Source organism: Stutzerimonas azotifigens, from assembly GCF_013522725.1.
Lineage (GTDB): Bacteria > Pseudomonadota > Gammaproteobacteria > Pseudomonadales > Pseudomonadaceae > Stutzerimonas > Stutzerimonas azotifigens_A.
The window spans coordinates 566,924-615,121 of the sequence record NZ_JAAMRF010000001.1 but is presented as its reverse complement, the minus strand read 5'-3'; the positions used below and the strand labels follow the sequence as shown (position 1 = coordinate 615,121).

Here is a 48,198-nt window from a genome sequence, read left to right as displayed (position 1 = left end):
CAACAACGAGTTCGACGAGAACCGCCTGATCTTCAACTACCCGTTGTCGATCCTGTAACACCGCTTCACCCGTTTGCTCCTGTTACGGCATTTCTTTAGCCCGTCCTCGTGACGGGCTTTTTTATGCCGTGCCAGGCGGGGTGCTGATTCGCAGCGTCCAGCTGCGCTGCATCGACTCGCCCGGCGCGAGCCACTCGACGCCATGCGCGACGGGGTCCGGCTGATTGAGTGCATTGTTCAGATGCGACACCGGCTCAACCGCGAAGAAGCCGTTGCTGGCCGGCGGCATGAACACCACCAGATGATCGAGCCCGGCGTCGGCCTCGAGCGCCAGCTCCAGCCCCTGCTGCGGCCAGCGAATACGCGCCTGGCGATTCCAGCCGGCGAAACAGTTGTCCAGGCCGGGCTCGTCGAGCGGCCGCGCCACGCCGAAGTCCCAGGCCGACGGCACCGCGCCGGCCCATGCGGGCAGCTGATCGGCGTCGCCATGCCAGACCTGGTCTGCGACGAACTGGAGCATCACCCCGTCGTGCCGTGGGAAGTAAGGATGCCAACCCAGGCCGGCCGGCATCGGCCTTGCGTCGAGGTTGTGCAGATGCAGCTGCAACCGCAGCGCGTCGCCGTCCAGGTGCAGTCGATGTTCGAGGCGAAAGCTGAAGGGCCAGTCCTCCGCGCCTTCGGCCGCTTCGGCGTGGTGGGTGTATCCCAGCACCAGGCCATCGGGCTGCTGCTCGAGCACCTGCCACTGGCGTTTCCAGACGACGCCATGGATGGGCAGCTCGTGATCGGGCGAGTTTCGCCGCAGGGCGTAGCGCTGCCCGTCGGTAGTGAACTGGCCGCCACCCATGCGGTTGGAATATGGCGCCAGGACGAAACAGCCACTGCGCCGCACGCTGTCGGAACCATCCCAGGGCCGCAGGACATCGAGGCCGGCGAACCGCAGGGCGGTAATGGCGCCGCCGAGCGCCGGGCACAGCGACAGCTGCCAGTCGCCATGCTGCAGATGAAGTTCGGTCAGGGACGAATGTTCAGGCATCGAAGGGGCTCCCGTGTCGAGGGGCAGATGATCGCATCTGTCGATCGACGGATCCCACTTTTTGCTCGGCCTGCATTTATGGCCGCCTCAGCGCAGCAGCAACAGCGGCGTACGGCTGGCACGGATCATCGCGGTGGTGATGCTACCGACGAAGAACTGACGAATGCGCGAATGCCCGTAGGCGCCCATCACCACCAGATCCACACCCTTTTCTTCCTGGTAGGCGTGCAGTGTGGGCTCGACTTCGCCCATGCGGATCGCGAGCTCGACCCTGAAGCCAACGCTACGCAGCCCCTCGCCCGCCGCTTCGAGCTGGGCCCGGTTCTCCGGGGTGTCGGCCTCGACCATCACCAGGTGGATCGGCAGCGAGGCGAACAGCGGGCTCGCCGCGAGCATTGCAACGCCCTTGCGCGCGGTGGTGCTGCCATCGAAGGCCAGCATCACGCTCCTGGGCGCGGTAAAGCTTTCAGTGGTGACCAGGATCGGCCGACTCAGGGTCCGCACCACGCTTTCCAGATTACTGCCGATGTGCTGCCTGAGCATGCCGCTGCCCTCGCCCTGCCTGCCGATCACCAGCAGCCGAAAGTCGTCTTCCAACTCGCGCAACGTTTCGACGAGATCGCCATGGCGCTGGCGCGAACCGGCATACGGGACTGTCTGGCGTATGCGATCGCAGGCCGCTTCGAGCAGTATCCGACCCTGTTCGAGTGCCAGCTTGGCGCGCTTTTCATCGAGCGCGGCGAGTTCTTCGAGCAAGTACTCACGGCTACCCAGGCCAAGGGTGCCGCTCAGGTCGCCGGAGGCGGGATAGCGCCGCTGATCGAGCACGTGAAGGAATGTCAGGGGCGCGCCGAGCGTCCTGCTGGCCCACGCTGCGCAATCGCACACCGCCGCAGCGGAAGGTGAGCCATCGATACAGGCCAGGACGTGGGACATCGCAGGTAGCTCCTCAGTGGCTCATCAGCTTGTCGATCGCGTCGGGCTTGTCCGCCACGCCGAAGCGATCGACGATGGTGGCGCTCGCCTGGTTCAGACCCAGTACTTCGACCACAGTGCCCTCACGCCTGAGCTTGAGCACCACCTTGTCCAGCGCACCGACGGCAGTGATGTCCCAGAAGTGAGCGCGGCTGAGATCGATGATCACCTTGTCCAGCGCCTCCCTGAAATCGAATCCCGCCGTGAACCTGTCGGCCGACGCGAAGAACACCTGGCCGACCACGCGGTAGGTCCGCGTATCGCTGGCGGCGTCCCGTTCGGAGGTCACGTCCAGGTAGTGGGCGATCTTGTTGGCGAAGAACATGGCCGCCAGCAGGACCCCGACCAACACACCGTAGGCCAGGTTGTGGGTAAAGACCACTACCACGACCGTGGCCACCATGACGATGTTGGTCGAAAGCGGGTACTGTTTGAGGTTGCGCACCGAGTCCCAGCTGAAGGTGCCGATCGACACCATGATCATCACGGCCACCAGCGCCGCCATTGGGATCTGGCTGACCCAGTCGCTCAGGAACACCACCATCAGCAGCAGGACCACGCCCGCGATCAGGGTCGAGAGCCGCGTACGCCCGCCGGATTTCACATTGATCACCGACTGACCGATCATTGCGCAACCCGCCATACCGCCGAACAGGCCGGAGACGATGTTCGCCACGCCCTGCCCTTTGCACTCGCGGTTCTTGTCGCTGGAGGTATCGGTCAGGTCATCGATGATGGTCGCGGTCATCATCGACTCCAGCAGGCCGACCACCGCGAGCGCGGCCGAATACGGCAGCACGATCAGCAGGGTTTCCAGATTGAGCGGTACCTGCGGCCAGAGGAAGACCGGCAGGGTATCGGGCAACTCGCCCATGTCGCCGACCGTGCGGATATCCAGCCCCAGGTAGATCGCCACTGCCGTGAGCGTCAGGATGCAGACCAGCGGTGAAGGGATGACCTTGCCGACCTTCGGTACATAGGGAAACAGGTAAATGATGCCAAGGCCCGCGGCGGTCATGGCGTAGACATGCCAGGTCACGCCGGTCAGCTCCGGCAGCTGGGCCATGAAAATCAGGATCGCCAGGGCGTTGACGAAGCCGGTCACCACCGAGCGCGAGACGAAGCGCATCAACGACCCCAGGCGCAGGTAGCCGGCGCCGATCTGGAACAGACCGCAGAGCAGCGTCGCCGCCAGCAGGTACTGCAAGCCGTGCTCGCGCACCAGCGTCACCATCAACAGTGCCATCGCCCCGGTGGCAGCGGAAATCATTCCCGGACGGCCGCCGACGAAGGCGATGACCACCGCGATGCAGAACGAGGCATAGAGCCCGACTCGTGGGTCGACCCCGGCGATGATGGAGAAGGCAATCGCCTCGGGAATCAGCGCAAGCGCGACCACCAGCCCGGCGAGCACGTCGCCGCGCAGATTGGAAAACCAGGTTTGTCGAATCGAAGAAAGCATTGGTATATCCAGAACGAAGGCATCGCCGCCGAAGCGCGGCGGGCAGATGCGAGGGCTGAGCTGAACAGGCTGCGGGACGGCAAAAAGCGCGTACACCGCCGGAGGCGGCCGGCGCAGATACAGCGGCGTCCGCGCGATGACGCGGGGGCATAGCGCTATGGCGGACTGGGCTGCCAAATGGTGATCATGCGGGAAGCCACGCTGTAGGAAATCGTCTCGGTCGTTAGACCTGGCGATTCTAGCCGATCGACCCTGGCGTCGCGACCGGTCAGGCGGGACCCGGTCAGCCGATCGCGTGGCGACGGTCCGGATCTGGGCTATCCGGCTGAACTTCATAGGCGCGTCTGTTTCGGATCTCAGGTGCGCCGCGCGGACACGTCTGCTCTCGCCCCGCCCATGGCTTGATGCAACACGACTAGCAAGGAAACCCAGCGTGGACCAGATGTTCTTCAATCATGCCGAAGCCCTGTTGCGCACCCTGATCGTCGGGGTACTCGCCTACATCAGCCTGGTCGCCCTGTTACGCATCTCCGGTCGCCGCACGCTATCGAAGATGAACGCCTTCGACATGGTCGTCACGGTCGCCCTGGGCTCCACCCTGGCGACCGTCCTGCTCAACAAGGACGTGAGCCTCGCCCAAGGCGTACTCGGGTTCGCAACGCTCATTGGCTTGCAGTACCTAGTGACCTGGACCAGCGTTCGCCTCGACTGGGTGCGCAGGGTGGTCACCGGCGAGCCGGCGCTGTTGTTCTACCGTGGCCGCATGCTGCCCGATGCCTTGCGCAAGGCGCGGGTCGCCGAGAACGAAGTACGCGCCGCGGTGCGCGGCTCCGGCCATGCAGCGTTGGACGAGATCGAGGCCGTCATCCTCGAAACCGACGGCTCGTTCAGCGTCGTGGCCCATGCCGCAGCCAGCGGGCCGTCGAGCCTGCAGGACGTCAGCATGCCTGGCTCCGACAGCACGGACCGGCGCCAGCCTAGCAAGTAGCCTTCTGGATGACCTGGATCAGCGTATCCAGATCGACCGGCTTGCGCAGGTGAGTGCTGTAGCCTGCAGCCTTGGCTTTTTCGACATCTTGCAAGGTGCCATAGCCGCTCAGGGCGATGCCAGGGGTCGCGGCATTGACGCCGCCCTCGCGTATCGCACGCATCAGCTGGTGGCCATCGAGGCGCGGCATGCCGATATCCGAAACGATCAGGTCGAAACGGGTCTGTTCGGCCAACGCCAGACCTTCTTCGCCACCCGGTGCCGTGGTGACCTGAGCCCCCTCGCTCTCGAGCAGCATCTCCAGGGTTTCGAGGATGTCTTTCGAATCGTCGACCAGGAGGATGTTCAACCCGCTCAGAGCGCCCATACGCTGCGAACCCTGAGCGGCGTCGAGCTCGATTTCGGTCTGCAGGCAGATCGGCAGCCAGACACTGAAACGGGCGCCGCGACCGATACCTTCGGAATAGGCCTCGATCCGCCCGCCATGGGCTTCGACGAGCTGCTTGACCAGGGCCAGGCCGATACCCAGACCATGCTTGGCACGCTGCGCATGCTGCATCTCGGCCTGGCCGAACATGTCGAACACCTTGGGCAGGAAGTCCTCGGTCATGCCCTGCCCGCTGTCCACCACGTCCAGCCGTGCCATGTCCCCCTCGCGGGCCAGCGCTAGCCGGATCAACCCGCCCGACGGCGTGAACTTCCAGGAGTTGTTCAGCAGGTTCCAGACAATCTGCTCGAGGCGCGTGGGATCGGCTTTGACATACAGCGACTGCTCGAACTTGACGACCTCGAACGTCAGTCCTTCACCATCGGCCAACGGCTGGAATACCGTCTCGATACGCGACAGCAGCGCCTGCAGGTGCACCGTATCCATGCTCAGCCGCAGTTTGCCGGTGCGGATGCGCGAGACATCCATCAGATCATCGATGATCCTGGACTGGCTCCGCACCGCGCTCTGGATCGACTGCACCGCCTTGACCAGCGCGGGCGCGTTGCGCACCAGCGGCGAGCGGGCGATCAGATCGCTGTTGAGCTGCACCAGATTAAGCGGGTGTTTGAGCTCGTGGGAAAGCACCGCGAAGAACTGATCCTTCTGCAGGCTAGAGGCCTGAATGGTTTGCAGCTCGTTTTCCTGCTGCGCCGACCGCTGGCGCTGCTCGGTGATATCGCGGGCGATCTTGGCGAAACCGATCGGATTGCCATCGATCAATGGATTGACCAGCCCGGTGCAGAAGATCCGCACCCCATCCTTGCGCAGGTGCCAGCGTTCATCGGCGGTCTGCCCATCGCGCAGCGCATCCTGACGCTCCTGCTCGGGTCGCCCTTGCTGGATATCTTCCTCGGTGAACAGAATATCGATCGACTGGCCGACCGCTTCCTGTTCCGTGTAGCCGAAAATGGCTTCGGCACCGGTATTCCAGGTGGTGATCACGCCAGCGCAATCCTGGGTGATGATCGCGTATCCCCGGGTGCTCTGTGCCAGCAGCTTCATGTGCGCTTCGCCAGCGCGTATGCGCTCTTCGGCCTTGCGTCGTGCGGTGATGTCGAGAAATGCCAGCACGGCGCCCTGGATACGGTCGTCCACCGTGCGATAAGGCAGCAGCCGCGCCAAATACCAGCGGCCGTCCTGGCTGGCCACCTCGCGCTCGACCAGACGCAGTTCCTCGAACGCCTCGGATGCGTCGTTGGTGAGCTGCGGATAGTCGAGCCGATGGGTGATGTCGAGCAGCGAGCGCCCGGTGTCGTTGCCGATCACGTTGAAGATGTCGCGTGCACGTGGGGTGAACCACTTGATGCGCATCTCCCGATCGACAAACACGGTGGCGATGTCGGTGGAGGTGATCAGATTCTGCAAGTCATCGTTGATCTTGCTGGTTTCGTCGACCTTGGTCTTGAGCTCGGCATTCACCGTAATCAGCTCTTCGTTGATCGACTGCAGCTCTTCCTTGCTGGTTTCCAACTCCTCGGTGGCCGAGCGCAGCTCCTCGTTGATCGCCTGCAGCTCCTCGTTGGAGGCTCGCAGTTCCTCGGTGGAGGTCTCCGAATGCTCCACGGTGACCTGCAACTGTTCCTTGGTGCGCTGCAGCTCGCTTTCCAGCTGGGTCAGGACATTGTCCTTGGCGGCGCCTTGGGCGCTCTCGTCGCCGTCACCCATGACGTCCTCGACTTCGTCGAAGAGCACCAGCATGAAGTCGTTGCCGGCCTCGTCGTCGCGGAAGGGACGCACCACCATGTTCACGTAGTAGGTGCGCCCTTCCCGTTCCAGCCGCACGCGCCTGGCCTCGACGCTCTTCCCTGTGTGCACGGCCTGATACAGCGCGGTGCGTAACTCCAGCCGCAACTCGGGCAGCACCAATGCCGGGAGATTGAGCGACGGCTCGCCGCCGATATAGCGCAGGAAGCGACCGGCGCGGTCGGACATGTGCACGATTTCGGCTTCGTAATTGACCACCACGCTCGGCGGCGCGTACTGCTCGAGCACGCGCTGATGCACGTCGGCGAAGGAGAAGCGCTTGCGCCGATTGCGCGGTTCCTTGACCAGCGGCGCCGGCGCACTGCTCGGCATCCCTTGCATGGTGGTGATGGGCGAGCGTCGCAGGCTGGAGGCTACATCACGGGCACGGTAGATGCGGTTCTTCTTGTCCACAGGAGTGAACAGGTGGGAACAGGCATCGGCCGTCTCGGAGCTGCCGAGGAACAGGTAGCCACCCGGATTCAGGGCGAAGTGGAAAATGCGCAGCACTTCGCTCTGAATGTCCCGATCGAGATAGATCAGCAGGTTGCGGCAGGTGATCAGGTCAAGTCGGGAGAATGGCGGGTCACGTAGCAGGTTGTGGCGGGCGAACAGCACCTTCTCGCGCAATTCCTTTTTCAGGCGGCAATGATTGCCTTCCTTGACGAAGAACTGGCGCATCCGCGCAGGAGGCACGTCGGTCATGATCGCTTCGGGGTAGAGACTCGAGCGAGCAATTTCCAGGGCACGCTCGTCGATGTCGGTGGCGAACACGTGCAGCGTGGCGTCGCTGTTCTTCAGGTGCGCCTGCTCGCTCAGCAACATAGCAAGCGAATAGGCCTCTTCGCCGGTCGAGCAGGCGGCGGACCAGATACGCACCTCGCGCTCCTCCGGATCCCGAGCCGTCACCCGATCGAACAGGTCGGGCATGACGTCGCGCTCTAGCGCTTCGAAGGCTTCACGGTCGCGAAAGAAGTTGGTCACCCCGATCAGCATGTCGTCGAGCAACGCCGGCGTTTCATCGACGTTCTCGTGCAGGAAGGTCGCGTAGGCGGGCATGTCGCGGACGGCGTTGACCTGCATGCGGCGCTCGATCCGGCGCAGCACGGTCGCCTGTTTGTAGTGCCGGAAGTCATGTCCGGTTCGGGTACGCAACAGGGTGAGGATGTCGCGCAGCGCAAGATCGATGCTTTTCGCCAACGGACGGTCGCCGGCCTGTTCTTCCTTGATCTCCGCTTCGGGCGTGAGCAGAGATGGCACCTTCAAGTGCTTGAGGTTGGAGGACAGCTCGATCAGCCGCTGCGGCATGTCCACCACCGGTAGCACGATGTCCACCTTACCGGTCTCGATGGCGCTGCGCGGCATGGAATCGTATTCGGCATCGTCGGGCGACTGGGCCATGGTGATGCCGCCCTGTTCCTTGATACGCGCCAGCCCTACCGAACCGTCGGAGCCGGTACCGGACAACACGATGCCGATGGCATGGGTGTGGTGGACGTCGGCCAATGTGCGGAAGAACAGGTCGATTGCGACTTGCGGCCCGCGTTCGCGGGTCGGCTCCACCAGGCGCAGATAACCGTCGTTCATCAGCAGGTCGCTAGCCGGCGGAATCACGTAGATATGGTTGGGCTCGATGGGTACCGGCTTGGTCACCTGGCTGACCGGCATATTGGTAACGGTCTGCAGGATGCGGTCTGCCGTGCTTTCGTGTTTCGGCGACAGGTGCATGATCACGACGAAGGCCATGCCGCAATCGCTAGGCAGGTTTTCGAAGAAGGACATCAGTACTTTGAGCCCACCGGCGGAGGCCCCTATGCCGACCACCGGGAACTTCAGATCGCTGCGCACGGAGGAAGGCTTTTGGTTGGCGGAGAGCTCTACGGAGTCGCTCATCGGGTTCCTCAGAAGGTCGGTGGCCTTCGCGTCAGCGTAATTTTAATTCGGACAATACAGCAGTCGATGAGGTGGAATACGCTTTGGCCGAGCAGCGGCACGCCAAATGGACCAATGATAGGCGCGGCATACCGCTCATCGGAAATAAAAACCAGAGATGGCCCTTTGCCGACGTAAAGCCTCCCGATGTTGTCGATACCCCCAGGCCGATACCGGGCGCACGTACGAAACAATCGACGAGGCTTCGGCGCTTCATTCGCCCCTAGTTCCGACTTCCGCTGGCGTCTTTCGTCCGCGGAGACGACATGAGCAGACGTCTTCATCTATGCCGCTATCAACGCCGGGCCGCCTGTCCCGCACTCTGTTCCTGACCTTGTTGCTGCTGCTCGGCACCGGGTTCGTCATCACGTCGCTGCTGAGCTATCACACGTCGCGCACGACGATTCGCAACACCATCGTCAACACCGAACTGCCACTGACCTCCGACACGGTCTATTCGGAGATCCAGAAGGATCTGGTACGACCGATCCTGCTCTCATCGATGATGGCGCGCGACACCTTCGTGCGCGACTGGGTACTCGGCGGTGAGCGCAACAGTGATCAAATGACCCGCTACCTGGCGGAAATCAAGGAGCAGTACGGCGCGTACACCACCTTTTTCGTCTCCGAGAACAGCCGCACCTATTATCAGGCGCAGGGCGTGCTCAAAAAGATTGATGAAGCCGAACCACGTGATGAGTGGTATTTCCGCATCCGCGCCTCGAGCGCCCCATACGAGATCGAAGCCGATGTCGACCTGGCCAACCAGGACCGCCTGACCTTCTTCATCAACTACCGGGTGCTGGATTACGAGAACAACTTCATCGGCGTTACCGGCGTTGGCCTGAGCGTCGAAGCTGCGGTGAAGATCATCGACGATTATCAGCAGCGCTATGCGCGCGCGATCTATTTCGTCGATAAAAACGGCATTGTCACCCTGACGGGCAACAACACGTCACCGGGGACGCTCCGCACCGGGCAGTCGCTGGCCGAGCTGCCGGGGCTGTCGCAGTTGATGGAGCAGCTTTTACCCGGCGAAAGTGCGACCTTCGAATACGAACGCGACAATCGATCGCACTTCGTCAATGTGCGCTACCTTCCCGAGCTCGAGTGGTATCTGTTCGTCGACAAGCAGCAAGACGACATGCTCGAGGGCATCCGCCACGCACTGCTGGCGAACCTCGTCGTCTGCCTGTTGGTGATCGCTCTGGTGATGATTCTGGTGGGCAAGGTGCTACAACGTTACCAGGCACGCATCACCTCCCTCGCCTCCACCGACCTGCTGACCGAACTGCCCAATCGGCGTGGCTTCGAGCTGCTCGCCGGACAGGCGCTGCAGGAAGCGCGTCGTGACCAGAGCCCGCTGACCACCTTGCTGATCGATCTGGACCACTTCAAGCAGCTCAACGACACCCATGGCCATCTCGCGGGGGACGAGGTACTGCGCCGATTCGCCGCCGACCTGCGCGGCCACCTGCGCCAATCCGACATCCTCTGCCGCTGGGGCGGCGAGGAGTTCATCGTGCTGTTCAAGAACACCGACGCCGCCACCGGCCAGGGGCTGGGCGAGAGGATCCGCGCCTTCGCCGAATCGCGCCACTACACCTTCGCCGAGCAGGACATCACCATGACCGTAAGCGTGGGGATGACCCTGCTGCACGCCAACGATTCCCTGGACAGCCTGATCGGGCGGGCTGATCGCGCGCTGTATCGCGCCAAGCAATCGGGTCGTAATCGTCTGTGCGTTGAGAACGAGGCCTAGCGAGGAGGCGCTCGTACGCGCAATTGCCGCGCCAAAACGGCATCATTGCCCGCTTCACGACAGACGAGGATCGACCCGCATGCACCCGCTTGCCCGAGTTAGTGCCCGCGCCTTCCTGACCTGCGGTTTGACGATCGGCTTCGCGCTGGCCGATGAACCGCCACTGGCCACCCAGATCGAACAGCAGGCCCGCGCCGCCATGGCGCAGCACGGTATTGACGGCCTGGCGATCGCAATCACGGTCGACGGTCGACGGCAGTACCATCACTACGGCGTCGCATCACGAGAAACGGCCCAACCGGTAACGGAGAACACGCTGTTCGAGGTCGGCTCGGTGAGCAAGGTTTTCACCGCCACGCTGGCCGCCTATGCCCAGGCACAAGGGCGTCTGTCTCTCGATGACAAGATCACGACCCACCTGCCCCAACTGCGCGGCAGCGCCTTCGATGACGTCAGCCTGCTCGAGCTGGCGACCCATACCAACGGAGGGCTGCCACTGCAGCTGCCCGACGAGGTCGACAGTGAAGAGGCGCTCTTGGCGTATTTCAGAACATGGCGGCCGGCCCATGCGCCCGGCAGCCAGCGTACCTATGGCAACCCGGGGATGGGCCTGCTCGGCATGGCCACCGCGGCGAGCCTGGACGAGCCTTACGCCCAGGCGTTGGAACAGCGCCTGCTGCCGGCACTCGGCATGGCCGACAGTTATCTTCAGGTTCCGGCTGTCGCGCAGCCCCGCTACGCCCAAGGTTATAACCGGGACGATGAGCCGGTCAGGCTCAACCCCGGTCTGCTGGGCGACGAAGCCTATGGAGTCAAATCCACCAGCAGAGACCTGCTTCGCCTGGTCGAAGTGAATCTGGGTATCGCCCACGTGGATGACGACCTTCGGCGAGCCATTGCCCGGACCCACACCGGCTATTTCGCGGTAGGCCCGATGACGCAGGATCTGGTCTGGGAACAATACCCGTACCCGGTCGCGCTGGATGCACTGCTGGAGGGCAATTCCAGCACCATGGCCTACCAGAGCAATCCGGCCAGACGCCTTGACCCGCCACAGGCAGCGCGAGAGCAGGTCTGGCTCAACAAGACCGGCTCGACCAATGGTTTCGGTGCCTATGTGGCACTGGTGCCCTCGGAAAAAATTGGGCTGGTGCTGCTGGCCAACAGGAACTTCCCGATCGAGGCGCGAATACGTCTGGCGCACGGCATCATCGAGGCGTTGCTACGGACGCGCCTGACTGAGCCCGAGGCGATCAGCACAGCTCGATCAGCTCGTTGACGGCCTTGAGGATTGTATCGAGGCTGGCGCCCTTGGCCAGGAATCGGTCAGCCAGACTTTGGGTGACCAATTCCACCGGCAGCGCCGCACTCATCAGCATGATGGGAATCGTGTCGTAGGCCGCTTCGGCGCGAATCGCCCGAATCATCTCGGCGCCATTCATCTCCGGCATCATGTAGTCGGTGATGATCAACTCCGGACGCTGCTGGGCCAGCAGCTTGAGGCCCTCGCGCCCGTTCGCGGCGACCACGACTTCGAAGCCCTCATCCTCGAGCATGAAGGTCATCAGCTTGGCGAGCCCCGGCTCGTCCTCCACCAGAAGGACCAGCGGGGGACTCGCGATCCCTGAGTCACGCATCGTCAGCCCTCTCCCTGGGCTGACGATGCGGGCGCCCGATAAGAATGCCCTCGGTCCGCTTCATCGGCTCCCCAATCTGAACGCCGTCAGCGCCCACCGAAAACTCGAACACCCGTGGTTCGAAACCGCTTTCCCGCATTTTAATGACAGCTAATGTACGGTGCAGCGTCGATTCCAGCTCCGCATAGCGCAGCAGCAGGATATTTTCGGAGATCGCGGAAATGGCCGAATAACGAAAGCCAGGCTTGCTGTCGATCATGTCGTGCAGCTCGGCGGTCAGGAATGTAGTAACCCCTTCGGCGCGAAGAATGCTGGTCAGTGCGGTGAGGAATCGACCCAGTCGCGTTGTGTGCACCGCCGACTGCTCGAGCCCATCGATGCCGTCGAAGAACAGCCGGCGCACGTCCTTGCGACGCACCGCTTCGAGTAGCCGCTCGGCCAGCTCATCGATGGTCTGTTCGGTTGGCGGGCAGTTGATGACCTCCACCGCACCTGCCTCCATCAGCGAGGCGAGATCAAGCCCCAGTCCGGCCGCCCGACGCGTCAGCCGCCGCGTTTCTTCATGAAAGCTGAAGATCAGCCCGGGCTCATCGACCGTGCTCTGGCAGACGAAGCTCAGCCCCAGGCTGGTCTTTCCCACCCCAGTCGGCCCGGCCAGCAGGGTCATAGAGGAATAGGGGATGCCGCCGCCGATCATTATGTCCAGGCGCTCGATACCGGTACTCAGGCGCAGCTCGTGCATCTCCGGCGCCAACGCATCGCCCGCCACGGCCTCCAGCCGTGGAAAGACACGGAAGCCGTCGCTGCCGATACGGGTCATGTGGCGACCGTGCACGAAGCCGCTGCCACGGAATTTACGTACCCGCAGGTAACGGTAGGTGCGATATCCCTCTTCGGCGCTGAGCAGCTCGATCCAGCCGTCGACCATGGTGAATTCCGGGCTGCCGGAAAGGCGCTGACTGTTGGTCAGAAGCAGCACGGTGCAGCCGGCCACATCGGCGAATACCGATACATCATTGACGAATTCGCGGAAGGTCCGCTCCGACTCGCCGTTCTCTTCGAGGGCAAACAGTCCGTCGATGACGATCAGCGATGCACGCTGGCGTTTGCTGTTGCGGGTGAGGAATCGCAGGATGCCTTCCAGACCATCTTTGCGCAGGGTATCGAAGGCGCTTTCGTAATAGACGTTGTCGCCGACCTGGCTGCTGTCCATGAAATCCATCTTGCGCAGATGGCGCAGCAGGCGGTGGTGGGTTTCGGCGAGCAAGGTCACATACAGCGAGCGCTGGCCGCGTTTGGCCCAGCTGAAGCAGATCTGGTTGGCGAGAATGGTCTTCCCCTCGCCTGGGCCGCCCTGAACGATATATACCGCGCGCGGCAGGAGCCCACCGTTGAGTACCTGATCCAGACCGGGCACCCCAGTCGGGACGTGTTGCAGGTCCAGTTCCTCGTCTCGCTCGATTTCTGTCACAGGGTTGTCCGTAGGTCGGTTGCGGTTTCGGCCGAGTCTAACAACCCTTGCCCCGTCTCGTCCTCCCGCCTCAATCCGCTTATTGCAGAGCGGCGCGGGCAATCTAGACGCATCGTCGAGCCGGCGATCGATCCCTTCTGGCAGCGAATCGGGCAGCGGTCGTTGGCAGGCCTGTTACGGCCTTTAAATTGCAACGAGTCTCATTTATCGGAGAATTTTTTATTGGTCAATCATGGATCGCTCATCCAAGAGGCTTATCATCGCCGGCTTCGTCACATCCCACCGACCTGCCCCAGAGCTGCCCATGCCACTGCCGATGGACCTGGCGATAGATCCCGCCATCCTGCTTGCCCTTGCCTGCGTCGCCTTTCTCGCCGGATTCATCGATGCCATCGCCGGTGGCGGCGGCCTGTTGACCGTACCCGCCCTACTCACCGCCGGCCTGCCGCCCCATCTCGTGCTGGGTACCAACAAGCTCAGCTCGACCTTCGGTGCCGCGACCGCCAGCTACACCTTTTATCGCCGCAAGCTGTTCGATCCCAGGCAATGGCGCAACGGCCTCATCGCCACGCTGATCGGGGCGCTGATCGGCGCCGTCATCGCCCATTGGCTGCCGGCCGAGTGGCTGAACAAGATGCTGCCGGTGGTGGTGTTCGGCTGTGGCCTCTACCTGTTGTTCGGCAAGACGCCGGACGTCCCACTGAACGCCGATGCACCTATCCCGCGCCGTCGGCAATGGCCCCAAGGCCTTGGGCTGGGGTTCTACGATGGCGTGGCCGGCCCCGGTACCGGGGCCTTCTGGACGGTCAGCAGCCTGCTGATGTATCCATTGGACCTGGTGCGTGCCAGCGGCGTGGCCCGCAGCATGAACTTCGTCAGCAATGCCGCCGCGCTGGTGGTGTTCATCGCCTTCGGCCAGGTGCAGTGGGTGCTCGGGCTTTGCATGGGCGCTTCGCTGATGGCCGGCGCCTACCTGGGCGCCCACACGGCGATTCGTGGCGGCTCGCGCTTCATTCGCCCGGTATTCATCTGTGTGGTGTTGGCGCTCACCGCGCGGCTGGTCTGGCAGCACTGGCTCGGCGCGGCCTGAGCCCTCAGTCGGCCGGAGGCTCCATCAGCAGCTCCGGCACCGGGCGCCCGGCAATCAGTTGCTCCTCGACCAGCCGGATCACCGCGGCCTCGTCCGGCACCCGGTACCAGGCGCCCGGCGGATAGACGCTGAGCGTGGGCCCCAGGTCGCAGGGAAACTGACAGTGCGTGCGGGTGATATGCACCCCTTCGGCGCCCTCGAGGCGGCCGGCCGCTACCAATTGCTGGCGCAACATCTTCCACAACGGCAACGCGCCGCGCCGGGTACAACGCGGCCCGTTGCACAGCAGCACGCGGTAGCGATGCGGCGGAATGCGCGACCAGTCGTGCTTGTCGGCCAGCGCCGGGATGACCTCGCAGCCCAGATGGCGCTCGCGCATGGCAATCAGCGCGGCCAGTCCCGCCTCGTCGCGCTCCGCGCCTTGCGCCGCGACGAACAACCGTTGCGGTGCACCCAGCCGGGCCAGCTCACTGCGCAGCCAGTCGAGGTAGGGGCCCGAGCTCTGCGGCTCCATGTCCACCAGCAACAGCGCCCCTTCGTCGGTCTCCAGCGCCTGCCCGACCCGTCGCCAGAGCCCGTCGAAACCCTCGGTGGTATCGACGACGTCGGCCAGCGCCGCTTCGCCGCGCAGCGCTACCAGTTGCCGCTGGAACAGCTCGGCCAACGAGCCGTGCGACAGATCAGGACCTACGAACAGCACGCGGGAATAGAACGAAGCATTATCGACAACCATGTGCATGCTCGAGGCCGGAGGGCGTGACAGTCTACCCGAGCGTCCAGACGACCTGTCAGAGCAAAGGGTCCAGCGCCTGCCACAGCGCATCGACATCGCTGAAGACGCGGTCGACCGGCGCCAGCGCCGGGCGCGCCAGGATGAGTACCGGCAGCACGCGCTCGCGGGCGACCTGCAGCTTGGGCTCGGTGGCCGCCCCGCCGCTGTTCTTGCTGATCAGCACGTCGAAGCCGCCAATCTCGAACAGCGCCCGCTCCTCTTCCAGCCTGAATGGGCCGCGCGCGGCGAGCACGCGCGCGCGCTCGTTGCCCGGATGAGGATCGAGCATGCGCAGCGTCCAGAACTGCCCATCCGGAATCGACTCCAGATGCCCGAGCGCCTCGCGACCAAGAGTGAAGAAGGGCCGTTTGAAGCCCGCCAGCGCCTGGCTCAGCGCATGCCAATCGGCGACTTCGCGCCAATCGTCACCGGCGCCCGCCTGCCAGCCCGGCCGACGCAGCGCCCAGCACGGGACGCCGACATGCCGAGCGGCCTGGGCCGCGTTGGCGCTGATCTGCGCGGCGTAGGGATGGGTCACGTCGAGTAGGAGGCCGATGTCCTCGCGGCGCAGGTACTCGGCGAGCCCCTCGGCTCCGCCGAAACCGCCAACCCGCACCTCGCAGCGCAGGTCGTCCGGCACCCGGCCCAGCCCCGCCAGGCTGTACACATGCTGCGGCCCGAGGCGCCGGGCGATGGCCAGCGCATCGCCGACCCCGCCGAGCAGCAGGATGCGGCTCATTCGTCCGCTCCGGCCTGGCCGACGAGATTGCCCTGGCGGTCGATCGCGAACACCTCCAGGCACACCTCTGGCGGGACGATGCCGCGGGCGAACCGCAGCGCGTGGCGACAGACCTCGTCCCCCAGGGCGACGCCCTGCGCCGCCGCCAGCGCGAGCGCCTGCTGGCTGGTATTGGCCTCGCGCATGGCCTGCTGCAGCGCCTCGTCGGCACCGAGCCCCGCGGCCCAGCCGGCCAGCTGCGGCAGGTCGATACTGGAATGGCGGCTGTGCAGGTCCAGATGGCCGGCCGCCAGCTTGCTGATCTTGCCGAAGCCGCCACAGAGACTGAGCCGGGCCACCGGCGCCTTGCGCAGGTGCTTGAGCACGGCGCCGGCGAAGTCGCCCATCTCGATCAGCGCGGTGTCGTCCAGGCCGTAGCGCCAGCGCATGGCGTCTTCGCTGGCGTTGCCGGTGCAGGCCGCCAGGTGGGTGAAGCCGTTGGCGCGGGCAACATCGATACCCTGGTGGATCGAGGCGATGTAGGCCGCACAGGAGAAAGGCCGCACGATGCCCGTGGTGCCGAGGATCGACAGCCCACCGAGAATCCCGAGCCGCGGGTTCATCGTCTTGAGCGCCAGCTCCGCGCCGCCCTCGACGCCGATGGCGACCTCGAAGCCCCCGGTATAGCCAGATTCCAGGGCCAGCTGTTCGAGGTGGCCGCCGATCATCTGCCGCGGTACCGGGTTGATCGCCGGCTCGCCGACCGCCAGCACCAGTCCGGGCCGGGTCACGGTGCCGACGCCGGGGCCGGCGAGAAAACGCACGCCGGGCTGCGGGACCAGCCGCACCCGGGCGAACACCAGCGCGCCGTGGGTGACGTCCGGGTCGTCGCCGGCATCCTTCAGCGTGCCGGCCTCGGCGCCGTCTTCCCAGGCCCGGCAGAACGCCAGGCGCATCAGCACGCCCTGCCCTCGCGGCAGCACGATCCGTACCGCATCGGAGGCCACGCCCTGCAACAACAGCCGCGCCGCCGCGAGGCTGGTGGCGGTGGCGCAACTGCCGGTGGTGTAGCCGCTGCGCAGCGGTGCCGGCTTTTCGGGCGTTTCCTCACGCATGGTCGGGCAACCACTGTTGGCTCATGACCACCGCTTTCACCCCTTGCGCACGTCGAGCAGGGTGATCGGCAGCGCGCTGCGCCAGGTGTCGAAACCGCCGAGCGGCTGTGCCTGGGCGAGACCGATACGCGTCAGCTCGCCGCCGTGGCGAGCTCGCCAGTCCACCAGCACCGCCTCGCCCTGCAAGGTGACGGCATTGGCCACCAGCCGCCCGCCGGGCTTGAGCGCCTGCCAGCAGCGCTCGAGAACGCCCTGCACGGTCACGCCGCCGCCGATGAAAATGGCATCCGGGCGTTCGAGACCCTCAAGCGCGGCAGGCGCTGCCCCAGCGACCAGCTGCAGTCCCGGTACGCCCAGTGCATCGCGATTGCGCGCGATCAGGCGCTGGCGGCTCTCGTCGGCTTCGACGGCGATGGCGCGGCAGCGCGGATGCGCGCGCATCCACTCGATGCCGATCGAGCCGCAACCGGCGCCCACGTCCCAGACCAGCTCGCCGGGCAAGGGCGCGAGGCGCGCCAGGGTGATCGCCCGTACGTCGCGCTTGGTCAGTTGGCCGTCGTGGCTGAATACGGAATCTGGAAGGCCGGCCGTTAGCGGCAGCCGCGGCGCATCGTTGTCTGCCATGCACTCGATGGCGAGCAGGTTCAGCGCCTCGACCTGCATCAGCGCCCAGTCGTCCGCCAACCCGTCGATACGCCGCTCGCGCTCGCCGCCCAGATGCTCGAGCACGGTGATCCGGCTGGGCCCGAAGCCGCGCTGGCGCAACAGCTCGGCCACCGCGGCGGGGCTGCCGCCGTCGTTGCTCAGTACCAGCAGGCGGGCGTCGGGATAAAGGTGGCGATTGAGTGCTGCCAGCGGCCGCGCCACCAGAGACACCAGTTCGACATGCTGCAGCGGCCAGCCCATACGCGCCGCCGCAAGCGAGGCGGAGGACGGCGCCGGGAACACCTGCATCTGCTCCGGCGCAACCGCACGGGCCAGGCTGGCGCCGACACCGAACAGCATCGGATCGCCGCTGGCGAGTACGCAGAGCGGCCGGCCCTGCCGTTCGAGCACAGGCACCAGGGAAAACGGGCTCGGCCACGGCTGCCGAGCGGCACGCAAACAGGGGGGCAACAGGGCCAGCTGGCGAGGCGCGCCGACGATCAGTTCGGCATCGAGCAGCGCTCGCCGCGCGGCCTTGCCGAGCCCGGCGTAACCGTCCTCCCCTATTCCCACCACTGTCAGCCACGGCGTCATGCGTGTTCCTCGTCCGCTCCGGCTGCCTCCATCGCGGATGGCTTTTCCCGGCTTCGCTCAAAACGGGCATAATATCTCGTTCGTCGGTGCTACATCGGGCAATGCCCGCATGAGCCGAAGAGGGAACACGGAAGAAGCGATTCCAACCGTGGCTGCCCCCGCAACTGTAAGCAGCGAGTTCGCCGCCTCTGGCCACTGGATCACCGGGAAGGCCGCGGATGGACCTTGACCTGCCAGCCAGGAGACCTGCCGACGAAGCTGGTCGCGAGTGCCAACATCGGGCGGGGTGTACCGATGCCGAAATCCTGTCGCCAAGGGTTTCAGGTCCGGTCGCCGCGTCTCGGGTTTCAGGTGACCGATTGAACGACTCAATTCTCCCCCCCTTCATGCCGTCCGCTTCCGCGTGCCCTGGGCTGCTACGCATCGTGCCCGCCCTCGATGGCGGCATCTGCCGGGTCAAGCTGGCCTGCGGACAGCTCAGCGTGGCCCAGGCCCACAGCATTGCCGCTGCCGCGACGGCTTGCGCCAGCGGCGTGCTCGAACTGACCAACCGCAGCAATCTGCAGATCCGTGGCGTGCGCCAGGAGGACAGAGAACGCCTGGTGGACCGCCTGCTCTCCGCCGGCCTCGGCCCCCGGGACGCCGCCGCCGATGACGTGCGCAACCTTCTGGTCAGCCCCGCTTTCGGCCTCGACGAGGAGGCCATGCTGGATGTCGCGCCGCTGGCCGAGCAATTGCTCGATCACCTGCAGAGCCGCCCGGCCTTTCGCCGCCTGTCCCCGAAGTTCGCGCTACAGCTCGACGGCGGCGAGAACCTGGCCGTGCTCGATCACCCGCACGATCTTTGGCTGTCGGCCGTGCCGATGGACCACGGGATCGGCTTCGCCTTCGGCCTCGCCGGCTGCCCAACGGACCCGCCACTGGGAGTGGTCCCAGCCGATGCGGTACTGACGCTGGTCGACGCTGTGCTGGAGACTTTCATCGAACTGGCCCAACCGCCGCAAACGCGCATGCGCCACCTCCTCGCCGGCTTGCCGACGGGACAACTGCTTGAACGCCTGCGCGCGCGGCTCGACTCCAACCTTGCTGCGCCTGTCCCCCCGCCGCGTGAGCAGAACATCACCGGCATGCCGTTGGGCGCCATCGCGCAGCGCCAGCCCGGGCTGTGCATGATTGGCGCCGCACCGGTGCTGGGACGAATGACTGCCGAACAGTTGCGCGCAGTGGCCGACATCGCCGAAAAGCTCGGCGACCGCACCCTGCGCCTCACACCTTGGCAGAGCTTGCTGCTGCCCAACGTACTTCAGGCCAATGCCCCGGCCGTGTTCGGTCAGCTCGCCGAGCTGGGCCTGCATCTCGCCACAGACGAGCCGCTGACCCATCTGGTCGCCTGCACGGGTGCCCGCGGTTGCGCCAAGGGCCACGCCGATACCAAGACGGACGCGCTGACCCTGGCCCGCCGCCTGCGCGAAGCGCGCATGCGCCCGGACGTTCATCTGAGCGGCTGCGAACGCTCGTGTGCTTCGCCCCAGGTCGCCGCACATACCTTGCTGGCCCTGCCGGATGGCCGCTACCAGCTGTTCCATCGCGAGCCGGGAGCGGCCGGTTTCGGCGAACTCGTGGCCCCCGCGCTGACCCTCGACGAGGCCGGCGAGTGGTTCGTTGACCGATCCGAGCCAGGAACCAACCGATGATCGATTACATCCGCGACGGCCAGGAGATCTACCGCAACTCCTTCGCCATCATCCGCGCCGAAGCCAACCTGTCGGGCATTCCCGTCGACCTTGAAAAGCTCGCAGTCCGGGTGATCCACGCCTGCGGCATGGTCGATGTGGTCGATGACCTGCGCTTCTCGCCGGGCGCAGGCGCCGCTGGCCGCGAGGCGCTGTCGCGCGGCGCGCCGATTCTCTGCGATGCGCGGATGGTGGCCGAAGGCGTCACGCGCGCGCGGTTGCCGGCGGAAAACCCGGTGATCTGTACCCTGCATGACGAGCAAGTACCGGCGCTGGCCAAGGCCATGGGCAACACCCGCTCGGCCGCCGCACTGGAGCGCTGGCGCGAGCATCTGGCCGGCAGCGTGGTGGTGATTGGCAATGCGCCCACTGCGCTGTTTCATCTGCTGGACATGCTCGACGCCGGCGCCCCCAAACCCGCGCTGATCATCGGCATGCCGGTCGGGTTCGTCGGCGCGGCTGAATCCAAGGACATGCTCGCCGCCGACAGCCGCGGCGTGCCCTATGTGATCGTCCGGGGTCGGCGCGGCGGCAGCGCCATGGCGGCCGCCGCGGTCAATGCCCTGGCCACGGAGATCGAATGATGCGCGGACGTCTGCTCGGCCTGGGCGTCGGCCCCGGCGACCCGGAACTGATCACCTTGAAAGCGCTGCGCCTGTTGCGGGCGGCGCCGGTGGTTGCTTATTTCGTAGCCCGCGCCAAGGCCAGCCGCGGCCAGGGCGGCAATGCCTTTGGCATCATCGAGGCGCATCTGACTGACGTTCAACAGCGCATGCCACTGGTGTATCCGGTGACCACCGAGGCGCTGGCGCCACCGCTGTCCTATGAAGATGTCATTAGCGACTTCTACGACACCTGCGCTGTGAAGATCGCCGACGAGCTCGACGCCGGCCGGGACGTCGCCGTCATCTGCGAAGGTGACCCGCTGTTCTACGGCTCCTACATGTACCTGCATGACCGCCTGGCCGGCCGCTTCGACGTGGACGTCGTGCCAGGCGTCTGCTCGATGCTGGGCTGCGCCTCGGTACTCGGCACACCCCTGGTGTATCGCAACCAGTCGCTCAGCGTGCTCTCAGGCGTGCTCGACGAAGCCGAACTGGAGAGTCGCCTGCGCAACGCCGAAGCCGCCGTGGTGATGAAACTGGGGCGCAACTTCGACAAGGTCCGCCGCGTGCTGCGCAAGCTCGGCCTCGATGGGCGTGCCCACTATGTCGAGCGCGCCACCATGGCCGAGCAGAAAATCGTCCCGCTGGATCAGGTCGAGCCGATGTCCTCCCCTTATTTTTCGATGATTCTGGTGCCGGGCGAGCAATGGCGCGGGTGACGAACCGGCACCCTTCGCCGGGAAAGATCTTGCCGAAGCGGTAGCCCCAGTCCGTGTCGAAATGCCTGCAAAACCACACGATCTCAGCCTCCCAGTGGCCGGTGATCTGAACCATCAGCCCCAGCCGGCTGCAAGAGAACCTTCCCATGATTCCCGCTCCTGCCATCGTCGTTCTCGGCACCTCAGCCCTTTCGGTTGCGCGGCGCGTGCAGGCGCTGTACCCGGATGCCTTGATCCATGGCCTGCACGGTCGCGTTGAAGCAGCCGACCGCCACTACGCGGATTTCGGTGAGAACCTGCGCGCGCAATATCGCGCCGGGCAGCCGCTGATCGTGCTCTGCGCCGCCGGCATCGTGATTCGTGCGCTGGCGCCGCTGCTAGCCGAAAAAGGAGCCGAGCCGCCGGTGCTGGCCGTGGCTGAGGATGGCAGCGCGGTGGTTCCGCTGCTTGGCGGCCTGGCCGGCGTGAACCGTCTGGCCCGGGAGCTCGCCGCCCATCTGGGTGTCGCCCCCGCAATCACCACCAGTGGTGAGCTACGCTTCGGCACCTGCCTGCTGGAACCCCCGAGTGGCTACGTACTGGCGGACCTGCAACAGGGCAAACGCTTCGTGTCTGATCTGCTCGGAGGCCAAACCGTGCGCATCGACGGCGCGGCGCCCTGGCTGGACACCGCACAGCTCCCAGTTGCTGAAAACGCGGAGCGCGTCATCCATGTCAGCCCGCAACGTCGTGCGGCGCAACGGCATGAGCTGCTAATCCATCCGCAGCAGGTCGCTGCATTGATCGACCGGCCCGGCGCCGACCTCGCCGCCCGCATTCATTTGGCGCTGGATGCTGCCCAACTAGCGCCTCAGGCGCTGGGCTGCCTGCTCGCCAAAACCAGCCTGGAGGCCGATACCGACCTGCATGCCGCAGCCGCCGAACTCGGGTTGCCACTGCGCTTCATCGACGCAGAAGTAGGTCTACCGCCACGGCATGCCGACGGTGACGGGCTGTGCCTGCTGCTTGGCAATCAGCCCCTCGCCCCCGATAGCCTCGGCCGCCGTCGCGGACGTCTGAGCGTGGTCGGGCTTGGCCCAGGCGCGGCCGATCTGATGACGCCTGCGGTTCGCCAGGCGCTGGACGAGGCCGAAGATGTGCTCGGCTACGCCACCTATGTCGAGATGGCCGGCCCGTTCCGGCCGGACCAACTGCAGCACAACAGTGATAACCGCGAGGAACTTCAGCGCGCCCGCCACGCGTTCGAGTTGGCTGCCCAAGGGCGCCGCGTCGTGGTGGTGTCGTCAGGCGACCCAGGCGTGTTCGCCATGGCCGCAGCGGTGCTCGAAGCCCTCGAAGGCCAGGACGATCCGCGCTGGCACGGCGTCGAGCTGCAGATACTTCCGGGCGTATCCGCCGCCCTGGCCGCCGCCGCCCGCGCTGGCGCGCCGCTGGGCCACGACTTCTGCATGATCTCGCTTTCGGACAACCTCAAGCCGTGGAGCCAGATCGAAAACCGCCTCGACCATGCCGGTGCGGCGGACTTGGCGATGGCCTTCTACAACCCCATCTCCCGGGCGCGCCCCTGGCAGCTTGGTCGCGCGCTGGAGATTGTCCGCCGCCACCGCAGCGCCGAGACCCTGGTGGTGCTTGGCCGCGACATTGCCCGGCCCGCCGAGGCGCTGCATGTCCTCACCCTCGGCGAGCTCACACCCGAGAAGGTGGACATGCGGACCCTCGTCATCATCGGCTCGAGCCAGACCCGCCGCTTTGCCCGTGCGGATGGCAAGCAGTGGGTCTACACGCCCAGGTGGTATCCACAAGACTGAACGCGCCGGCTCAGCAGGCCACCACCTGGCCGTCCTTGCGCGATTCGGAGCCGCCAACGTACCCGTGCTCGGTACGCACGATAATCTGCGCGCCACCAAAGGACGAGCGATCCTGCTCCACCTTGAGGTCGTGGCCCAGCCGACGCAATTCGGCGAGTGTCTGGACGTCGAAGGCATCTTCGACCGCGACCGTGCGGCCCTTCTCGATCCGCCAGCGTGGCGCGTCGATCGCCGTCTGGGGGTTCTGCCCGTAGCGCAAGATGCGCAGCATCATCTGGGTGTGCCCCTGCGCCTGCATGGGGCCACCCATCAGTCCAAAGGACATCAGCGGCGTACCATCAGCGTTCATCACGAAGCCAGGGATGAGCGTGTGGAAGGGTCGTTTGCCCGGCGCGACGCAATTGACATGCTCAGGGTCAAGGCTGAAGCCGGCGCCTCGGTTTTGCAGGCTGATGCCCGTGCCCGGCACGACCACGCCGGAGCCGAAGCCCATGTAATTGGACTGGATGAACGACACCATCATGCCGCTCTCGTCGGCGGTCGATAGGTAAACGGTGCCGCCACGCTGAGGATCGCCGTGACCGGGATCAGCCGCCTCGCCTGTGATTTGTCCTGCTCGTTGGCGCAGGTACTCCGGTGCCAGCATCTGGTCGGGCGTCACGCGCATGTGGGCCAGGTCGGCCACATGCTCGTGCACGTCGGCCAACGCGAGTTTCATGGCCTCCAACACCTGATGCAGCGTCTCGGGACTGTCCACAGGATCGTTGCCGACGCCCAATTCTTCGAGCATGCCCAGGGCGCTGAGCGTGGCGATGCCCTGGCCGTTCGGTGGCAGTTCGTGTACCACCGCACCGGCATAGCGCAAGCTGATGGTGTCGATCCAGTCCACCGTATGGCTGGCCAGGTCGTCCAGGCTCATCAGTGCACCGTTGGCCTTCGCGTGGGCGACGATGGCGTCGGCCAGCGCGCCCCGGTAGAACGCTTCGCCGCGCGTTTCGGCAATCGCCTCGAGGGTGCGGGCATGGTCGGCCATCACCACCCGCTCACCGGCCAGCGGTGCCCGCCCACCCGGCATGAAGCATTCGGCAAAACCCGGCTGGTCCTTGAGCAGCTTGGCGCCTTGCTGCCAGAGCCTGGCGATCACCGGAGTGACCTGGAAGCCGTCGCGCGCATAGCCAATGGCAGGTTCTGCCAGTTTCGCAAAAGGCAACTTGCCGTACCGTTCGGAGAGCGCGACCCAGGACGAGACGGCGCCCGGAACGGTAACCGCCCCCCAGCCACGCTCCGGTATCTGCTGCTGGCCGGCGAAATACTCGGGACGCCAGCCGGCCGGTGCGCGGCCGGATGCGTTCAGGCCCTGCAAACACTGGCCGTCCCAGACCACCGCGAAGGCATCGCTGCCGATGCCGCATCCGGTGGGTTCGACCACCGTCAGCACCATCGCCGCAGCGATGGCGGCGTCCACGGCATTGCCGCCCTGCTGCAGCATCGTCATGCCTGCCTGTGCGGCCAGCGGCTGGGAGCAGGCGACCATGTTGCGACCCATGACGCAGGAGCGCGCCGAACCATAGGCCTGGGTGTAATCGAGATCGAGGGGCATAGCGGATTTCCTTGCAGTTGAAGTGCGGCGTCACGCCCGGTGACGCCGCCGAAGCGGGTGAGGCTCAGCCTTTGGGGTCTAGCGCATCGCGCAGACCGTCACCGACGAGGTTGAAGCTCAGCACCGTGAGGTAGATGGCAACGCCCGGCGCGATGGACATCCAGGGCGCCTGCTCCATGAAGTTCTTCGCAGTATTGAGCATCGATCCCCAGGACGGCGTCGGCGGTTGCTGCCCGAGCCCGAGGAACGACAGACTGGCCTCGGCCAGAATCGCCGAGGCGATGGTCAGGGCCGCCTGCACCACGATGGGTGAAAGCACATTGGGCAGCACGTAGCGCAGGATGATCCAGCGATCCGGCAACCCGATGGCCCGAGCGCCTTCGAGGTAATCCTCGTGACGGATGGCCATCACCTGGCCGCGCGTCAAGCGCACGAAAATCGGCATCGCCGACAGCCCGATCGCGATCATCGCGTTCATCAGGCTTGGGCCAAGAAAGGCACCCAGGGCAATCGCCAGGACCAGGAACGGGCACGACAACAATGCCTCGACCACCCGCGAAATGAGCGCATCGAGCATGCCGCCGAAATATCCGGCGGCAAGGCCGAGCGGCACACCGATAGCCAAGGCGATGGCGACCGACACCGCCCCGGCGAGCAGCGAACTGCGTGCGCCCCAGAGCAGCCGCGAGAACAAGTCACGACCGAGTTCATCGGTGCCCAGCCAGTACACCAGCGAGGGCGCCTGGCGTACGGCCATGAAGTTGGCCTTGAGCGGATCGTGGGGTGCGATCCAGGGCGCCAGCAACGCCGCGAGGATGAAGCAGAGCAGGATCAGCGCACCGACCACCGCGCCGCGGTTGGCCATGAACCGTCCCAGCGGCCGCACCGCCCGCCGGGGCAGACGCAGGCCGAAGGCCGGTCGGGACATCAGGCTGGCAGCGGTCATGCGGAGGTCCTCATGCGCGGGTTGATCAGCCGATAGAGCACATCGGCGAGCAGGTTGAGCAGGATGAAACCGATGCCGACGCAGAGCACCACGCCTTGCACCACCGCGTAGTCGCGGTTGAACACCGCGTCGACGATCATCTTGCCGAAGCCCGGCAGGCTGAACACCTGCTCGGTCAGCACGGCGCCGCCGAGCAGCTCGCCGAACAGCAGCGTGCTCAGAGTCACGATGGGCATCAGCGCGTTGCGCAGCGCATGCTTGAGTATCACCACCCGCGGCATCAGCCCCTTGGCACGGGCGGTGCGCACGTAATCGGAGCGCAGCACCTCGAGCATTGCGCTGCGGGTGTGGCGCATGAGCGTCCCGGCAAGGCTCGCGCCGAGCACGAAGGCCGGCATCAGCATGGTCTGCAGATTACGCAGCGGATCCTCGCTGAAGGGTACGAAACCCGAAGCCGGCAACCATTGCAGCTTGACCGCGAAGAGCAGGATGAGCAGCAGCCCGAGCCAGAAGTTGGGAATCGAAATACCCGACAGGGCCAGCACGTTGACTCCGTAATCGACCCGCGTGCCCTTGCGCACCGCCGCGATGATCCCAGCCGGAATACCGATGAGCATGGCGAACATCAGCGACCAGGCAGCCAGCTGCAACGTGACCGGAAGCTTGCTGAGCAGCAGTTGGGTGACCGGTTGCTCGGTGCGCATCGAACGCCCGAAGTCGCCCTGCAGCACGTCCCCGACCCAGTGCAGGTACTGCATCGCAATCGGGTCGTTGAGCCGGTACTTGTCGCGCAGGTATTCGAGCACTTGGGGGTCGCGCTCTTCGCCGGCCATGGCCAGTACCGGATCTCCGGGTAGCAGCTTCTGCAGGGTGAAGACGAACAGCGATACCAGGATCAGCGTCGGTATCGCCGCGCTCAGGCGGCGGAAGATGAATCCGATCATGACGGACCTCTGAACAGCGAGGGAAGCGGGACCCCGGCCACCGCTCGGGCGGCGGCCGGGGCGTGTATCACGGAGCGAGCCTGACGTTTTCCAGGCGGATCAACCCATCGGGCTGCGGCTGGAAGTTCTGCAGATCGCCGCGGGCGACGAACAGGCGCGGGTCGAAGAACAAATAGATGTACGGTGCCTCGTCGACGAGGATCTCCTGCGCCTGGGCGTACAGCGCCTTGCGCTCCTCCAGGCCGTTACGCACCCGCGCCTCGTTAAGCAGCTCGTCGACCTTGGGGTTGCAGTAGCGCGCATCGTTGAGGGGCGCCTTGCAGGTCACGAACTGGTGCAGGTTGCCGTCCGGATCAGGGCGCCCCGACCAGTTGTAAAGGGCTACCTGGAAGTTGCCCGCCTGCTGCTCGGAGAGCTGGGTCGCGTATTCGCCGGCGATCAGGTTTACCTGGAAACCGGACTCCTGCGCCATCGCCTGGATGATCTGGCCGATCTGCTGGGCGATGGGGTTGTTGGCTACCTTCAGATCAATCGGGAAAGGCATTTTGACGCCAGCCTCACCCAGTAGCGCACGGGCCTTTTCCGGGTCCCGGGCGGGGATGGTCTTGGTTTTGTCGAAGAACGGGCTGCTCGGCGACAGCGCCTGGTTGGCCGGGATGTACAGCCCTTCGAAGACCACCTGATTGATCGCATCGCGGTCCAGAGACAGCTCCAGCGCCTGGCGTACGCGCTTGTCCTGGCCCAGCGGGTTCTGCGCCTTCGACCCGTTGTCGATGTTCACCACCATTTCCATGAAGCCCAGTCCTGGTGTGCTGTAGACCTTGAGCTTGGCGTCGGCCTTGGCCGACTTGACGTCGGTGGGCGCCACGCGCTCGATCATGTCCAGATCGCCAGAGCGCAGGTTGGCCAGACGCACCGAGGTGTCCGGAATCGGCATGAACACCACACGGTCGAAATGAAAGACGTCCTTGTTCCAGTAACCGTCGTACTTCTTCAACACGATACGGTCCTGCTGCACGCGTTCGACGAACTCATACGGGCCTGAGCAGACCGGCTTGCTGGCATAGTCGGCACCCGCGGCCGCCTTGGGCGCGAGCATCATTCCGGAACGGTCGGACAGCTGCGCGATCAGCGTGGCATCGGGCTTTTTCAGGTGGATCGTGACGGTGGTCGGCGCGGTAGCCTCGACGCTTTCCACCGATGACAACTCGCTCTTGCGCTGCGAATCGGGAAGCGTGCGGGCACGGTCCAGGTTGAACTTCACCGCCTCGGCGTCGAAAGGCTCGCCGTCATGGAACGTCACGCCTTCGCGCAGGTTCATGGTCAGCGTCTTGCCGTCCTCGCTCCACTCCCAGGCCGTGGCCAGACGCGGAATGAACTGCAGGTCGGCATCGGTTTCGACCAGCTTGTCGCACAGGGCGGTGTAGACCAGCCGCCCTGCATAGGTGCGCGACCGGTGCGGATCAAGCATGTCGGGATCGTCCTGGATACCGATGCGCAGGGTGGCCGGTGCGGCCATGGCCTGGCTGCAGGCCAGCAACAGGGTGACGCCGGTAAACGCGAGCAAGTGCTTCATGGATGCGGCTCCGTAAGGGTGGACTGACGCGCCTTGAACAGCGCCAGGCGCTGGCTGAACGCGGTACTGGGGGTGACGACAATTGGGCTGCCGCTGCCCGCCGAGGCGATCTCGCGCCAGAAGTGGCAGGCGACCTGGCGGTCGTCCGGCAGACGCTCGAAAACCGGCTGGTTCTCTCGGCATAGCGGGCGGGCGTGCGGGCAACGGGTGTGGAAACGGCAACCGGGAGGCGGCGCGCTGGGGCTGGGCATGTCGCCACCGAGCACCTGACGTTCGCGCCGGTCCTTGGGATGGCTGACCGGCACCGAGTCGATCAGGGCCTGGGTGTAGGGGTGCAGCGGTTGTTCGAAAAGCGCATCGACCGGGGCCAGTTCGACGATTTCGCCCAGGTACATCACCGCCACCCGGTCGCTCATGTGGCGTATCACTGCCAGCCCGTGGGCAACGATCACCAGGGTCAGCCCGAACTGCTGCTTGAGGTCCTCGAGCAGATTGACCACCTGCGCCTGGACCGACACATCCAGGGCCGAGACCGGTTCGTCCCCCAGCAGCAGTTTCGGGCGCGACGCCAGGGCGCGGGCGATGCCGATGCGCTGGCGCTGCCCGCCGGAAAACTCGTGGGGGTAGCGCTCGGCGTGTTCCGGCGCGAGCCCGACCGTACGCAACAACTCGGCCACCCGGTCCTCGCGCTCGCTACGAGCGGCGGCATCATGCAGCCAGATCGGCTCGCCGACGATGCGCTGCACATTCATGCGCGGGTTCAGCGAGGCGAAAGGGTCCTGGAAAATGATCTGCAGGTCCTGGCGCACCTTGCGCAGCTCCTGCGCCGACAGATTGCCGAGGTTGCGCCCCTCGTAGATGACATCGCCCGCGGTCGGCTCGAGCAGGTTCAGCAACAGGCGGCCCAGGGTCGACTTGCCCGAACCGGATTCGCCAACCAGCGCCAGCGTCTCGCCCCGGCGCACGGTGAGCGACACATCGTCGACCGCCCGCACCGGCGCGGCGGCGCGCTGCAGGAAGCCGCGGTTGGCAGTGAAATGCTTGGTCAGGCCGTGACCTTCGAGAATTGGTTTGTCGGGAGTTTTCATGCGCAGGCTCCGGCGTGAACTTCCAGCGGTACCCGCAGGCAGGCCGCGAAATGCCCGGGGCCGACTTCCACCAAAGGCGGGCGCTGCGCCCGGCAGGCGTCCACCGCGAACGGACAACGACTGGCGAAGCGGCAGTATTCGGGCATCTCGGCAGGCGTCGGCACCCGCCCCTCGATCGTCGCCAGACGTGCCTCGCGAGCCCCCATCGAGGGCATCGAGCCCATCAGGCCGACCGTGTAGGGATGCTGCGGGTCGTCGAAGATGGCCTGCACCGGCCCGCTCTCGACCACGCGCCCCGCGTACATCACCACCACGTCGTCGGCCACTTCGGCGACCACGCCCAGGTCATGGGTGATGAGGATCATCGCCGTGCCGGTGTCCGCCTGCAGAGCGGCGATGAGCGAGAGAATCTGCGCCTGGATGGTCACGTCCAGCGCGGTGGTCGGCTCGTCGGCGATGATCAGGCTCGGGTCGTTGGCCAACGCGATGGCGATCATCACGCGCTGGCGCATTCCTCCCGACAGTTGGTGCGGATAGGCGTCCAGACGTTTGGCGGCGTCCGGCACCCGGACCTTTTCCAGCATCGACAGCGCGCGCTCGCGGGCGAGCCTGGGCGACAGGCCCTGATGGCGCATCACGCCTTCGGCGATCTGCTCACCGACGGTAAAGGCTGGGTTCAGCGAGGTCATCGGTTCCTGGAAGATCATCGCCAGGCGATTGCCCCTGAGATCGCGGCGCTCGGCCTCGTCCAGTTCCAGCAGCGGCCGGCCCTGGAAATCGGCGCGGGCCACGCTGACATCGGTGCCGGCTGGCAGCAGGCCCATCAACGCCAGCGAGGTCACGCTCTTGCCGCAACCCGACTCGCCAACGATGGCCAGGGTACGGCCGGCCGACACCTCGAAGGAGAGGCCGTCGACGACGTTGGCGGGCGCGCCGGGAAAGCGCACCCTCAGATCTTGCAGGCTCAGTAGGGGGGCAGTCATACGCAGGCATCCAGTGTCTGGTCGAGAACGACGTTCAGAGAATCACGCAGCGCCCGCAGATGGCTGCGCATGCAGGCGGCCGCCTCGGTCGGCGCGCGGGCCGCGATCGCATCGACAATGGCCTCGTGGTCATGGTCGTAGCCGCGCAATTTGTCGGCGTTGCGGGCACGGGCTCGCAGGTCGCGCCAGATCGGGTCGAGACGGATGGCATCGACCATCTCGAACAGGTCCAGCAGCAGGCGGTTGCCCGCAGCCTCGGCGATGCAGCGGTGCAGCGCGCTGTCCCACAATTCGATCTGCTCGGCGTCCTGCTGGTGTTCGGTCATCTGAGCGACCAGTCGACGCAGCATCGCGGTCTGCTCGCCGCTGGCGCGGATCGCGGCGAGGGACGCCAGTGCAGGCTCGAGATAGAGGCGCGCCTCCATGACCTCGCTGAAATTGGTCCGGCTCGAAAGGCGCGCGAAGCTCAGCGCACTGGGTGGCGTCGGCCCGATGAAGGTGCCGCGGCCTTGTCGCCGCCAGATCTGCCCTTCGGACTCCAGCACCGCCAACGCTCGACGCACGGCACGCCGCCCCACACCGAACTCCTCGGCCAGCTCGCGCTCGGTGGGCAGCGGCTTTTCAGGCGTCAGGGCATGCATGGCAACCAGGTTGCGCAAGGCCTCCAAGGCCAACCCGGCATTGCTGTCGGCCACCTGAGCGATTTCGGTTCGCGGCATATCCGGTCTCCGGCGGTTGCTGAGCAACAGGGCGCGAAAGCGCACCTTCGTTACCAGGGGCGGGAGCAAGATGGGTGCCAATGAAAATTGGTTCGCTTCGAAAGGGAAGAACAACCGCAGCGCGAACGCGGCGAACCAACGCCTTGGAGCGATTCAGCGTTTGGGCGATGGCGGATCGCCCGTGGCGTTTGGAGAATTGGTTCGCGCCACTACCCGAACCATTGCCGCTGGTTCACTTACCCATGGGCCCAAAATGGGCCGTGCGCACCATCGGAGCGCGGCCATGTGCCGTCTCGTCAAACAGCGCCGCGTTCCGGGCAGTGGCGAGCCTGGCGAGGACTATTTACCGGCCGCAGGGGAGCGGCGACCGATATCCGTCCCTCGGATTGGCCATGTCCGAAGCACTGTCGCTCGACTCGCTCAGGCGAGCTGCGCCTCGATGGCGGCCTTGTCGATGACGGACCAGACGTCGCGAATCCGGCCTTGCTGAACCTCGTAGAACACGTTCTCGGCAAAACGGACCCGCTTGCCGTTGACCGGCAGACCGAACAGCTCGCCGACCGGCGTGCAATCGAAGCACAGCCGGGCGGCGACCTGGGGAGGTTCGGCAACCAGCCGGTCGATGACGAAGCGCAGGTCCGGGATGGCGCGGAAATCGCCTACGAGCATGTCGCGGTATCCCGACAGGCCGACTCGCTGTCCGTTGTACTGGACGTCCTCGGCCACGAACTGGCCCAGAGCGTTCCAGTCCTGCCGATTGAGGCAGTCGATGTAGCCCCGGTAGAAATCGGAGAGTGCCTGGGTATTCATGGATGGCTCCTCGTTGAAGGGCGGTTCGGGTTGGGCGCGATGCCGCCTCGGCAGTATGAGCGCGCGGTCGGTGGGTTCGTTCACGGCCGCCAGAGGCGGCGAAGACGGCCTCAGCCGCGGCTGCGGCGGCATGGGATAGACTCGCCCCTTGCCCACCCGCCATCAAGGAACTCTTCGCGTGCCCATCCCTGCCATTCGCGCCGCTACCCCTGACGACTGCGGCCTGATCCTCGAACTCATCACCGACCTGGCCCGCTACGAGAAGGCCGAACATGAAGTCCTCGCCAGCGCCGATGACATACACCGCTCGCTGTTCGGCGACGAGCCCGCCGCCAGGGCACTGATCTGCGAGATAGACGGAGCCGCCGTAGGCTTCGCGGTGTACTTCGTCAGCTACTCGACCTGGCTCGGCAAGCCCGGCCTGTACCTGGAAGACCTCTATGTGAAACCGGAATACCGCGGCTCCGGTGCCGGCAAGGCGCTGCTGCGCGAACTGGCCGCAGAGGCGGTGGCGAAGGGTTATGGTCGCTTCGAATGGAGCGTGCTCGACTGGAACGAGCCGGCCATCCGCTTCTACCAGAGCATCGGTGCCGAACCCCAGGATGAGTGGATTCGCTATCGGCTGGACGGCGAAGCCTTGCAGCGCTTCGCCAACGGTAGCTGAAAGACGCACCGATCCCGTTGCGCCTGTCGCTTTCGATTATCCCCAGGTCGCGAACGAGGCGCAGCGGCTGGCGCGAGCCGCGTAGGTTAGCCACAGAAGGACGCCAAGGCCCGTGCCAGACGCGTTCGCCAGGCAGGCCAACGTACGGGGAATCTCATGAGCGCCATCTTTCCAGCGCAGCAGCAGGTCGATACGCGCATCTTGCGCAAAGTCATCGCCGCCTCGGCAATCGGCAATTTCGTCGAGTGGTTCGATTTCGCCGTGTACGGTTTTCTCGCGGTGACCATCGCAGCCCTGTTCTTTCCCCAGGGCGATCCGGCCCTCGCTCTGCTGCAGACCTTCGCGGTGTTCGCCGTCTCCTTTGCGTTGCGGCCACTGGGCGGGATCGTGTTCGGCATCCTCGGCGACCGCATCGGACGCAAGCGGGTGCTGTCGGTCACCGTGCTGCTGATGGCTGGCGCCACGACGCTGATCGGCATCCTGCCCACCTACGCGAGCATCGGCCTGCTGGCGCCCGTGCTGCTGGCCCTGGCGCGCTGCCTGCAGGGATTTTCCGCAGGCGGCGAGTACGCCGGAGCCTGCGCATTCGTCATGGAGCACGCGCCCACCGAGCAAAAAGCGCGTTACGGCAGCTTCGTACCCGTTTCCACGTTTCTGGCCTTCGCTTCGGCGGCAGGCCTGGTCTTCGGCCTGGGTCTGCTGCTCGACGATGCCCAGATGCAGGCCTGGGGCTGGCGGCTGCCGTTTCTGATCGCCGCGCCGCTGGGGCTGGTCGGGTTGTACATGCGCCTGCGGCTGGATGAGTCGCCAGCGTTCCAGGCATTGGCGGCCGAGGCGCATCCGGCGCACTCGCCGCTTCGCGAAACCTTGCGCAATCATGGCGCAACCATCCTTTGCCTCTCGGCGTTCATCTCGGCCACCGCGCTGTCGTTCTATATGTTCACCACCTATCTTGCGACCTACATGCAAGTGGTCGGCGGTGCGACACGGCCGACGGCATTGCTGGCGAGCCTGGCGGCGCTGCTGTTCGCGGCAATTCTATGTCCCTTCATCGGCCGTTATTCGGATCGCGTCGGCCGGCGCAGAACCATCCTCACCGCCGGTGCGAGCCTGATCGTCGCGGTCTACCCGGCCTTCACCCTGGCCGCCTCGGGCAGTCTCCTGGCCTCGGCGCTGGGCGCCATGCTGCTGGCCGTCGGCGCAGTGACCTGCGGCGTGGTGACCGCGGTGCTGCTCTCCGAGCAGTTCCCGACTCGGGTGCGCTATACCGCCTCGGCCTTTACCTACAACCTGGCCTACACCGTATTTGGCGGTACGGCGCCGCTGGTCGCGACCTGGCTGATCGAGCTGACCGGCAACCGCATGGCACCCGCGTACTACCTGATCGTCATCGCCCTGCTCGCCCTCGCTGGCGGCATGGCGCTACCGGAAACCTCCAGGCGTCCGCTGGACTACCAACCCGCCTGAGCCGTGGCCGGCGCGAGGGCTTCGAGGTGTCGGTATTCGGCGCCCAGCGCCTCGGCCAATCGCCGCGCACGACCCAGGCGAATCGGCGCGCACTCGATGTCCACCAGCAGCGTCGGACATGGGCTCGCAGGCAACGCCGGCCAGTCGCGCAGGCGACCGTCGGTGAGGATCAGCTGGCGCTGCTGCTCGGACGGTTTCAGGCGTTGTCGGCGCTGGACCCATTCATGGGCCAGCCGCAATGCGGGGATCAACGGCGTTCCGCCTCCCGCGCCAAGCTCATCCAGCCAGCGCCGCAAGTGACCGGACGCCTTCTGCCCCTGCACATGCCAACGCGGCTCAGCGCCTTGCGCATCGAGCACGGCGAGCCGCACGCGCTGGCGGTAGGCCTGTTCGAAGAGTTCGGCCAAAAGGCCCTTGGCCTGCGTCAATGCCCCGTGCCGACCAGTCGAACCCGAGGCATCGACGATGACCACCCAGAGCTCGGCTGGCCGAGCACTGCGTGGCCGTCGCTGCAGGTCGGCCAGCGTGCGCGGACGACCGCCAAGCAAGGTTGCCGGCCAGTCGATCGTGCCCAGTCCACCGGTACGCCGCGCGCCGCTGCGACCGCCCGATTCGGGGCCAGGCCTGGGTAACGCATCCGCACTCCTTGGCGTGCGCGGGCGGATGCTTAGGGCTTTTTTGGCCAGCGTGGCGGCTCGCGGCGCTCGCCGATGCGCTGCGGCCGAGGTGGCAGTTCGCCCCATTGGCCTTCGCCCTGGCTCGGGTCCTGAAAATCGGCGCCCTGCCCGGCCTGGGGAGGTGCCGGCGGTTGCGCGGCGGGCGTCGGGGCGCGGCGGCGATGTCGCAGCACCAATGGCTCCACGGTGTCGATGTCCTGTTTTTCGGTCTCACTGCCACCTCGCCACGCCGCATGGGCACGCGCGGCGCGCAGCCAGACCAGGTCGGCGCGCAGGCCGTCGACGCCGGCGGCGAAACAGCGGCCGGTGATCTCATCCAGCGCCGCATCGCTCAGGGGAATCTGCGCAAGCCTGTCACGTGCCGCACGGCAGCGCTGGATCAACTCGTCCTGCACCTCGCGCCAGGCTTCGACGAACCCCTGCGGGTCAGCATCGAAAGCCAGCCGCCGCCGCACGATTTCGGCACGCTCGGCCGGTTGCGGATGGCCGTCCAGCGCGAGGTTCAAGCCGAACCGATCGAGCAGCTGCGGGCGCAATTCGCCCTCTTCCGCATTCATGGTGCCGATCAGGACGAAACGTGCCGGATGGCGGTGGGATATACCATCGCGCTCGACATGATTGACGCCGCTGGCTGCGGCATCGAGCAACAGGTCGACCAGGTGGTCGGGCAGCAGGTTGACCTCATCCACATAGAGCACGCCCCCGTCGGCTTTTGCCAGCAGGCCCGGCGAGAACGTGGCGCGACCCTCGCCGAGCGCGGCGTCCAGATCCAGCGTGCCGACGATGCGCTCCTCGCTCGCCCCCAGCGGCAGCGTGACGAATTGCCCGCTGGGCAGCAGCCCCGCCAGGCCCCGCGCCAGGGTAGATTTGGCCATGCCGCGCGGACCTTCGATGAGCAGCCCGCCGATGGCCGGATCCACCGCCACCAGGCACAGCGCCCGCTTCAGCGCATCGGCACCGACAACGGCGGCGAGGGGAAAATGAGGCATGTCGATCATGGCGGCATCCGGCGACGGGCAAAGGCGCCATTGTAGGGCAGCTCGACGCCGCCCACCGAGGTCAATCGCAGGGATAGGCCGGGCCGGGCAAAAACAGCGGTTGAACCGCCGCGGCCGATGGATTACCTTCGAAGCCCTCTCAACGGAGCTTTCCATGTCGTCGTCCCTCTCCCTGTCACGTACTCGCCTCGGTGCCCCTCGCACCGCGATCGCGCGTGCACAGGCATTCGTGGCGGCCGTGGGTTATTGCTTTTATGGGTATTGGTTTAGCCACAGGCGCGCCTGATACCTCACAGGCGCCCTAGCAAGACAGGGTCGCCACCAGACAGTTTCTCGAAACCCCCGGTCGGCAACCCGACCGGGGGTTTTGTTTTTTACGGCTGGAAAAAGCCATCGCAACCGAGGATCCGAGCATGACCGCATACAACCGCTACTACGCCTATTACCGCTACGACTGGCGATTTACCCAGGGCAGCCCTGCCCATGCACTCAATCGAACATCCCATCGCCCCAGATAGCGAGCCGTGCGGATGACCGCGCAGGCCCAAGGAAGCCATCATGTCCGTAGCCGCAACCACCCGTTCCACCCAGAAGCCCGCCACCGATCTGCACCTGGTCGCCCCGCCGACCCGCCGCCAGACTCAACCCCTGCCCAGCGCCGCCCAGTTGCGTGAGCAGCTCCCGCTGACGCCCCACCTCGCCCGTCAGGTCCAGCAAAAGCGCCACGCCATCCGCGCCATCCTCGACGGTCACGACCCACGCCTGCTGGTGGTGGTCGGCCCCTGCTCGCTGCACGACGAAAAAGCCGTACTGGAATACGCCGAGCGCCTGGCCGCACTGAGCCAGCGCGTAGGTGATCGATTGCTATTGGTGATGCGTGCTTACGTTGAAAAACCGCGCACCACGGTGGGCTGGAAAGGCCTGGTTTACGATCCCGCGCTCGATGGAAGCGGCGATATGGCCGAAGGGCTGCGCCTATCGCGCCAGCTGATGCTAAAGCTGCTGGAACGGGGTCTGCCGCTGGCCACCGAGCTGCTGCAGCCGATGCTGGCCGGTTACTTCGACGACCTGCTCGGCTGGGCTGCGATCGGTGCGCGCACCAGCGAATCGCAGGTGCATCGCGAGTTGGTCAGCGGGCTGGACCTGCCAGTGGGCTTCAAGAACGGCACGGACGGCAGCCTCGGCATCGCCTGCGACGCGATGCGTTCGGCGGCCCATGCACATCAGCATTTCGGCGTGGACGGCCAGGGTCGACCGGCCCTGGTCCAGACCGGCGGCAACCCGGACACCCACTTGGTGCTGCGCGGTGGCCACGCCGGCCCAAACCATGACGCAGCCAGCATCGCCCGGGCCCGCGCCGAGCTGGAGGGCCAGGGGATCGAGCCGAAGATCATGGTCGACTGCAGCCACGCCAACAGCGGCAAGAATCCGCACCGCCAGCCCGAAGTGCTGCGCAGCGTGCTCGATCAGCGCCTGGCCGGCGACGGCTCGCTGCGCGCGGTCATGCTCGAGAGCCACCTGTTCGACGGCGCCCAGAGCCTGGGCGGCGAGCTGCGCTACGGCGTGTCGATCACCGATGCGTGCCTTGGCTGGGAAGGCACCGAACGCCTGCTGGTGGAAGCCGCGGTGCGTATGCGGCATCTGGTGTAGCGATAGCGCGGCGGTGTTAGGCGCCGGCGGCAGCGATGCGCGGCGCCAACGATTCGGCGCTGACCCATCATTGGCCGCGCGCCGACTACCGCCTTCGCGACCAATGTCGCTCCTACAGGCAGCGGCGTAGTGCGCGAGGGCGGCGTGTCTGACGCAACGGTGATGAGTAACCGTGAGGCAACGCACCTGCCCCGATATTCATCTGCTGTCACCTGAAGCGTCGACGACCTTCGGGACTTCACGCCTCTTCACTGTCCAGCAGCATGTTCTCCAGTACCTCGCGGTAGTCTCCGGGATTCTGCCAGAGCCCCCGCTGCTGAGCCTCGAGCAGCCGTTCGAGCATGTCCTGCAGGGCGCCGGGGTTGTGTTGCTGGATGAAGTCGCGGGTGTCGCGGTCGAGCAGGTAGGCATCGGTGAGCAGCGCGTACTGGTGGTCGTCGACCAGCCCGCTGGTGGCGTCGAAGCCAAACAGGTAATCGACCGTGGCGGCCAGTTCGAAGGCGCCCTTGTAGCCGTGGCGCTTCATGCCAGCAATCCACTTGGGGTTGGCCGCACGGGCGCGCACCACACGTCCGAGCTCCTGCTTGAGGGTGCGGATACGTGGGGTGTCCGGATGGCTGTTATCGCCGTGGTAGCTCGCCACCTGCAGGCCGCGCAGGGTTTCTACCGCCGCCAGCATGCCGCCCTGAAACTGGTAATAGTCGTTGGAGTCGAGCAGGTCATGCTCGCGGTTGTCTTGGTTCTGCAACACCGCCTCGAGCCGTTCCAGCCGATCCCCGAAGCGCTCGCGGGCCGGTGCGCCTTCAGCATCGCCGCCGTAGGCGTATCCGCCCCAGTTCAGGTACACCTCGGCGAGGTCTGCACGCTCATGCCAGAGCCGCCCTTCGACGGCATTCTGGATGCCGGCACCATAGGCGCCCGGCTTGGAGCCGAACACCCGCCAGCCCGCCTGGCGCCGCGCCTCGGCTTCGCTCAGGCCGTCATCCTGAAGACGCAGGGCATCGTCCCAGACGCGCGCCGACAGGGGATTCATGTCGTCCGGCTCGTCCAGTTCGGCCACCGCTTGTACCGCCTGGTCGAACAGGCGAATGAGGTTGGAGAACGCATCGCGGAAGAAGCCCGACACGCGAAGCGTGACGTCGACCCGAGGCCGGCCAAGCTGCTCCAGCGTCAGGATTTCGAAACGCTCAACGCGCTGGCTGCCAGCCTGCCAGACCGGCCGCGCGCCGATCAGCGCCATGGCCTGGGCGATGTCATCGCCGCCGGTACGCATGGTCGCGGTGCCCCAGACCGAGAGCCCGAGCCGGCGCAGGTGATCGCCGTTATCCTGCAGATGGCGTTCGAGCAGGCGGTCCGCCGACTGCACGCCGATGCGCCAGGCGGTCGGGGTCGGCAGGTTGCGTACGTCGACCGAATAGAAGTTGCGCCCGGTCGGCAGCACATCGAGTCGGCCGCGGCTGGGCGCACCACTCGGTCCGGCCGGGACGAAGCGCCCCTGTAGTGCCGCCAGCAACCCACCGATCTCGGCTGGCCCGCTGCCATCCAGCAAAGGTGCGATGCGCTCGCGCAGCTCCACGAGGATCGTTGATACCTCGCTTCCGTCGACCGCCACCGCCTCGCCCGACAGGCTCTGCTCGATCAGCTCCAGCGCCAGTTGCTCGAGTCGCTCGCGGGTATCGCCGCAGGTGCGCCAGGGCTCATCGCCCTGCCTTTCCAGATGCGCGGGGCGCGGTCCCTGCCAGGGACTTGCCATGTCGCAGTCGAGCGGATCGAAACCCAGCGCCAGCGCGCGGGCCAGGGCTCGCAGCAGACTGGCGTTGGCGCCAACACCGTCGCCCCGGGGGATACGCAACAGGGACAGCAACGTGTCTCGCCGCAACCGGCCCTGCGGCGACTCGCCGAAGACATGCAAGCCGTCGCGGATCTGCGACTCCTTGAGGTCGCACAGGTAGGCATCGAGCTGCGGCAGCCAGCTGTCCGGGTCTTCGTTCAGTTGCAGACCCAGCTCCCGGTCGAGTTCAGTGGCGCGCACCAGCGCGAGAATCTCGCCGCGCAGCTCCACCGCGCGGCGCAGATCCAGCTGGCTCGCTTCGTAATACTCGTCGGCCAGGCGCTCCAGGTCGCGTAGCGGCCCGTAGCTCTCGGCGCGGGTCAGCGGCGGCATCAGATGGTCGATGATCACCGCCTGGGTGCGCCGCTTGGCCTGCGCGCCCTCCCCCGGGTCGTTGACGATGAAGGGATAGATATTGGGCAGCGGCCCGAGGATCGCGCCCGGCCAGCACGCCTCGGACAACCCAACGCTCTTGCCGGGCAACCATTCCAGATTGCCGTGCTTGCCGACGTGAACCACCGCATTGGCGGCGAACGCCTGGCGCAGCCAGCAATAGAACGCCAGATAACCGTGTGGCGGCGGCAGGTCGGGGTCGTGATAGACGGCCGCCGCGTCCACGCCATAGCCACGCGCCGGCTGGATGCCAACGAAGGTCAAGCCGAAGCGCAACCCTGCGACCATCAATCGACCGCCGCGGTACATCGGGTCCTGCTCGGGCTCGCCCCAGCGCTCGCGCACTGCCTGCTGGTTGGCCTCGGGGAGACTGGCAAAAAAGGCCCGGTAATTGTCCAGCGCCAGGCTCTGGGAACAAGGCCGCAGGTCGAGGCCGTCCGGGTCGTTAGTCACACCGCCGAGTAGCTGATGGATCAATGCCGTACCGCTGTCGGGCAGCCCGTCGACAGGATAGCCCTGCTCCTCCAGCGATTTGAGAATGTTCAGCGCCGCGGCCGGCGTGTCCAGGCCCACCCCGTTGCCGATGCGCCCGTCGCGGGTCGGGTAATTGGCCAGCACCAGCGCGATACGCTTGTCCGCATTGGGCAGACGCGCAAGGTCGCACCAGCGTCGCGCCAGTTCGGCCACGAAATCCATGCCTGGAAGATGGGCCTGGTAGCAGACCACATCGCTCTGGCTGCGCTCGCTGCGCCAGGCCAGCCCCTTGAAGCTGATTGGCCGGGTAATCAGCCGGCCGTCGAGCTCGGGCAGCACGACATGCATTGCCAGATCCCGCGTGCCCAGCCCCTGTGGATTGGCCTGCCACGGCTCGAGACCGTCCAGCGCGCAGATGGCCTGGAGCACTGGCACATCGCGCCGGAAGGGCCGCAGGTTCGGCGCTTCGGGGTTGGACAGGGCGAATCCGGTCGTGTTGATGATCAGCGCGGCGTCGCTGTCGTCCAGCCAGCACTCGACCTGCGCCAGGCAGGCGGACTCCTTGAGGCTGGCGACAGCGATCGGCAGGGGGTTGAGCCCCTGGACGCGCAGCCGCTCGCAGAACCTGTCGATGAAGGCGGTATTGGCTGCCTGCACCTGGGTCCGGTAGAACAGCAGCGCCGCCACCGGCCGGCCAGGCGTCCACGCGGCGCGCCAATGCGCAAGCGCCGGCTCAGCGTGTGCCGGGTGATAAAGCCCCACGCGCGGCAAGGCTTGGGGTTCCTGCCAAGGGTAGGCTCGGTCGAGCCAGCGCGAAGCAATGCAATAGAACAGCTGCCGTGCGTTATCCCGTCCACCCTGGCGCAGGAATTGCCACAGGCGCTCGGCCTCTTCAGGCGCGACGGTACTCAAGCCGGTCAGCTCCGGATCGGGGCTGTCGTCCCCCGGCACCATGATCACCTGCACACCCAGCGCGCCGAGCTCGACCAGCCGCTCGATGCCGTAGCGCCAGTAGCTCACACCGCCGTGTACCGAGATCAGGATGACCTTGGCGTGCTGCAGCACCTGATCGACGTAAAAGTCGATCGAGGCGTTGTTGCCCAACTGCGCGGGGCTTGCCAGGCGCAGGCTCGGGTAGTCGGCCGGCAGGCTTTGAGCGGCTTCTGCCAGCAACGAAAGGTGCGAATCACCGGTACAGAGCAGTACCAGCTCGGCAGGCGTCTGCTGCAGGTCGGCAATGCTGTCGGCCGGCAGCTGAACGCCGGGCTGGGTGCGCAGCAGGTGCATCAGGAGCAGCTTGCTGGAAGCTTGAAGCTGGAAAAGGCTCTGCCCCGGATAGGCATCGAGTGCCAAGCGGGTGCTTCCAGCTTCCGGCCGCCAGTTTCTGGCTTGTGATTCATGCCAACGCCGCCTTCAGTTCGGCGCCGATGGCCTCCTGATCCAACGCCTGCCCGATCACCACCAGCCGTGTAAGGTGCGCTTCTTCGGCGCCCCACGCACGGTCGTAATGTTTGTCGAAGCGCGTGCCGACGCCTTGGATCTGCAGCCGCATCGGCTTGCCCGGTACGCTGGCGAAACCCTTGATGCGCAGCACCCGGTGGCGGGCGACAACTTGCTTGAGTGCTTGAAGCAGGCGCAGTTCTTCGACCTCGGGAAGCTCGACGGAGAAGGAGTCGAATTCATCGTGATCGTGATCATCACCTTCAAGATCGTGGTGCGTTTTGCGGCTATCAATGTGCAGTTCCGTCTCGCTGTTGAGCCCCAGCAGCACGGCCAGCGGCAGGTCGCCGCCCTGGGCCTCGACGACTTTGACCGACTCGGGCAGCTCCTCGGCGACCTCGGTGCGGACCGCCTGCAACGCATCGTACTCGAGCAGATCGGTCTTGTTCAGGATCACCAGATCCGCGCTCGCCAGTTGATCCGCGAACAGCTCGTGCAGGGGCGACTCGTGATCCAGGTTCGGGTCGAGCCTGCGTTGCGCATCGACCTGCTCGGGATGGGCGGCGAAGGTGCCGGCAGCGACGGCCGGGCTGTCGACCACGGTGATCACTGCATCCACCGTGCAGGCGTTGCGGATTTCCGGCCAGTTGAAGGCCTGCACCAACGGCTTGGGCAGCGCCAGGCCGCTGGTCTCGATGAGGATGTGGTCCAGATCGCGCCGACGGGCCACCAGCTCGCGCATCACCGGGAAGAATTCCTCCTGCACGGTGCAGCAGACGCAGCCGTTGGCGAGTTCGTAGACGCGACCACGGGCTTCCTCTTCGCTACAGCCGATGCTGCATTGCTGGAGGATCTCGCCATCGATGCCCAGCTCGCCGAATTCATTGACGATCACCGCGATGCGGCGGCCCTCGGCGTTATCGAGCATGTGCCGCAACAAGGTGGTTTTGCCGGAACCGAGAAAGCCGGTGACGATGGTGACGGGAAGCTTGGCGTGGGTTTTCATGGCGAGGTCCTGCGCAGATCGAGGGGATCGACGAGCAGGCAGGCAGGACAGCCGAACGGAGTCGGCATGCACCACCGGATCACCCCGCCCGGTTGTCGAACGCGTTGACGAGGCAGGTCTCCTGGCTCACGGCCGGGCGGCGATGCATCACCGCCGCGCCCTTCGCCTTCCCGCTCTCGCAGTGGCTTTCGAAGGGATACAGGCCGTTCACAGTTGCGGGGGCAGCCACGGCTCGACCGTGTTCCCTCTTAGCTCCGGCACCTGGCCGAAGAACCTCGAACGAGCGAAGGCTACGCAGTGCCTGCGGGGCGGTCAATCGCACGATTGACGCTCGCGCGCCCTTCATGATGTTCTAGAAAAGTCGTTTCAGGTGCCTCGCGCCGCCGTGCGCAGGGTGAAACGGGAAGCCGGTGGGCCCTTCCGACAGGGCGAGTCCGGCGCTGCCCCCGCAACGGTAAGCGAAGGTCGGGATCTCTTGACCACTGTGCGAGTGCATCGCATGGGAAGGTGGGTCCAGCGGTGTCCGACGACAGCCCTCGCAAGCCCGGAGACGACCTGAAACCCGTTTGGCTACCCACGGTGCGCCGGATGCCAGCTCCGCCTGGCTGCCCTCGCTGCCTCCTTCTGCTCTGCCCCTTTTCAAAAGGCTCGATCATGTCCAGCGGCATCGCCTCGCTCCTGCCCGCAAAGACCTTTGCCACCGGCCAAAGCGAACGCTCGCGGGGCTGCGCCCCATCATGATTCCCATCCATGTTGCCGGCCTCGGCTGCCGACGCGGCTGTTCGATGGAGTCGCTGCTGAGGCTGCTCCAGGCCGGCCTGGAAACCCACGGGTTGCGCCTGGAGCAAATCGCAGGCCTCGCAACGAGCACCCACAAGCGCGACGAACCCGGGCTGTTACAGCTGGCTGAGTACCTGGAATTGCCACTGGCGTTTTTCTCGGCCGAGCAGCTGCAGCCCTACCAACACCGGCTAAGCGCCGCTTCGCCACGGGTCCTGGCGATTACCGGTAGCGCCGGTGTCGCCGAAGCCTGCGCGCTGGCACAGGCGCATGCGCTCACTGGCGCCGAGGCGACACTGCTCGGCCCCAAGCGCAGCAACCCGGCCGCAAGCCTGGCGATCGCCTCTTCCCTTCCATTACCTGCGGAGCCCGCATGACGGTCTATTTCATCGGCGCCGGTCCCGGCGACCCCGAGCTGATCACGGTCAAGGGTCAGCGCCTGTTGCGTCAGTGCCCGGTAATTCTCTACGCCGGCTCGCTGGTGCCCGCCGAGGTGCTCGAAGGACACCGCGCCGAGCAGGTGGTCAACACCGCGGAGCGGAATCTGCAGGAGATCATCGAGCTGATCCACGCCGCCCACCGCAATGGCCAGGACGTGGCCCGGGTGCATTCGGGCGACCCCTCGCTCTACGGCGCAATCGGCGAGCAGATCCGCCAGTTGCGGGCGCTAGACATCCCCTTCCAGATCGTTCCGGGCGTGACCGCGACCGCCGCCTGCGCGGCGCTGCTGGAAAGCGAGCTGACCCTGCCGGATATCTCGCAGACGCTGATCCTGACCCGCTACGCCCATCGCTCGCCGATGCCCGAGGGCGAGCAGCTGCCTGATCTGGCGCGCCACCGTGCGACCATGGCCATTCACCTCGGCGTGAGCCATATGGCGCAGATCGTCGCCGAGCTGCTGCCGCATTACGGGCCCGACTGCCCGGTCGCGGTGGTGCATCGTGCGAGCTGGCCGGATCAGGACTGGGTGTGCGGAACCCTCGCCGACATCGAGCAAAAGGTCCTCGCGAAGGGCTTCACCCGAACCGCGCTGATCCTGGTCGGCCGGGTACTGGGCGCGGAAACCTTTTCCGACTCGGCCCTCTATCGCGCCGAGCATCGCCACCTGTTCAGGCCCTCCTGAGGCACAAGCCCGCGCTCGATCCTGCACCGGCGGTCACCGCGCGGGAGCGTCGGCGGCTTGCCCGCGGTCTGTGGTTATCCAAGGCCCGACGGGCTGCCAACGGCGCCATGACGCCGCATCAAGCAAGACAGGAGCCCCCATGCAGAAAGGCACAGCACTCATCGTCGGTATCACCGGCATTTCCGGCTACAACCTTGCCAACGTCCTGCTCGCCAGCGGCTGGACGGTCTACGGCCTGGCCCGCCGCCCGCAAGCGCAGGAAGGCGTCATTCCGGTGGCCGCGGACCTGCTTGACGCAGACGCCACGAACAAAGCGCTGGAAGGCTTGCCGATCACCCATGTGTTCTTCTGCACCTGGACGCGCCGCGCCACCGAGAAGGAAAACGTCGAAGCCAACGGCGCCATGATGAACAACCTCTGCCAGGCACTCGGCAAGGCGCCCGTGCAGCATATGGCGCTGGTCACCGGCACCAAGCACTACCTGGGCTCGTTCGAGAACTACGGAAGCGGCAAGGCAGAAACGCCGTTCCGCGAGAGCGAGCCACGCCAGAGCGGCGAGAACTTCTACTACACCCTCGAAGACATCCTGTTCGCCGCCGCCGAGCGCCACGGCTTCGGCTGGAGCGTGCATCGGTCCCACTCGATGATCGGCCAGGCCGGCGGCAGCAACGCGATGAACATGGGCGTGACCCTGGCGGTATACGCGAGCCTGTGCAAGGAGACCGGCCAGCCCTTCGTGTTCCCCGGCTCGCGGGTGCAGTGGGACAGCCTGACCGACGTCACCGACGCAGGTCTGCTCGGCCGGCAGATGGAATGGGCGGCGCAATCGCCGGCGGCGCGCAACCAGGCGTTCAACACGGTCAACGGCGACGTGTTCCGCTGGCGCTGGATGTGGGGCGAGATCGCCGCGTTCTTCGGGCTAGAGGCGGCGCCCTTCCCCGAGCAGCCGATGCCGCTGGAGGCTCGCCTGAAGGACGTCGCGCCCGAGCAATGGCGAGCGATCGCCCAGAAGCATGGACTGCGCGAGCCGGACGTGGACCGCCTGGCCTCCTGGTGGCACACCGACGCCGATCTCGGCCGCGAGATCGAGTGCCTGAACGACATGACCAAGAGCCGCGAGCTGGGCTTTCTCGGCTATCACGACAGCCGGGCGAGCTTTCTGGAGCTGTTCACCCGCCTGCGCGCCCAGCGGTTGATTCCCTGAACCAGGCGGGCCGGGCGTGCGTTGCGGCTGCGTAACCCTAGCCCGGCAGCCCCTGCAGATAGGCGTCGACCTCGGCGGCGGTGCTTCTCGCCGAACGCATCACGCCGATCAGGGTGGCCGATGCCGATCCGGTCCAGTCGCCATACCCCACCAGCCATAGACGCGGCTGGCGCAGCGACCGGGTTCCCTCGACCGCGACCCGGCCGTCGTCCTCGATCACCCCGAGGCTTCGCAGGTGATCGAGCGCGGGACGAAAACCGGTGCACCAGATCACCGCATCCACCGCCGACTCCCGGCCATCGGGCCAGACCACGCCGCTGCGGGTGAAGCGCACGAACGGGCGCACCGCCTGCTGCAAGACGCCTCGTTCGCGGGCTTCGCGTACCGGCGGCACCATCACGATGTCGCCAAAGCCTCCCGGTAGCTCGTCGACCGGCTCGCCGGCCTGCTGTGCCTTCCAGCGCGCGGTGGCGCGTTCGAAAAGTACATGCCCATCGACGTCGTCCGGCAGAAACCGGGGCGCTTCCTGCGTCACCCAGGTGCAGTCCGCCCACGACGACAGCTCCGCGAGGATCTGCGCTGCGGAGTTGCCAGCCCCCACGATCAGCACCCGCTTGCCGGCCAATGCCTGCGGCTCGCGGTAGTCGGCCGAATGCAGCTGCAGCCCTTCGAACAGCTCGGCTCCCGGATAGGCTGGTACATAAGGCTTGCGCCAGGTGCCGGTGGCGCTCACCACCGCACGGGCCTGCCAGCACGAACCGCCGGCTCGGACCTTCAGCCCATCCTCGTGGACGGTTACCGCATTCACTTCGCAGGGCCGCTTCACCGGCAGCCCGTAGCGCTGCTCATAGCGCGTGAGGTAGTCGATCACCTCGTCCCGCATCGGATAGCCATCGGCGGCCCTGGGCATCATCCAGCCGGGGAGCGAACTCCAGGTGGAAGGCGAGAACAATCGCAGCGAATTCCAGCCGTGCAGCCAGGCACCGCCAGGGCGAGGCTGGTCATCGAGCAGCACGAACGAGCGCTGGGTTCGGCGCAGAAAATAGCCGACGGCAAGGGCGGATTGCCCGCCGCCAACGATCGCCACATCGACCTGAACACATTCACCCATGCCGCTTCCCCTTACGCGAAAGGGGCAGCATAGGGCTTCGTGGGCGAATGGTTGTAGAAGACGGTGCCAGAAGAAGGCCGGACCGCCAGCGCGGTTCCGGTCCCTCAGCGTTGCGGGTACTCAGTTCTGCGAGCCGCAGACGTCGGCCAGCTTGCGATAGGCGATGGAGTTGCGCTGTCCGGCCGAGTCGATGTACGTCATCTCGCTGGTCACGACCTGGCAGAAACGCATGCTGGGTTCCCGGATCGAGACGACCTGGGCGATGTCCAGCGGCATGCCGTAGCGATAGTGCGTAGGTTCGGCTTCGCTTGTGCCGTCCGCGTGGGCAACGCTCGCGGTCAGCGCAGTCAGAGAAAGCATGGCGGCATTAACGAAGTTGCGGGTATTCACGTTCATATCTCCTGTAATCGTCTCACCCCTCATGAGGGCGGCCGATCCGACTCATTTAAGCTGCCCAGCCTCAAGCAATATGAATACAACCTCCCGGCAAATAATAAGGAAGAAGTCGCATGCATTGATCGGCTGAAATAGCGGGGAAAATATATCGCCAACAAACTGATTATATTGACAATCTTTAGTCGCCAGCGATGGAGAAGAATTCTAGACGGGCGAGCCCAAGAAAGAAGTAAGCATTAATCAAAGTCCCGATTGATCATTTTATCTTGACAACTAACAAGTCATTAATTGCAACCTTTCATACCCATTCAAAGTTAGAGGAATGGCCGATTCTTAAAATAACGCAAGCCAACATAAACTATTGGCGAAGTCTGTTTTGCCAATGGGCAGGCTCCGTTCCCGAGGAACGAGCGGGATGACTGACGCGCCCGAAATAAACCAGTTGAGCGGTTCGCGGCGCACGCTTATGCTGCGCAACTTCAGCACGCAGCATTGGGGCCGCGCGGGAACACCGCAACGACCCGCTAGGTGCCGGTGAACACGGGAGAGACTGCTTCACTGCAGCGCCGAAGGAGCAACCGCCCCGGAAACTCTCAGGCAAAAGGACCGTGATCACATTCGCACTCTGAAGAGCCGCCGGAGCTTTCGTCGACCGGCGCACCGAAGGAGCAAGCGGGCCACCCCCGCGAAAACTCTCAGGTTCAGGACAGAGGGGGCGCTCGCCGCGCATGGGCGCACGGGCTCAACCCTCGACGTCTTTTTTGGAACCTGAACCATGAAAACCATCGCAATCATCGGCGGCGGCATTACCGGCGTAACGACCGCCTATGCCCTGGCCAAGCGCGGCTTCGACGTCACCCTGCTGGAAAAGCACCGCTACGCGGCCATGGAAACCTCGTTCGCCAACGGCGGACAGCTGTCGGCCTCCAACGCCGAGGTCTGGACTCACTGGTCGACCATCCTCAAGGGCATCAAATGGATGCTCAAGAGCGACGCGCCGCTGCTGGTCAACCCCAAGCCCAG

39 protein-coding genes and 5 riboswitches (1 of these 44 running past the window's edge) are annotated in these 48,198 nt (G+C 65.6%); of the genes, 15 read left to right on the top strand and 24 right to left on the bottom strand.

Annotation, left to right across the window (positions count from 1 at the left end):
- Nucleotides 1-121 precede the first annotated feature (121 nt).
- The 3 genes from G7026_RS02830 to G7026_RS02820 form a co-directional block, all read right to left on the bottom strand.
- A complete protein-coding gene (locus G7026_RS02830; RefSeq protein WP_181069178.1) occupies nucleotides 122-1,036 on the bottom strand; it encodes an aldose 1-epimerase in 915 nt (304 codons plus the stop codon).
- 87 nt (nucleotides 1,037-1,123) lie between these two features.
- The gene (locus G7026_RS02825) at nucleotides 1,124-1,972 is read right to left on the bottom strand and encodes a universal stress protein (RefSeq protein ID WP_181069176.1); all 849 of its coding nucleotides are present in this window, start codon (nucleotides 1,970-1,972) and stop codon (nucleotides 1,124-1,126) included.
- Nucleotides 1,973-1,985: 13 nt separating this feature from the next.
- Nucleotides 1,986-3,473 (bottom strand): SulP family inorganic anion transporter, encoded by a 1,488-nt coding sequence (locus G7026_RS02820; RefSeq protein ID WP_181069174.1) that lies wholly within the window; start codon nucleotides 3,471-3,473, stop codon nucleotides 1,986-1,988.
- Between the two features lie 433 nt (nucleotides 3,474-3,906).
- Between G7026_RS02820 and G7026_RS02815 the strand changes: the two genes are divergently transcribed.
- Entirely contained in the window at nucleotides 3,907-4,461 is a 555-nt protein-coding gene (locus G7026_RS02815) for a DUF421 domain-containing protein (protein WP_181069172.1), read from the top strand.
- Here G7026_RS02815 and G7026_RS02810 read toward each other — a convergent pair.
- Nucleotides 4,451-8,587 carry a CheR family methyltransferase gene (locus G7026_RS02810; RefSeq protein ID WP_181069170.1) on the bottom strand — a complete coding sequence of 1,379 codons (4,137 nt, stop codon included), beginning with the start codon at nucleotides 8,585-8,587 and terminating at the stop codon, nucleotides 4,451-4,453. The genes G7026_RS02815 and G7026_RS02810 overlap by 11 nt on opposite strands.
- Nucleotides 8,588-8,912: 325 nt before the next feature.
- Between G7026_RS02810 and G7026_RS02805 the strand changes: the two genes are divergently transcribed.
- Together G7026_RS02805 and ampC are read left to right on the top strand one after the other, a co-directional pair.
- A complete protein-coding gene (locus G7026_RS02805; protein WP_181069168.1) occupies nucleotides 8,913-10,388 on the top strand; it encodes a sensor domain-containing diguanylate cyclase in 1,476 nt (491 codons plus the stop codon).
- A 79-nt stretch (nucleotides 10,389-10,467) separates the two neighbouring features.
- Entirely contained in the window at nucleotides 10,468-11,667 is a 1,200-nt protein-coding gene (ampC, locus tag G7026_RS02800) for a class C beta-lactamase (RefSeq protein WP_181069166.1), read from the top strand.
- Here the strand turns inward: ampC and G7026_RS02795 are convergent.
- On the bottom strand, nucleotides 11,642-12,025 hold the full coding sequence (locus G7026_RS02795) for a response regulator (RefSeq protein WP_181069165.1): 384 nt from the start codon (nucleotides 12,023-12,025) through the stop codon (nucleotides 11,642-11,644). The two genes, ampC and G7026_RS02795, sit on opposite strands and share 26 nt — an antisense overlap.
- On the bottom strand, nucleotides 12,018-13,496 hold the full coding sequence (locus G7026_RS02790) for an ATPase domain-containing protein (protein WP_181069163.1): 1,479 nt from the start codon (nucleotides 13,494-13,496) through the stop codon (nucleotides 12,018-12,020). Before G7026_RS02790 ends, G7026_RS02795 begins: the two co-directional genes overlap by 8 nt.
- A 310-nt stretch (nucleotides 13,497-13,806) precedes the next feature.
- Between G7026_RS02790 and G7026_RS02785 the strand changes: the two genes are divergently transcribed.
- Nucleotides 13,807-14,586, top strand: a complete 780-nt coding sequence (locus G7026_RS02785; RefSeq protein ID WP_181069252.1) for a TSUP family transporter — start codon at nucleotides 13,807-13,809, stop codon at nucleotides 14,584-14,586.
- Nucleotides 14,587-14,590: 4 nt separating this feature from the next.
- On the opposite strand, the gene G7026_RS02780 is transcribed toward G7026_RS02785, so the two are convergent.
- Genes G7026_RS02780 through cbiE form a run of 4 tightly spaced genes read right to left on the bottom strand, consistent with a single transcriptional unit; the run spans nucleotide 14,591 to nucleotide 18,430 of the window.
- On the bottom strand, nucleotides 14,591-15,319 hold the full coding sequence (locus G7026_RS02780) for a (2Fe-2S) ferredoxin domain-containing protein (RefSeq protein ID WP_375138179.1): 729 nt from the start codon (nucleotides 15,317-15,319) through the stop codon (nucleotides 14,591-14,593).
- Nucleotides 15,320-15,374: 55 nt separating this feature from the next.
- A complete protein-coding gene (locus tag G7026_RS02775) occupies nucleotides 15,375-16,097 on the bottom strand; it encodes a cobalt-precorrin-6A reductase (RefSeq protein WP_181069160.1) in 723 nt (240 codons plus the stop codon).
- Nucleotides 16,094-17,191: a cobalt-precorrin-5B (C(1))-methyltransferase gene (locus tag G7026_RS02770; protein ID WP_181069159.1), complete on the bottom strand. Its 1,098-nt coding sequence runs from the start codon at nucleotides 17,189-17,191 to the stop codon at nucleotides 16,094-16,096. The genes G7026_RS02775 and G7026_RS02770 overlap by 4 nt, the downstream gene beginning before the upstream one ends.
- Nucleotides 17,192-17,227: 36 nt before the next feature.
- Nucleotides 17,228-18,430, bottom strand: coding sequence for a precorrin-6y C5,15-methyltransferase (decarboxylating) subunit CbiE (cbiE, locus tag G7026_RS02765; RefSeq protein WP_181069158.1), 1,203 nt, complete (start codon nucleotides 18,428-18,430; stop codon nucleotides 17,228-17,230).
- A gap of 67 nt (nucleotides 18,431-18,497) precedes the next feature.
- Nucleotides 18,498-18,698, top strand: a riboswitch (cobalamin riboswitch).
- Between the two features lie 118 nt (nucleotides 18,699-18,816).
- Between cbiE and cobG the strand changes: the two genes are divergently transcribed.
- From cobG to cobJ, 4 genes are all read left to right on the top strand, one after another.
- Nucleotides 18,817-20,124, top strand: a complete 1,308-nt coding sequence (gene cobG, locus G7026_RS02760; RefSeq protein WP_181069250.1) for a precorrin-3B synthase — start codon at nucleotides 18,817-18,819, stop codon at nucleotides 20,122-20,124.
- Nucleotides 20,121-20,747: a precorrin-8X methylmutase gene (locus G7026_RS02755; RefSeq protein WP_181069157.1), complete on the top strand. Its 627-nt coding sequence runs from the start codon at nucleotides 20,121-20,123 to the stop codon at nucleotides 20,745-20,747. Before cobG ends, G7026_RS02755 begins: the two co-directional genes overlap by 4 nt.
- Nucleotides 20,747-21,487, top strand: coding sequence for a precorrin-2 C(20)-methyltransferase (locus G7026_RS02750; protein ID WP_258190162.1), 741 nt, complete (start codon nucleotides 20,747-20,749; stop codon nucleotides 21,485-21,487). Before G7026_RS02755 ends, G7026_RS02750 begins: the two co-directional genes overlap by 1 nt.
- A 146-nt stretch (nucleotides 21,488-21,633) precedes the next feature.
- A complete protein-coding gene (gene cobJ, locus G7026_RS02745; protein WP_181069155.1) occupies nucleotides 21,634-23,295 on the top strand; it encodes a precorrin-3B C(17)-methyltransferase in 1,662 nt (553 codons plus the stop codon).
- A gap of 10 nt (nucleotides 23,296-23,305) precedes the next feature.
- Here the strand turns inward: cobJ and G7026_RS02740 are convergent, their stop codons facing one another.
- The 8 genes from G7026_RS02740 to G7026_RS02705 form a co-directional block, all read right to left on the bottom strand.
- Nucleotides 23,306-24,895 (bottom strand): gamma-glutamyltransferase family protein, encoded by a 1,590-nt coding sequence (locus tag G7026_RS02740; protein ID WP_181069154.1) that lies wholly within the window; start codon nucleotides 24,893-24,895, stop codon nucleotides 23,306-23,308.
- 64 nt (nucleotides 24,896-24,959) lie between these two features.
- On the bottom strand, nucleotides 24,960-25,841 hold the full coding sequence (locus tag G7026_RS02735) for an ABC transporter permease (RefSeq protein WP_181069153.1): 882 nt from the start codon (nucleotides 25,839-25,841) through the stop codon (nucleotides 24,960-24,962).
- Entirely contained in the window at nucleotides 25,838-26,785 is a 948-nt protein-coding gene (locus G7026_RS02730; protein ID WP_181069151.1) for an ABC transporter permease, read from the bottom strand. The genes G7026_RS02735 and G7026_RS02730 overlap by 4 nt, the downstream gene beginning before the upstream one ends.
- A 67-nt stretch (nucleotides 26,786-26,852) precedes the next feature.
- Nucleotides 26,853-28,361: an ABC transporter substrate-binding protein gene (locus G7026_RS02725; protein WP_181069149.1), complete on the bottom strand. Its 1,509-nt coding sequence runs from the start codon at nucleotides 28,359-28,361 to the stop codon at nucleotides 26,853-26,855.
- Nucleotides 28,358-29,449 (bottom strand): ABC transporter ATP-binding protein, encoded by a 1,092-nt coding sequence (locus tag G7026_RS02720; protein WP_181069147.1) that lies wholly within the window; start codon nucleotides 29,447-29,449, stop codon nucleotides 28,358-28,360. The genes G7026_RS02725 and G7026_RS02720 overlap by 4 nt, the downstream gene beginning before the upstream one ends.
- A complete protein-coding gene (locus G7026_RS02715; protein ID WP_181069145.1) occupies nucleotides 29,446-30,432 on the bottom strand; it encodes an ABC transporter ATP-binding protein in 987 nt (328 codons plus the stop codon). The genes G7026_RS02720 and G7026_RS02715 overlap by 4 nt, the downstream gene beginning before the upstream one ends.
- Nucleotides 30,429-31,151, bottom strand: coding sequence for a FadR/GntR family transcriptional regulator (locus tag G7026_RS02710; protein ID WP_181069143.1), 723 nt, complete (start codon nucleotides 31,149-31,151; stop codon nucleotides 30,429-30,431). The genes G7026_RS02715 and G7026_RS02710 overlap by 4 nt, the downstream gene beginning before the upstream one ends.
- A gap of 420 nt (nucleotides 31,152-31,571) precedes the next feature.
- Nucleotides 31,572-31,961, bottom strand: coding sequence for an ester cyclase (locus G7026_RS02705; protein ID WP_181069141.1), 390 nt, complete (start codon nucleotides 31,959-31,961; stop codon nucleotides 31,572-31,574).
- A gap of 178 nt (nucleotides 31,962-32,139) precedes the next feature.
- Here G7026_RS02705 and G7026_RS02700 point away from each other — a divergent pair, with 178 nt between their 5' ends.
- Nucleotides 32,140-32,625 carry a GNAT family N-acetyltransferase gene (locus G7026_RS02700; protein WP_181069139.1) on the top strand — a complete coding sequence of 162 codons (486 nt, stop codon included), beginning with the start codon at nucleotides 32,140-32,142 and terminating at the stop codon, nucleotides 32,623-32,625.
- A 156-nt stretch (nucleotides 32,626-32,781) separates the two neighbouring features.
- Nucleotides 32,782-34,092, top strand: coding sequence for an MFS transporter (locus G7026_RS02695; protein WP_181069137.1), 1,311 nt, complete (start codon nucleotides 32,782-32,784; stop codon nucleotides 34,090-34,092).
- On the opposite strand, the gene G7026_RS02690 is transcribed toward G7026_RS02695, so the two are convergent.
- A complete protein-coding gene (locus G7026_RS02690; RefSeq protein WP_181069136.1) occupies nucleotides 34,077-34,835 on the bottom strand; it encodes a vWA domain-containing protein in 759 nt (252 codons plus the stop codon). The genes G7026_RS02695 and G7026_RS02690 overlap by 16 nt on opposite strands.
- Nucleotides 34,760-35,767 carry an ATP-binding protein gene (locus tag G7026_RS02685; RefSeq protein WP_181069134.1) on the bottom strand — a complete coding sequence of 336 codons (1,008 nt, stop codon included), beginning with the start codon at nucleotides 35,765-35,767 and terminating at the stop codon, nucleotides 34,760-34,762. Before G7026_RS02685 ends, G7026_RS02690 begins: the two co-directional genes overlap by 76 nt.
- A gap of 558 nt (nucleotides 35,768-36,325) precedes the next feature.
- On the opposite strand from G7026_RS02685, the gene G7026_RS02680 reads away from it, so the two are divergent.
- Complete coding sequence (locus G7026_RS02680) at nucleotides 36,326-37,417, top strand: 3-deoxy-7-phosphoheptulonate synthase (protein WP_181069132.1); 1,092 nt, start codon at nucleotides 36,326-36,328, stop codon at nucleotides 37,415-37,417.
- A gap of 238 nt (nucleotides 37,418-37,655) precedes the next feature.
- Here G7026_RS02680 and cobN read toward each other — a convergent pair whose 3' ends face one another.
- Nucleotides 37,656-41,402, bottom strand: coding sequence for a cobaltochelatase subunit CobN (gene cobN, locus G7026_RS02675; protein ID WP_181069248.1), 3,747 nt, complete (start codon nucleotides 41,400-41,402; stop codon nucleotides 37,656-37,658).
- Between the two features lie 109 nt (nucleotides 41,403-41,511).
- Nucleotides 41,512-42,561 (bottom strand): cobalamin biosynthesis protein CobW, encoded by a 1,050-nt coding sequence (cobW, locus tag G7026_RS02670; RefSeq protein WP_258190147.1) that lies wholly within the window; start codon nucleotides 42,559-42,561, stop codon nucleotides 41,512-41,514.
- 94 nt (nucleotides 42,562-42,655) lie between these two features.
- Nucleotides 42,656-42,854: riboswitch (cobalamin riboswitch) on the bottom strand.
- A 58-nt stretch (nucleotides 42,855-42,912) separates the two neighbouring features.
- A riboswitch (cobalamin riboswitch) is annotated at nucleotides 42,913-43,134 on the top strand.
- Between the two features lie 164 nt (nucleotides 43,135-43,298).
- Between cobW and G7026_RS02665 the strand changes: the two genes are divergently transcribed.
- From G7026_RS02665 to G7026_RS02655, 3 genes are all read left to right on the top strand, one after another.
- Nucleotides 43,299-43,718, top strand: a complete 420-nt coding sequence (locus G7026_RS02665) for a cobalamin biosynthesis protein (protein ID WP_181069128.1) — start codon at nucleotides 43,299-43,301, stop codon at nucleotides 43,716-43,718.
- Nucleotides 43,715-44,464 carry a precorrin-4 C(11)-methyltransferase gene (gene cobM / locus G7026_RS02660; RefSeq protein WP_181069126.1) on the top strand — a complete coding sequence of 250 codons (750 nt, stop codon included), beginning with the start codon at nucleotides 43,715-43,717 and terminating at the stop codon, nucleotides 44,462-44,464. Before G7026_RS02665 ends, cobM begins: the two co-directional genes overlap by 4 nt.
- Before the next feature lie 139 nt (nucleotides 44,465-44,603).
- On the top strand, nucleotides 44,604-45,668 hold the full coding sequence (locus G7026_RS02655; protein WP_181069124.1) for an SDR family oxidoreductase: 1,065 nt from the start codon (nucleotides 44,604-44,606) through the stop codon (nucleotides 45,666-45,668).
- Nucleotides 45,669-45,705: 37 nt separating this feature from the next.
- Here G7026_RS02655 and G7026_RS02650 read toward each other — a convergent pair whose 3' ends face one another.
- Nucleotides 45,706-46,779, bottom strand: coding sequence for an ArsO family NAD(P)H-dependent flavin-containing monooxygenase (locus tag G7026_RS02650; protein ID WP_181069122.1), 1,074 nt, complete (start codon nucleotides 46,777-46,779; stop codon nucleotides 45,706-45,708).
- A gap of 120 nt (nucleotides 46,780-46,899) precedes the next feature.
- Nucleotides 46,900-47,169: a DUF2790 domain-containing protein gene (locus G7026_RS02645; protein ID WP_308811750.1), complete on the bottom strand. Its 270-nt coding sequence runs from the start codon at nucleotides 47,167-47,169 to the stop codon at nucleotides 46,900-46,902.
- 537 nt (nucleotides 47,170-47,706) lie between these two features.
- Nucleotides 47,707-47,794, top strand: a riboswitch (glycine riboswitch).
- A 2-nt stretch (nucleotides 47,795-47,796) separates the two neighbouring features.
- A riboswitch (glycine riboswitch) is annotated at nucleotides 47,797-47,889 on the top strand.
- Between the two features lie 61 nt (nucleotides 47,890-47,950).
- Between G7026_RS02645 and G7026_RS02640 the strand changes: the two genes are divergently transcribed.
- Nucleotides 47,951-48,198, top strand: partial view of a D-amino acid dehydrogenase gene (locus G7026_RS02640; RefSeq protein ID WP_181069119.1) — the 5' portion only. 1,006 nt of this gene lie beyond the right edge of the window; 248 of the gene's 1,254 nt are visible here — the first part of the coding sequence; it begins with the start codon at nucleotides 47,951-47,953; its stop codon lies beyond the right edge, outside the window.

Bases quoted from the DNA above. Each gene is read 5' to 3' on its own strand.
- G7026_RS02830 (WP_181069178.1), bottom strand. From the start codon at position 1,036: ATGCCTGAACATTCGTCCCTGACCGAACTTCATCTGCAGCATGGCGAC.
- G7026_RS02825 (WP_181069176.1), bottom strand. From the start codon at position 1,972: ATGTCCCACGTCCTGGCCTGTATCGATGGCTCACCTTCCGCTGCGGCG.
- G7026_RS02820 (WP_181069174.1), bottom strand. From the start codon at position 3,473: ATGCTTTCTTCGATTCGACAAACCTGGTTTTCCAATCTGCGCGGCGAC.
- G7026_RS02810 (WP_181069170.1), bottom strand. From the start codon at position 8,587: ATGAGCGACTCCGTAGAGCTCTCCGCCAACCAAAAGCCTTCCTCCGTG.
- G7026_RS02805 (WP_181069168.1), top strand. From the start codon at position 8,913: ATGCCGCTATCAACGCCGGGCCGCCTGTCCCGCACTCTGTTCCTGACC.
- ampC (WP_181069166.1), top strand. From the start codon at position 10,468: ATGCACCCGCTTGCCCGAGTTAGTGCCCGCGCCTTCCTGACCTGCGGT.
- G7026_RS02795 (WP_181069165.1), bottom strand. From the start codon at position 12,025: ATGCGTGACTCAGGGATCGCGAGTCCCCCGCTGGTCCTTCTGGTGGAG.
- G7026_RS02780 (WP_375138179.1), bottom strand. From the start codon at position 15,319: ATGGTTGTCGATAATGCTTCGTTCTATTCCCGCGTGCTGTTCGTAGGT.
- G7026_RS02775 (WP_181069160.1), bottom strand. From the start codon at position 16,097: ATGAGCCGCATCCTGCTGCTCGGCGGGGTCGGCGATGCGCTGGCCATC.
- G7026_RS02770 (WP_181069159.1), bottom strand. From the start codon at position 17,191: ATGCGTGAGGAAACGCCCGAAAAGCCGGCACCGCTGCGCAGCGGCTAC.
- cbiE (WP_181069158.1), bottom strand. From the start codon at position 18,430: ATGACGCCGTGGCTGACAGTGGTGGGAATAGGGGAGGACGGTTACGCC.
- cobG (WP_181069250.1), top strand. From the start codon at position 18,817: ATGCCGTCCGCTTCCGCGTGCCCTGGGCTGCTACGCATCGTGCCCGCC.
- G7026_RS02755 (WP_181069157.1), top strand. From the start codon at position 20,121: ATGATCGATTACATCCGCGACGGCCAGGAGATCTACCGCAACTCCTTC.
- G7026_RS02750 (WP_258190162.1), top strand. From the start codon at position 20,747: ATGCGCGGACGTCTGCTCGGCCTGGGCGTCGGCCCCGGCGACCCGGAA.
- cobJ (WP_181069155.1), top strand. From the start codon at position 21,634: ATGATTCCCGCTCCTGCCATCGTCGTTCTCGGCACCTCAGCCCTTTCG.
- G7026_RS02740 (WP_181069154.1), bottom strand. From the start codon at position 24,895: ATGCCCCTCGATCTCGATTACACCCAGGCCTATGGTTCGGCGCGCTCC.
- G7026_RS02735 (WP_181069153.1), bottom strand. From the start codon at position 25,841: ATGACCGCTGCCAGCCTGATGTCCCGACCGGCCTTCGGCCTGCGTCTG.
- G7026_RS02730 (WP_181069151.1), bottom strand. From the start codon at position 26,785: ATGATCGGATTCATCTTCCGCCGCCTGAGCGCGGCGATACCGACGCTG.
- G7026_RS02725 (WP_181069149.1), bottom strand. From the start codon at position 28,361: ATGAAGCACTTGCTCGCGTTTACCGGCGTCACCCTGTTGCTGGCCTGC.
- G7026_RS02720 (WP_181069147.1), bottom strand. From the start codon at position 29,449: ATGAAAACTCCCGACAAACCAATTCTCGAAGGTCACGGCCTGACCAAG.
- G7026_RS02715 (WP_181069145.1), bottom strand. From the start codon at position 30,432: ATGACTGCCCCCCTACTGAGCCTGCAAGATCTGAGGGTGCGCTTTCCC.
- G7026_RS02710 (WP_181069143.1), bottom strand. From the start codon at position 31,151: ATGCCGCGAACCGAAATCGCTCAGGTGGCCGACAGCAATGCCGGGTTG.
- G7026_RS02705 (WP_181069141.1), bottom strand. From the start codon at position 31,961: ATGAATACCCAGGCACTCTCCGATTTCTACCGGGGCTACATCGACTGC.
- G7026_RS02695 (WP_181069137.1), top strand. From the start codon at position 32,782: ATGAGCGCCATCTTTCCAGCGCAGCAGCAGGTCGATACGCGCATCTTG.
- G7026_RS02690 (WP_181069136.1), bottom strand. From the start codon at position 34,835: ATGGGGCGAACTGCCACCTCGGCCGCAGCGCATCGGCGAGCGCCGCGA.
- G7026_RS02685 (WP_181069134.1), bottom strand. From the start codon at position 35,767: ATGATCGACATGCCTCATTTTCCCCTCGCCGCCGTTGTCGGTGCCGAT.
- G7026_RS02680 (WP_181069132.1), top strand. From the start codon at position 36,326: ATGTCCGTAGCCGCAACCACCCGTTCCACCCAGAAGCCCGCCACCGAT.
- cobN (WP_181069248.1), bottom strand. From the start codon at position 41,402: ATGCACCTGCTGCGCACCCAGCCCGGCGTTCAGCTGCCGGCCGACAGC.
- cobW (WP_258190147.1), bottom strand. From the start codon at position 42,561: ATGAAAACCCACGCCAAGCTTCCCGTCACCATCGTCACCGGCTTTCTC.
- G7026_RS02665 (WP_181069128.1), top strand. From the start codon at position 43,299: ATGATTCCCATCCATGTTGCCGGCCTCGGCTGCCGACGCGGCTGTTCG.
- cobM (WP_181069126.1), top strand. From the start codon at position 43,715: ATGACGGTCTATTTCATCGGCGCCGGTCCCGGCGACCCCGAGCTGATC.
- G7026_RS02655 (WP_181069124.1), top strand. From the start codon at position 44,604: ATGCAGAAAGGCACAGCACTCATCGTCGGTATCACCGGCATTTCCGGC.
- G7026_RS02650 (WP_181069122.1), bottom strand. From the start codon at position 46,779: ATGGGTGAATGTGTTCAGGTCGATGTGGCGATCGTTGGCGGCGGGCAA.